Annotated in this window: 58 protein-coding genes and 1 pseudogene (1 of these 59 running past the window's edge); 24 read left to right on the forward strand and 35 right to left on the reverse strand. The window is 71.6% G+C overall.

Features of this window, described 5'->3' with window-relative positions; translation table 11 throughout:
• Positions 1-907 precede the first annotated feature (907 nt).
• The 4 genes from AB0877_RS16015 to AB0877_RS16030 all read right to left on the reverse strand — a co-directional run bounded on the left by AB0877_RS16015 (position 908) and on the right by AB0877_RS16030 (position 4,912).
• On the reverse strand, positions 908-1,471 hold the full coding sequence (locus AB0877_RS16015; RefSeq protein WP_366609420.1) for a hypothetical protein: 564 nt from the start codon (positions 1,469-1,471) through the stop codon (positions 908-910).
• 700 nt (positions 1,472-2,171) lie between these two features.
• Complete coding sequence (locus AB0877_RS16020) at positions 2,172-2,816, reverse strand: response regulator transcription factor (RefSeq protein WP_366609421.1); 645 nt, start codon at positions 2,814-2,816, stop codon at positions 2,172-2,174.
• Positions 2,807-3,985, reverse strand: a complete 1,179-nt coding sequence (locus tag AB0877_RS16025) for a histidine kinase (RefSeq protein ID WP_366609423.1) — start codon at positions 3,983-3,985, stop codon at positions 2,807-2,809. The genes AB0877_RS16020 and AB0877_RS16025 overlap by 10 nt, the downstream gene beginning before the upstream one ends.
• A 144-nt stretch (positions 3,986-4,129) precedes the next feature.
• A complete protein-coding gene (locus tag AB0877_RS16030) occupies positions 4,130-4,912 on the reverse strand; it encodes a DedA family protein (protein WP_366609424.1) in 783 nt (260 codons plus the stop codon).
• On the opposite strand from AB0877_RS16030, the gene AB0877_RS16035 reads away from it, so the two are divergent.
• Together AB0877_RS16035 and AB0877_RS16040 are read left to right on the forward strand one after the other, a co-directional pair.
• Entirely contained in the window at positions 4,911-5,693 is a 783-nt protein-coding gene (locus tag AB0877_RS16035; RefSeq protein ID WP_366609426.1) for a carbon-nitrogen hydrolase family protein, read from the forward strand. The genes AB0877_RS16030 and AB0877_RS16035 overlap by 2 nt on opposite strands.
• Before the next feature lie 133 nt (positions 5,694-5,826).
• Complete coding sequence (locus AB0877_RS16040; protein ID WP_366609428.1) at positions 5,827-6,327, forward strand: DinB family protein; 501 nt, start codon at positions 5,827-5,829, stop codon at positions 6,325-6,327.
• A gap of 43 nt (positions 6,328-6,370) precedes the next feature.
• On the opposite strand, the gene AB0877_RS16045 is transcribed toward AB0877_RS16040, so the two are convergent.
• The 6 genes from AB0877_RS16045 to AB0877_RS16070 all read right to left on the reverse strand — a co-directional run bounded on the left by AB0877_RS16045 (position 6,371) and on the right by AB0877_RS16070 (position 11,245).
• A complete protein-coding gene (locus AB0877_RS16045; RefSeq protein ID WP_366609430.1) occupies positions 6,371-7,012 on the reverse strand; it encodes a histidine phosphatase family protein in 642 nt (213 codons plus the stop codon).
• Positions 7,013-7,045: 33 nt separating this feature from the next.
• On the reverse strand, positions 7,046-8,503 hold the full coding sequence (locus AB0877_RS16050; protein WP_366609432.1) for a serine/threonine-protein kinase: 1,458 nt from the start codon (positions 8,501-8,503) through the stop codon (positions 7,046-7,048).
• A 98-nt stretch (positions 8,504-8,601) separates the two neighbouring features.
• Positions 8,602-8,805 (reverse strand): hypothetical protein, encoded by a 204-nt coding sequence (locus tag AB0877_RS16055; RefSeq protein ID WP_366609433.1) that lies wholly within the window; start codon positions 8,803-8,805, stop codon positions 8,602-8,604.
• 2 nt (positions 8,806-8,807) lie between these two features.
• Positions 8,808-9,851, reverse strand: coding sequence for a substrate-binding domain-containing protein (locus AB0877_RS16060; protein ID WP_366609434.1), 1,044 nt, complete (start codon positions 9,849-9,851; stop codon positions 8,808-8,810).
• Between the two features lie 123 nt (positions 9,852-9,974).
• A complete protein-coding gene (locus AB0877_RS16065) occupies positions 9,975-10,862 on the reverse strand; it encodes a helix-turn-helix transcriptional regulator (protein WP_366609436.1) in 888 nt (295 codons plus the stop codon).
• Positions 10,863-11,005: 143 nt separating this feature from the next.
• Positions 11,006-11,245: a DUF397 domain-containing protein gene (locus AB0877_RS16070; protein WP_091406718.1), complete on the reverse strand. Its 240-nt coding sequence runs from the start codon at positions 11,243-11,245 to the stop codon at positions 11,006-11,008.
• Between the two features lie 264 nt (positions 11,246-11,509).
• Here AB0877_RS16070 and AB0877_RS16075 point away from each other — a divergent pair, with 264 nt between their 5' ends.
• Positions 11,510-12,160, forward strand: coding sequence for a GGDEF domain-containing protein (locus AB0877_RS16075; protein ID WP_366609438.1), 651 nt, complete (start codon positions 11,510-11,512; stop codon positions 12,158-12,160).
• Positions 12,161-12,164: 4 nt separating this feature from the next.
• Here the strand turns inward: AB0877_RS16075 and rox are convergent, their stop codons facing one another.
• A complete protein-coding gene (rox, locus tag AB0877_RS16080) occupies positions 12,165-13,592 on the reverse strand; it encodes a rifampin monooxygenase (protein WP_366609440.1) in 1,428 nt (475 codons plus the stop codon).
• Positions 13,593-13,756: 164 nt separating this feature from the next.
• Positions 13,757-14,695 carry an aminoglycoside phosphotransferase family protein gene (locus AB0877_RS16085; RefSeq protein ID WP_366609441.1) on the reverse strand — a complete coding sequence of 313 codons (939 nt, stop codon included), beginning with the start codon at positions 14,693-14,695 and terminating at the stop codon, positions 13,757-13,759.
• 232 nt (positions 14,696-14,927) lie between these two features.
• Between AB0877_RS16085 and AB0877_RS16090 the strand changes: the two genes are divergently transcribed.
• On the forward strand, positions 14,928-15,572 hold the full coding sequence (locus tag AB0877_RS16090; protein WP_366609443.1) for an NAD(P)H-dependent oxidoreductase: 645 nt from the start codon (positions 14,928-14,930) through the stop codon (positions 15,570-15,572).
• Positions 15,573-15,672: 100 nt separating this feature from the next.
• On the opposite strand, the gene AB0877_RS16095 is transcribed toward AB0877_RS16090, so the two are convergent.
• Positions 15,673-16,164 (reverse strand): type II toxin-antitoxin system PemK/MazF family toxin, encoded by a 492-nt coding sequence (locus AB0877_RS16095; RefSeq protein ID WP_124778425.1) that lies wholly within the window; start codon positions 16,162-16,164, stop codon positions 15,673-15,675.
• 50 nt (positions 16,165-16,214) lie between these two features.
• Between AB0877_RS16095 and AB0877_RS16100 the strand changes: the two genes are divergently transcribed.
• Together AB0877_RS16100 and AB0877_RS16105 are read left to right on the forward strand one after the other, a co-directional pair.
• A complete protein-coding gene (locus AB0877_RS16100; protein WP_366609445.1) occupies positions 16,215-16,730 on the forward strand; it encodes an NUDIX domain-containing protein in 516 nt (171 codons plus the stop codon).
• 26 nt (positions 16,731-16,756) lie between these two features.
• The gene (locus tag AB0877_RS16105; RefSeq protein ID WP_366609447.1) at positions 16,757-17,983 is read left to right on the forward strand and encodes a hypothetical protein; all 1,227 of its coding nucleotides are present in this window, start codon (positions 16,757-16,759) and stop codon (positions 17,981-17,983) included.
• 59 nt (positions 17,984-18,042) lie between these two features.
• Here the strand turns inward: AB0877_RS16105 and AB0877_RS16110 are convergent, their stop codons facing one another.
• The 5 genes and pseudogenes from AB0877_RS16110 to AB0877_RS16130 form a co-directional block, all read right to left on the reverse strand.
• Positions 18,043-18,552: a DUF2267 domain-containing protein gene (locus AB0877_RS16110; protein ID WP_366609448.1), complete on the reverse strand. Its 510-nt coding sequence runs from the start codon at positions 18,550-18,552 to the stop codon at positions 18,043-18,045.
• A gap of 40 nt (positions 18,553-18,592) precedes the next feature.
• Positions 18,593-18,694 (reverse strand): annotated as a pseudogene (locus AB0877_RS16115) (DNA mismatch repair protein MutT); the annotation flags it as partial.
• Between the two features lie 29 nt (positions 18,695-18,723).
• Positions 18,724-20,037: a hypothetical protein gene (locus AB0877_RS16120; RefSeq protein WP_366609846.1), complete on the reverse strand. Its 1,314-nt coding sequence runs from the start codon at positions 20,035-20,037 to the stop codon at positions 18,724-18,726.
• Between the two features lie 116 nt (positions 20,038-20,153).
• Positions 20,154-20,975, reverse strand: a complete 822-nt coding sequence (locus AB0877_RS16125) for a sugar phosphate isomerase/epimerase family protein (RefSeq protein WP_357231060.1) — start codon at positions 20,973-20,975, stop codon at positions 20,154-20,156.
• Positions 20,972-22,012 (reverse strand): zinc-binding alcohol dehydrogenase, encoded by a 1,041-nt coding sequence (locus AB0877_RS16130; RefSeq protein ID WP_366609450.1) that lies wholly within the window; start codon positions 22,010-22,012, stop codon positions 20,972-20,974. The genes AB0877_RS16125 and AB0877_RS16130 overlap by 4 nt, the downstream gene beginning before the upstream one ends.
• Positions 22,013-22,127: 115 nt before the next feature.
• Between AB0877_RS16130 and AB0877_RS16135 the strand changes: the two genes are divergently transcribed.
• Genes AB0877_RS16135 through AB0877_RS16145 form a run of 3 tightly spaced genes read left to right on the forward strand, consistent with a single transcriptional unit; the run spans position 22,128 to position 25,341 of the window.
• On the forward strand, positions 22,128-23,522 hold the full coding sequence (locus tag AB0877_RS16135; RefSeq protein ID WP_366609451.1) for an extracellular solute-binding protein: 1,395 nt from the start codon (positions 22,128-22,130) through the stop codon (positions 23,520-23,522).
• On the forward strand, positions 23,519-24,475 hold the full coding sequence (locus tag AB0877_RS16140; protein ID WP_366609452.1) for a sugar ABC transporter permease: 957 nt from the start codon (positions 23,519-23,521) through the stop codon (positions 24,473-24,475). The genes AB0877_RS16135 and AB0877_RS16140 overlap by 4 nt, the downstream gene beginning before the upstream one ends.
• Positions 24,475-25,341 (forward strand): carbohydrate ABC transporter permease, encoded by an 867-nt coding sequence (locus tag AB0877_RS16145; RefSeq protein ID WP_366609453.1) that lies wholly within the window; start codon positions 24,475-24,477, stop codon positions 25,339-25,341. Before AB0877_RS16140 ends, AB0877_RS16145 begins: the two co-directional genes overlap by 1 nt.
• A gap of 56 nt (positions 25,342-25,397) precedes the next feature.
• Here AB0877_RS16145 and AB0877_RS16150 read toward each other — a convergent pair whose 3' ends face one another.
• Positions 25,398-26,135 (reverse strand): SDR family NAD(P)-dependent oxidoreductase, encoded by a 738-nt coding sequence (locus AB0877_RS16150; RefSeq protein WP_366609454.1) that lies wholly within the window; start codon positions 26,133-26,135, stop codon positions 25,398-25,400.
• A gap of 90 nt (positions 26,136-26,225) precedes the next feature.
• Here AB0877_RS16150 and AB0877_RS16155 point away from each other — a divergent pair, with 90 nt between their 5' ends.
• Positions 26,226-26,837 carry a helix-turn-helix domain-containing protein gene (locus AB0877_RS16155; protein ID WP_366609456.1) on the forward strand — a complete coding sequence of 204 codons (612 nt, stop codon included), beginning with the start codon at positions 26,226-26,228 and terminating at the stop codon, positions 26,835-26,837.
• Between the two features lie 41 nt (positions 26,838-26,878).
• On the forward strand, positions 26,879-27,496 hold the full coding sequence (locus AB0877_RS16160) for a class I SAM-dependent methyltransferase (protein WP_366609458.1): 618 nt from the start codon (positions 26,879-26,881) through the stop codon (positions 27,494-27,496).
• On the opposite strand, the gene eccB is transcribed toward AB0877_RS16160, so the two are convergent.
• Entirely contained in the window at positions 27,497-28,873 is a 1,377-nt protein-coding gene (eccB, locus tag AB0877_RS16165) for a type VII secretion protein EccB (protein WP_366609460.1), read from the reverse strand. It lies immediately after the preceding gene.
• A gap of 129 nt (positions 28,874-29,002) precedes the next feature.
• On the opposite strand from eccB, the gene AB0877_RS16170 reads away from it, so the two are divergent.
• On the forward strand, positions 29,003-29,722 hold the full coding sequence (locus AB0877_RS16170; protein ID WP_366609461.1) for a spermidine synthase: 720 nt from the start codon (positions 29,003-29,005) through the stop codon (positions 29,720-29,722).
• A gap of 98 nt (positions 29,723-29,820) precedes the next feature.
• The gene (locus AB0877_RS16175; protein ID WP_355010015.1) at positions 29,821-29,997 is read left to right on the forward strand and encodes a hypothetical protein; all 177 of its coding nucleotides are present in this window, start codon (positions 29,821-29,823) and stop codon (positions 29,995-29,997) included.
• 3 nt (positions 29,998-30,000) lie between these two features.
• Here AB0877_RS16175 and AB0877_RS16180 read toward each other — a convergent pair whose 3' ends face one another.
• Complete coding sequence (locus tag AB0877_RS16180) at positions 30,001-31,803, reverse strand: acyl-CoA dehydrogenase (protein ID WP_366609462.1); 1,803 nt, start codon at positions 31,801-31,803, stop codon at positions 30,001-30,003.
• A 154-nt stretch (positions 31,804-31,957) separates the two neighbouring features.
• Here AB0877_RS16180 and AB0877_RS16185 point away from each other — a divergent pair, with 154 nt between their 5' ends.
• The 3 genes from AB0877_RS16185 to AB0877_RS16195 all read left to right on the forward strand — a co-directional run bounded on the left by AB0877_RS16185 (position 31,958) and on the right by AB0877_RS16195 (position 34,246).
• Positions 31,958-32,380 (forward strand): MmcQ/YjbR family DNA-binding protein, encoded by a 423-nt coding sequence (locus AB0877_RS16185; protein ID WP_366609463.1) that lies wholly within the window; start codon positions 31,958-31,960, stop codon positions 32,378-32,380.
• Positions 32,381-32,479: 99 nt separating this feature from the next.
• Entirely contained in the window at positions 32,480-33,475 is a 996-nt protein-coding gene (locus AB0877_RS16190; RefSeq protein WP_366609848.1) for an L-dopachrome tautomerase-related protein, read from the forward strand.
• Between the two features lie 75 nt (positions 33,476-33,550).
• Complete coding sequence (locus AB0877_RS16195; RefSeq protein WP_366609465.1) at positions 33,551-34,246, forward strand: alpha/beta hydrolase; 696 nt, start codon at positions 33,551-33,553, stop codon at positions 34,244-34,246.
• Between the two features lie 7 nt (positions 34,247-34,253).
• On the opposite strand, the gene AB0877_RS16200 is transcribed toward AB0877_RS16195, so the two are convergent.
• The 3 genes from AB0877_RS16200 to AB0877_RS16210 form a co-directional block, all read right to left on the reverse strand.
• Positions 34,254-35,534, reverse strand: coding sequence for an MFS transporter (locus AB0877_RS16200; protein ID WP_366609466.1), 1,281 nt, complete (start codon positions 35,532-35,534; stop codon positions 34,254-34,256).
• Positions 35,531-36,127 carry a helix-turn-helix domain-containing protein gene (locus AB0877_RS16205; protein WP_366609467.1) on the reverse strand — a complete coding sequence of 199 codons (597 nt, stop codon included), beginning with the start codon at positions 36,125-36,127 and terminating at the stop codon, positions 35,531-35,533. Before AB0877_RS16205 ends, AB0877_RS16200 begins: the two co-directional genes overlap by 4 nt.
• Positions 36,128-36,189: 62 nt before the next feature.
• Positions 36,190-37,761, reverse strand: coding sequence for an LLM class flavin-dependent oxidoreductase (locus AB0877_RS16210; RefSeq protein WP_366609468.1), 1,572 nt, complete (start codon positions 37,759-37,761; stop codon positions 36,190-36,192).
• Positions 37,762-37,875: 114 nt separating this feature from the next.
• On the opposite strand from AB0877_RS16210, the gene AB0877_RS16215 reads away from it, so the two are divergent.
• Positions 37,876-38,478 (forward strand): MarR family winged helix-turn-helix transcriptional regulator, encoded by a 603-nt coding sequence (locus AB0877_RS16215; protein WP_366609470.1) that lies wholly within the window; start codon positions 37,876-37,878, stop codon positions 38,476-38,478.
• Between the two features lie 93 nt (positions 38,479-38,571).
• Here AB0877_RS16215 and AB0877_RS16220 read toward each other — a convergent pair whose 3' ends face one another.
• Positions 38,572-40,083, reverse strand: a complete 1,512-nt coding sequence (locus AB0877_RS16220) for a phosphoesterase (protein WP_366609471.1) — start codon at positions 40,081-40,083, stop codon at positions 38,572-38,574.
• 235 nt (positions 40,084-40,318) lie between these two features.
• Positions 40,319-40,981 (reverse strand): hypothetical protein, encoded by a 663-nt coding sequence (locus AB0877_RS16225; protein WP_366609473.1) that lies wholly within the window; start codon positions 40,979-40,981, stop codon positions 40,319-40,321.
• 421 nt (positions 40,982-41,402) lie between these two features.
• Here AB0877_RS16225 and AB0877_RS16230 point away from each other — a divergent pair, with 421 nt between their 5' ends.
• The gene (locus AB0877_RS16230; RefSeq protein ID WP_366609475.1) at positions 41,403-42,365 is read left to right on the forward strand and encodes an AraC family transcriptional regulator; all 963 of its coding nucleotides are present in this window, start codon (positions 41,403-41,405) and stop codon (positions 42,363-42,365) included.
• A gap of 40 nt (positions 42,366-42,405) precedes the next feature.
• Here the strand turns inward: AB0877_RS16230 and AB0877_RS16235 are convergent, their stop codons facing one another.
• Positions 42,406-43,794, reverse strand: a complete 1,389-nt coding sequence (locus AB0877_RS16235; RefSeq protein ID WP_366609476.1) for a PLP-dependent aminotransferase family protein — start codon at positions 43,792-43,794, stop codon at positions 42,406-42,408.
• Here AB0877_RS16235 and AB0877_RS16240 point away from each other — a divergent pair.
• Positions 43,793-44,737: a DMT family transporter gene (locus AB0877_RS16240; RefSeq protein WP_366609477.1), complete on the forward strand. Its 945-nt coding sequence runs from the start codon at positions 43,793-43,795 to the stop codon at positions 44,735-44,737. The genes AB0877_RS16235 and AB0877_RS16240 overlap by 2 nt on opposite strands.
• Here AB0877_RS16240 and AB0877_RS16245 read toward each other — a convergent pair.
• Complete coding sequence (locus AB0877_RS16245; protein WP_366609850.1) at positions 44,734-45,129, reverse strand: helix-turn-helix domain-containing protein; 396 nt, start codon at positions 45,127-45,129, stop codon at positions 44,734-44,736. The two genes, AB0877_RS16240 and AB0877_RS16245, sit on opposite strands and share 4 nt — an antisense overlap.
• A 95-nt stretch (positions 45,130-45,224) precedes the next feature.
• Here AB0877_RS16245 and AB0877_RS16250 point away from each other — a divergent pair, with 95 nt between their 5' ends.
• Complete coding sequence (locus AB0877_RS16250) at positions 45,225-46,082, forward strand: SDR family oxidoreductase (RefSeq protein WP_366609478.1); 858 nt, start codon at positions 45,225-45,227, stop codon at positions 46,080-46,082.
• A gap of 165 nt (positions 46,083-46,247) precedes the next feature.
• A complete protein-coding gene (locus AB0877_RS16255; RefSeq protein ID WP_366609479.1) occupies positions 46,248-46,709 on the forward strand; it encodes a GNAT family N-acetyltransferase in 462 nt (153 codons plus the stop codon).
• A 27-nt stretch (positions 46,710-46,736) separates the two neighbouring features.
• Here AB0877_RS16255 and AB0877_RS16260 read toward each other — a convergent pair whose 3' ends face one another.
• Together AB0877_RS16260 and AB0877_RS16265 are read right to left on the reverse strand one after the other, a co-directional pair.
• Positions 46,737-47,096: a hypothetical protein gene (locus AB0877_RS16260; protein ID WP_366609481.1), complete on the reverse strand. Its 360-nt coding sequence runs from the start codon at positions 47,094-47,096 to the stop codon at positions 46,737-46,739.
• 118 nt (positions 47,097-47,214) lie between these two features.
• On the reverse strand, positions 47,215-47,913 hold the full coding sequence (locus AB0877_RS16265; protein ID WP_366609482.1) for a helix-turn-helix domain-containing protein: 699 nt from the start codon (positions 47,911-47,913) through the stop codon (positions 47,215-47,217).
• Positions 47,914-48,013: 100 nt separating this feature from the next.
• On the opposite strand from AB0877_RS16265, the gene AB0877_RS16270 reads away from it, so the two are divergent.
• Positions 48,014-48,814, forward strand: a complete 801-nt coding sequence (locus tag AB0877_RS16270; protein WP_366609484.1) for an alpha/beta fold hydrolase — start codon at positions 48,014-48,016, stop codon at positions 48,812-48,814.
• Positions 48,815-48,910: 96 nt separating this feature from the next.
• Positions 48,911-49,858 carry an ion transporter gene (locus AB0877_RS16275; RefSeq protein WP_366609485.1) on the forward strand — a complete coding sequence of 316 codons (948 nt, stop codon included), beginning with the start codon at positions 48,911-48,913 and terminating at the stop codon, positions 49,856-49,858.
• A 120-nt stretch (positions 49,859-49,978) separates the two neighbouring features.
• Here AB0877_RS16275 and AB0877_RS16280 read toward each other — a convergent pair whose 3' ends face one another.
• Together AB0877_RS16280 and AB0877_RS16285 are read right to left on the reverse strand one after the other, a co-directional pair.
• On the reverse strand, positions 49,979-50,329 hold the full coding sequence (locus tag AB0877_RS16280) for a DUF1330 domain-containing protein (RefSeq protein WP_366609486.1): 351 nt from the start codon (positions 50,327-50,329) through the stop codon (positions 49,979-49,981).
• A gap of 121 nt (positions 50,330-50,450) precedes the next feature.
• On the reverse strand, positions 50,451-51,041 hold the full coding sequence (locus AB0877_RS16285) for a TetR family transcriptional regulator C-terminal domain-containing protein (RefSeq protein ID WP_366609488.1): 591 nt from the start codon (positions 51,039-51,041) through the stop codon (positions 50,451-50,453).
• 112 nt (positions 51,042-51,153) lie between these two features.
• On the opposite strand from AB0877_RS16285, the gene AB0877_RS16290 reads away from it, so the two are divergent.
• Positions 51,154-51,507, forward strand: a complete 354-nt coding sequence (locus AB0877_RS16290) for a TraR/DksA C4-type zinc finger protein (protein ID WP_366609490.1) — start codon at positions 51,154-51,156, stop codon at positions 51,505-51,507.
• Positions 51,508-51,532: 25 nt separating this feature from the next.
• Here the strand turns inward: AB0877_RS16290 and AB0877_RS16295 are convergent, their stop codons facing one another.
• The 3 genes from AB0877_RS16295 to AB0877_RS16305 all read right to left on the reverse strand — a co-directional run.
• Complete coding sequence (locus AB0877_RS16295; RefSeq protein WP_366609492.1) at positions 51,533-52,030, reverse strand: N-acetyltransferase family protein; 498 nt, start codon at positions 52,028-52,030, stop codon at positions 51,533-51,535.
• 146 nt (positions 52,031-52,176) lie between these two features.
• The gene (locus AB0877_RS16300; protein WP_366609851.1) at positions 52,177-53,172 is read right to left on the reverse strand and encodes a ribonucleotide-diphosphate reductase subunit beta; all 996 of its coding nucleotides are present in this window, start codon (positions 53,170-53,172) and stop codon (positions 52,177-52,179) included.
• Between the two features lie 56 nt (positions 53,173-53,228).
• Positions 53,229-54,440, reverse strand: partial view of a ribonucleoside-diphosphate reductase subunit alpha gene (locus AB0877_RS16305; protein ID WP_366609853.1) — the 3' portion only. The gene runs 1,140 nt beyond the window's last position; only the last 1,212 of its 2,352 coding nucleotides appear in the window; its start codon lies off the right edge, out of view — the gene reads right to left on this strand; it ends in the stop codon at positions 53,229-53,231.

A 54,440-nucleotide genomic window follows, 5' to 3' on the forward strand; every position in this document is an offset into this window, starting at 1 on the left:
TGGCACGACGCGGCTCCAGCCGAACGGTATTCCGCGAGGGCGATATTAGGTGAGGCCCGGGGACACTGAGTCACACCGACACCCTCCACAACCAGCCCGCCACCGCGGTTGTTCCCGCCCCTCGGCCTGCCCACCCCTCCGGTTGCCGCCTTGCGATCACACCACCCGCCGCTTCGCGCCGCCCCGGGCTGGTGCCACCCCGTAGGGCTGGTGTCGCCCGCCCCGCCCAGGTGCCGTGGTGCCGTGGTGCCGTGGTGCCGTGGTGCCGTGGTGCCGTGGTGCCGCAACGATGGCCGCGGCCGCCCACTCCGGCCGTACCGCCTGCCGGCGTTGAACAGCTCGGCCGGGCGGGGCGCAAGGACGGGCGCAAAGACGGGGCGCACGAACGGGACGCACGAACGGGACGCACGAACGGGGCGCACGAACGGGGCGCCTTAACGCCCGCTGCATCACCGGTGGTGCAGCGGGCGGTCTCAATGCCCGGCCGCTCTGCCGGACCGTTCGGCCGCCGGGGGTTTCATCGCTGCACGCCGGTCGCCTCGCCGCCGCGAGACCCGCTCTCGCGCCGCGCCTGCGGCCCACAATCAACGAGATCTTGGACAGTTTCCGTTCTCGCTTGACGGAAACTGTCCAAGATCTGCTGAAAAGCTACCGGCACCATCCGCTGCGCCGTCGCGCATCCGCCTTCGGGCTCGCCCGGTGTCGCGGCACCCATGACCAATGACATATGCCTGCCACCCGGAAACGGAAGCGCCGCTAGCCGGCACCTCGGGTTGCGGGTGCCGGCCAGCGGTTCGGTGTGGCGCTGTGCGGTGGTGCTGGGGTCGTGCCGTGCGGTGATGCTGTGGTGCCGTGCTGCGGTGGTGCTGTGCGGTGGTGTCGCGTGCTTGTCGTGCGGTGACCCGGGTCAGCTGTTCCAGTACTGGCCGACGAGGTCGGTGGCCTGCTGTTCCCACTGGGCGTAGGCGTCCGGGTAGGCCGACACCTGCACCGTCTGCGCCGCGTCGGTCAACGGCATGTCCTGCCACCCGTCGACCTGCTTCAGGCCCTTCAAGAACGCGGTGGTGGAGTACTCGGGCTCGGTGATCTGCTCCGGCGTACCCCAACCACTGGACGGACGCTGCTGGAACAGGCCCAGCGAGTCGTGGTCGTTCCTATCACCCAGGTGGCCGAGGTTTTCCAGCTTGGACTCCTGCAGGCTCGTCGCGATCGAGATGACCGCGGCCCGCTCCGGCAGACCGGCCTTCTTCGTCGCGGCGATAATCGCCTTCACGTTGGCGGTCTGCTCATCGTTGAGGCCGATCCGGGACTGCTCGCCCTGCGGCTTCGGCGCGGCCGACTGCACAGCCACCGCCACGGGCTTGGCATCAACCGGGGTGGCGGCGTGGGCGGCGATCGGACCGGCGAACACACCACCGGCGAACGCGAGACCCGCAATGGACAGAACGCTCTTACGCATGATCGTGTTCATGGGGGTAGCTCCTTCGGGGGTAGGAACACCCACACCAAGAGGGGAACGGTGGTGAGGGTGTGAGCACCTCGTCCGGCGCTGCACTAACAAGGGGAAAGTCTGAGGGGTGACGCCCTGCCGGGCGTCGGAGTCGGCGACCTGGCGAGCGGGGGCTCGTGGCGCCGGGACCCTGTATAACGACCGGGGGCCGGGAGTCATTCCGGGGTCGGCCCACCCATCGGGCACCCTCATCGCGGCGGTGCCTGCGGTCGTGGGGGTTGTAACGACCGGCGGGCCGGAGTCATTCCGGGGTCCGCCCACCCATCGGGCGGCACCCACATCGCGGCGGTCCCTGCGGTCGTGGAGACTGCAACGACCGGGTCAAGACCGCCATTCCACCTGCGCGACCCGCCCTGGAAGGCCAGCCCGCAGTCGGTGGTACTGCGATCGTCAGAGGGTGTAACGAGCCCAGCCCGGCCATGATTCCAGCCCAGGAGTGCACCCGACCACAGCCCACAACCGCCCACCACCCGACAAACCGCCCACGCCGAGCGGTTCTGCGTCGAAAATCGCCCCTCGCAAGCGGTGATCCACTCGGGCTCCCGGATGTCGGGGCATCCCGGACGCCCGGACGCCCCGACATCGGGAAACCCGAGTTGATCATGCGCGGCCGACCGCCATGCCCGGCCCAGAGCCTGGGCGGTTCAGGAGCCTGGGCGGTTCAGGAGCCCAGGTAGCGCAGGATTGCGAGGATTCGTCGGCTGTAGCCCGCCGTGTGCGCGAGGTCGAGTTTGTCGAAGATGGCGTTGACATGCTTCTCGACAGCGCTCTGTGAGACGTGCAGCCGCTGGGCGATGGCGAGATTCGTGTGCCCCTGGGCCATCTCGTGCAACACGTCCCGTTCCCGTGGCGTGAGCCGACCGAACGGGTCGGGACGGTCCGAACCGGCCACCACCTGACGGACCACCTCCGGGTCGAGGGCGGTGCCGCCGGCCGCCACCCGGTCGAGGGCGTCGAGAAAGTCGTCCACCTGGGCGACCCGGTCCTTGAGCAGGTAGCCGACCCCCTCCGGGCGGTCCGCGAGCAGCCTCCCGGCGTAACGCCGCTCCACGTACTGGGAGAGCACGAGGACGCCGGTGTCGGGCCACCGACGACGGATCTCCAGGGCGGCCCGCAGCCCGTCATCGGTGTGGTTGGGTGGCATCCGGACGTCGGTGACGACCACGTCGGGACGGGATCGCCCGACGGCCTCGACAAGCTGGTCGGCGCTCCCGACCGCTGCGAGCACCTCGTGCTCCTCGTCGGCCAGCAGCCGCGTCAGGCCCTCCCGCAGCAGCGTCGAGTCTTCGGCGAGGACTAGCCGCACGGCAGCTGCGCCAGCACGGTCGTCGGACCGCCGGCCGGGCTGGTCACCAGAAGTCGGCCGTCCAGCGCGGCGACCCGTCGCGCCAGCCCGGACAAACCGCGCCCGGTCGGTTCCGCCCCGCCGACGCCGTCGTCGTGTACGCGCATCCGGATCCACCCATCCCGTACTCCGATGTCGACCGTGACCAGGGTAGCGGCGGCGTGCTTCGCGGCGTTGGTGAGCGCCTCGCAGGCCACGAAGTACAGCACCGTCTCGACCTGGCGCTCGGGGCGGACCGGCAGCTCGCAGCGGATTCGCACCGGCACCTCGGATCCCCGGGCGACGATGGCCAGGACCTCACCCAGATCGCTGTCGTCCAATGCTGACGGGTAGACCCGCCACGCCACCTCGCGCACCTCCTCGATGGCCCGCTGCACGTCCTCGTGTGCCTGAGCGAGTAGTGCGTGTGTGCGGTCGGCGTCGCGGGCGCGACGGGCCCGGCCGAGCAGCATGCCGAGGGCGACCAGTCGCTGTTGGAGGCCGTCGTGCAGGTCGCGTTCGATGCGCTGCCGTTCGGCGTCGACAGCGGCGATGACCCCGGCCCGACTGGTGGTCAGCTCGTGGACCCGGCGGGTCAGCTCCGCCCGACTTTCCGCGCCGAGCAGTCGTCGCGCCAGCCGGATGTCCAGGGCGGCGATGCTGACGACGGCCTGAACGTTGAGCAGTAACAGCACCGCCCCGACGGCGATCTGGGACAGGACGTCGACAAGGGTCAGCTCTCCGCGCACGGCCGCGCGCAGCACGATCGCGGCCAGCACCACACCGACGCCGAGCACGGCGTACGCCAGCAGGCCGAGCGATCCGGGCAACAGTCGGGCGGCCAGGTAGCCGAGCTGCCGCCGGGTCGCCACCGTGTTCGGCGCGGGCAGATTCTCGGCGGCGAGCAAGCCGGTGAGGCGGCGGTGTTCCATCCGCGCCAGCCGCCCGCCGTACGTGCTGGTCAGGCCGGTGATCCGACGGCCCGCCGCGGGAGCGACCACGAACACACTGCGGGCCGCGACTGCGACGGCGAGGAAGGCGAATTCGACGGCGGCCGTCGCGATTCCGACGGCGACACCGAGCGGCAACCGGAGCCGAAGCCACCACCTGCCGGTCTGCCGCTCCCCCACCACCTCGCCCGCCTTCCGCATCGAGCCTGCTCCCCTTGCTCCGCTTCACGTGATGCGCCGGCAGGAGACGTCGGCGCGATGCGGGACGTCACGTGGCCCGTCCGCACGCGACCCCGGTGCATTCCGGGGTGCAGAGCAAAGGGACAAGGAAACCAGAAGGGTTGCCTAGCGCTCGTCCGACGCCCACGATCCGCTTCGGTAGAGGGTGCCGCGACCGCCCGGGTCGGGCACCGCGTTGAGTACGCCCTGCTCGGGTTCGGTCGGCTCGGGGTTGCGGGCAGCGCGGCGGGCCTTCAGCACGCGGGACCCGACGAACCAGACGGCCGCCGCCGCGCAGACGACGATCACCACCTTCTGGAGCATGCCGGCGTAGCCCTCGACGAGATGCCAGTTGTCACCCAGCAGGTAGCCGGCGAGTACGAACGTGGTGTTCCAGATCAGGCTGCCCAGCGTGGTGTAGAGCAGAAACGTGCCCACCGGCATCCGCTCCACGCCGGCCGGGATGGAGATCAGGCTTCGGAAGATCGGGATCATCCGGCCGAAGAAGACGGCCTTCACACCGTGGCGCAGGAACCACGCCTCGGTCCGGTCCACGTCGCTGAGCTTGACCAGTGGCAGCCGGGAGACGATGGCGCGCATCCGGTCGCGTCCCAGGGCCGCGCCGATCAGGTAGAGCGCGAGCGCGCCCAGCACCGAACCCAGCGTGGTCCAGAAAATCGCACCGACCAGACTCATCCGTCCCTGCGCGGCGACGAACCCGGCCAGCGGCAGGATCACCTCACTCGGAATCGGCGGGAAGAGGTTCTCCAACGCCACTGCCAGGCCGGCGCCCGGCCCGCCGAGTCGTTCCACCAGGTCAGTGACGTAGCCGACGATCCCGTCCTGTGGTGGCTCCGCTGCGGCGGCGGGGGTTCCGGTGGCGAACACGGCGTGGGACGTTCGAATCATGCGCCCACGTTACGAAGTCATCCTGAGAGCCGACCATGGGGCCGACCACCCGGCCGCGCGGGTCGACCACACCGGTGGGGGTGCGGAAAGCCGCACCCCGCTGCGGCTCGCGGTGGCGCAGCCACCGTGCGTACCCCTGGATGTCGCGGCGAACGCGCGGGCGCACGCCGCCGTGGTCCGCGCGGCGTGCGCCCGGCTGGTGGTCTTTCCGGAGCTGTCGCTGACCGGGTACGAGTTGGACGCGCCGGTCGTGGCGGTCGACGACCCGCGGTTGGCACCGCTGGTCGAGGCGTGCGCCGAGGCGGGTGCGCTGGCCCTGGTCGGTGCGCCGGTCACCGGCGACCACATCGCGATGCTGGCGGTGACCGGTGGCGGTGCGACGCTGGCGTACCGGAAGATGTGGCTGGGGGACGCGGAGGCCCGTCGATTCCGGCCCGGCGACACCCCGGTCGTGCTCGATGTCGACGGTTGGCGGGTGGGGCTGGGGATCTGCAAGGACACCGGCGTGGCCGCGCACGCGGCGCGGACGGCCGCGCTCGGGATCGACGTGTACGCGGCGGGTGTCCTGGAGTCGGCCCGCGACGCCGCAGTGACAGGCCAGCGGGCGCACCGGATCGCCACCGCGCACCGGGCCTGGGTGGCAGTGGCGAGCTTCGCCGGGTCGACCGGCGGTGGCTTCACCGAGGCGGCGGGGCTCTCGGGCGTCTGGACGCCAACGGGCGAGGTGTACGCCCGGGCGGGCACCGACCCCGGCGAGTCGCTCACTGTCAGCCTCGGCTGACTGGGGATCGAAGTCGGGACCCGTCCCCCCAGCGTGGCCCGAGTTGGCTGCCAGTGACGACGGCTGGCGTTCTGCTCTCCTTCGGCTGATTGGGCTGTTTGCGCGGCGGCGACGACCTTGGAATGCTTCGGGAATGACCTCCTTTCCTCCGACCTTCGCCGATGATGTCGTCGGCCAGTCAGCCCAGACGCAGTTCGAGGCGTTCATCGACGAGCACCGCAGAGCGCTCAACGGCTACCTGGACGGGCTGACCGAGGAGCAGGCACGGCGGTCGTTGGTGCCGTCCCGGACGACGCTGCTGGGTCTGGTGAAGCACGCCGCCTTCGTGGAGAAGGTCTGGTTCGACGAGGCCGTCACCTGCCGGCCCCGCGCCGAGATCGGCATTCCGACCACGCCGGACGAATCGTTCATCCTCGACGACGGCGACACGATCGCCGCCGTCCAGCGCGCGCACCGGGAAGCCTGCGAAGCCTCCCGCCGCGCCACGTCCAGCCTGGGCCTCGACGACCTGCTTCGGGGCAACCGGCGCGGCCCGCTGCCGCTGCGCTGGGTCTACCTGCACGTGCTGCGCGAGATGGCACAGCACTGCGGGCACGCGGAGATCCTGCGCGAGCAGATCCTCGCCGCCGACTAGCGGCACCCTCCGCCTGCTCGGGCCGGAGGCGGCAGAGTCGGGATCACCCTCGGGCCCACCCGCCGGTGTCGGCGAAGCGGCGTAGCGTCCAGCGGGCCGGCGGCCAACCGCCCGGATCGTGGTCGGTGGTCCATTCGGTGATCGAGGCCGGGGGCACGTCCAGGTCGAACGCCCGGAAGACCGGCTGCGCGCCGAGCGCGTGGAAGGCGCCCTCGACGGTCTCGCTGTGGCCGACCAGGACCACTGTGGAGCCCCGGTGCCGGTGGGCGATCTCCATGATCGCGCGGCTGACGCGGACCACCAGTTCGGCCCAGCTCTCGTTGCCCTCCTCGAACGGTCGAAAGACCCCGCCACCGGCTATCGCGTGGTCGGTACGGAAGAGGGCGGTCGGCAGGCCGTCGGCGTACGGGGGTGTGTGCCAGGTGCAGAGACCACAGTCGGCCACGGGCCGGACGCCGAACGCCGCACCGATCGGTTGCGCGGTCTCGACGGCCCTGCGCAGCACGGATGAGTAGACCGCCACCGGCCCGTCGGCGGCGATGTCGCCGGTGAGCCGGTTGGCCAGGTCGTGTGCCTGCTCGTGGCCGAGGGCGGTGAGGCCCCGACAGCCACGGGGCCCACCGACGATTCCTTCGAGCTGGTGGACCGACTCGCCGTGTCGCACGAAGATCAGACGTGTCCGCATCGGGACATCATGCCAGCGGCATCGACGGGGGTATCAGTCGTCCGTACGGCTGGTGGAGAAGGTGCCGGTCCGGGCGAGCAGAGCGTCCAGTTTCGCGCCCGTCTGCGCTGGTAGGCGGTTCCGCCGCACCAGCTCGGCGATGTGGTCCCGTAGGTCGGCGACGCGCTCGGCGCGGTCCCTGTTGCGGCGGTTGAGGTCGGCCAGGTCGTCGCGCAGGTCGTCGGCGGTCTTCGGGTCGATGTCGCGGCGGGCGACCGCGGTGGCGAGGACGGCGGCGAACTCGCTGCTCACCTGGCGGAAGCTGACCGGTAGCTGCTGCCCGACGGTTGCGGGCGCGGTGCTGGCCGCGGGGGGTGGTGAGGACGGTGCGGCCGGCGTCGGCGAGTGTGTCGTGGGCGCGGGGGCCGGGGCGGAGGTCGACGGTGCGGCGGCGATCTCGGTCGGGTCGGGTGTGCCCGGGTTGCCGAGCGGATTCTCCGCGATCAGGGCACCGACGCCGACCAGCACGGCGAGCACGGCCGCGACGAGCACGCCGAGAGGCCGACGCGACCGGCGTCGGGGCGGTGCGGCGGTCTCCGGGCCGGGGCGGGCCAGCACCGATCTGTCGATCAGGGTGGGCGGGTGGGCGGCCGGTCGGATGCGCAGCAGCTCGGTGGGCGGCTCGACCGGCTGACCGGCGCCGAAGCGGCGGGCCAGATGCGCGGCGCTCGGCCGGTCGGCCGGGTTGGCGGCCAGGCAGGCGACGGTCAGCTCGGCGATGTCGGCGGGAAGGCCGGGCACTCGCAGCGGCGGCACGGGGGTGCCGCGCCGGTGCACCTCCAGCGCGTCCTCCCAGCTCTGCACGGGCAGCGGCGCCCGCCCGGTGAGAGTGCGGTAGAGCAGTGCGCCGAGGGCGTACACGTCGCTCGCCGGGTCGGGCGGGCCGGCGGTCAGCCGTTCCGGGGCGAAGTAGGCGGGGGTGCCCATCAGCGGTTCGCCGGACTGGCTGTCGAGGCCGCCGAGCGCGGCGATGCCGAAGTCGAGCACCTTGGCGCCGGTGTCGGTGAGCATGACGTTTCCGGGCTTGACGTCGCGGTGCACGACGCCGATGCGGTGCGCGGCGGCCAGCGCGGCGGCGATCTGCCCGGCCACCCGGACCGCCTCCGGCCAGGGCAGCGGCCCGCTCCGCAGCCGGTCGGCCAGGTTGTGACCGTCGACGAGCTCCATCACCAGGTACGGGACCACGACGCCGCCGGCCAGGGTCGCCTCGGCGTAGTCGTACACCTGGGTCACGTGTGGGTGGGTCAGCCGGGCGGCCGCGCGGGCCTCGCGTTGGATGGTGGCCCGCAGTTGCGGGTCGGTGGCGAACTGCCCGGCGAGCACCTTGATCGCCACCGGCCGGCCGAGCACCTCGTCGTCGCCTCGCCACACCTCGGACATGCCACCGAGACCGATCCGCTCGTGCAGTACGTAGCGGTCGTGGAGGCGGAGAGTGGGCGTGAGCGGCGACATGGCTTCACCAGTCTGCCTGGCAACACCGCAGACGACCACTCTGCGTGCCCGGACCCACACTGTTCGTCCCGTGCGTACCGGAATGGGATTGGTGCGCGTCAGGAGCAGCGCGGGGTGCCGGGCAGCGGTCGCGGTTGGATGCGGTCGGCGAGCCGGCGCAGGGCGAGGGCGGTGGCCTGCCGGGTCGGGGCGAGCAGGGGCCGGCGGGGGTGTTCGACCTGGACCGGCGCGTCCGGTCGAGCCGAGTTGACGTGCCGGTTCATGGCGTCGAGCGCGGTGATGTATCCGGTGGGAAGTTCCATGGTCAACTCCTGGGGACCGGTCCGGTGGATTCCCGGACGACGAGTGCGGTGGGCAGCAGCACGTGCCCGGCGGCGGCGTCCGCGGGCGGGTCGAGCAGCAGTTCGGCGGCGATCCGGCCCTTCTCCTCGGCCGGTTGCCGGACGGTGGTGAGGCCGGCAGCGGCGGCCTCGGGGACGTCGTCGAAGCCGGTCACCGAGACGGAGAGGCGATCATGGGCCGGCCGTGCGGCCAGGGCGTCCAGCACGCCGAGCGCGAGGACGTCGGAGCCGGCCAGCACGGCGGTCGGCGGTGCGGGTTGGTCGAACAGCCCGGCGATGGCTGCGGCTGCCGCCGGGCGGCTGTTGCCGGGGACGTTGACCAGTGTCAGCTCGGCCCAGCCGACGCCGACCTCGGCGAAGGCGTCGGCGAACCCGCTGAGCCGGCCCCGGGTGGTCGGGTGCGGCACCTGGTCGACCCCGGTCAGGGTGAGCGGGCCGGCCGGCGCGTCGGGCCGCACGGAGTCGGCCAGCAGCGCCACCCGACGATGCCCGAGCCCTGCGACGTGCGCGGCGGCGCTGCGTGCGGCGGCCCGCTCGTCGATGCCGACGAATCGTTCGTCGGGGCCGGCGTCGTCGCGGGCGGCCGTGCTGACGAACGGCAGCCCGCGTTGGCGGATCACATCCAGGGCCCACTCTTCGTCGGCGACGCAGTAGACGCAGAACCCGTCGACGGCGGCGTTCTCCACCGCCTGCCGGGCGTCGGTCACGGCCGGCGGCAGTGGCACCAGCAGCATGCTGGTGCCGTGCCGCTCCGCCGCCGCACCGACACCGGCGAGGAAGCGGACCGCGAACGGGTCGGTGAAGGCGTACGACAGTTGCGAGGTGAACAGCACCCCGATCGACCCGACGAAACCTCGGCGCAGGGAGCGCGCGGTGGGGTTGGGACCGGGGTAGCCGAGTTGCCGGGCGGCGTCCAGGATCCGCTCACGCAGGGCCGCGGAGAGCTGGTCGGGGCGGCTGTAGGCATTGGACACGGTGCTGCGTGAGACGCCGACCGCGTCGGCCACGGCTTGCAGTGTTGGCTTCACCGGCACCTCTCTGCATCGATTCAGTCTGTATCGATACAGAGACTAGCCCGACCGGTCGGCGTCGGTCAATACGTGAACGGAGAGTGGGAGCGCGGTCGGGAGTCAGGCCGGGTACAGGTCGTCCAGCAGGCCGCCGAGGATCTCCGCCGTACGCTCGGGCGGCTCCGCCTCGACGCAGAGCCGCTCCATGGCGACCGCGTAGTAATCCAGATCGTCGCGCTTGTCCAGGTAGATGGCGCTGGTGAGCTGTTCGATGTAGACGATGTCCGGAAGCTCCTGGTCGCCGAAGCGCAGGATGGTGAAGGCGCCCCCGGCGGCGGCATGACCACCGGCCGCGAACGGAATGACCTGCAGCCGGATGTGGGGCAACTTGGTCGCCTCGATGAGCGCGGTGAGCTGGCCGCGCATGACCTCCGCGCCGCCGATGGGCCGGCGCAGGGCCGCCTCGTCCACCACGGCCCAGAGCTGCGGCGGGTTCTGCCGCTGGAGCAACTGCTGACGCTGCATCCGCAGCGCGACACGCCTGTCGATCTCGCCCGGACCGGCAGTGCCGTGCCCGAGCAGCACGACCGCCCGGGCGTACTCCCGGGTCTGCAGGAGGCCGGGCACGAACTGCACCTCGTAGCTGCGGATCAGCGCGGCGGCGGCCTCCAGGCCCAGGTACGACTGGAACCAGGACGGCAACACGTCGCCGTAGCGGTGCCACCAGCCGGGGCTGTTCGCGTCCCGCGCGAGCTTGAGCAGCGCGTCACGCTCGTGGTCCTCGGTGACGCCGTAGAGGGTCAACAGGTCGGCGACGTCGCGCTCCTTGAAGCCGACCCGGCCGAGCTCCATTCGACTGATCTTGGACTCGGAGGAGCGGATCTCCCAGCCGGCACCCTCCCGGGTCACCCCGCTGGACTCCCGGAGGCGGCGCAGTTGGGCGCCGAGCAGCATACGCAGCACGGTCGGCCCGGTTGTCGGGCCACCCTCGGCGGGAACCATCGTCACGTGCGGACCTCCGGACACCGACCCACGACGGCCGGACGCCCCGGCCCGGCCGACGTGTAAGCATGCCATGGACCGACAGTGAGGTGAACTCCTCCGCGCCGGTGAATCAGTCTCGTCACCGGGACGATCCACCGGCCGGACGGTCAGTTGATCAGATGGTCGAAGTCTCCGTCCCGCGCACCGAGAACGAAGGCGGCGATCTCATCGACCGTGTAGATCAGCGCCGGTCCTTCCGGGTGTCGTGAGTTGCGGACCGCGATGCCCGCTCCCTCGGGCAGTTCGGCCAGTTCGACGCAGTTGCCGCTGGGGTTGCTGCGGCGACTCTTCTGCCAGCTCAGCGGAGGCAACTGGTGGATCGGTACGCCATTGGGTGGCTGCTGCATGGGGGCGTCTTTCTGTTACGAGCCCGCCGGTGGCCGTGGGAGGAGCGGTGACGGCGAGGGGGTGCGGTATCGACATTGGACGGTTCTGCACGTGCATCTGCTATTGCATCTGCATCCGACGGCGAGCATGATAACGCACATGATCGGTGCCCATCCGTTCACTTTGTGTTACCCCCACACGGGCAACGATCAGGCAAAACTGGGCCCGACGCGGCATACCGCGTCAACCGAGGACTGGAGGCGGTCGCGGCGATGGGAGGGTTCGTGCCGGATCCGATGAGTGTCGCCTCCGGCGTCTGCGCGGCGGGCGCGCTGCTCTCCTCCTGGCAACTACGCCGGCGGGCGGTGCGCGCCGAGGCCGAGATCAGTCACCTCCAGGCAGAACTGGCAGCCGAACGGCACGCCGCCAGTCACGACCCGCTGACCGGGTTGCCCAATCGCCGCGCCTTCTACCGGCTGGCAGCCGCACTGCTCACCGACGCCGCCGGCCAGCCGCTGATCGCCGTGGTGCTCGACCTGGACGACTTCAAGCAGATCAACGACCGGTACGGGCACGCCGCCGGCGACCAGGTGCTGATCAGTGTCGCCGAACGGCTCGCCGGTTTCGCCGGGGACAATCTCGTGGCGCGCCTCGGCGGCGACGAGTTCGCCGGGCTGCTGTCCAGCCCCACCGTCGACCGCCGCTGGATCGAGCACTCGACCCGCCGGCTCAGCGAGACCGTCGCCGCGCCGATCCGGCTGAGCGGGTGCAGCGTCCGGGTCACCGCGTCCGTCGGCCTCGCCCCGGTGACCGGCCCGGCCCAGCTCACCGACGCGCTCAGCCGCGCCGATGCGGCCATGTACCAGGCGAAGAGCCTCGGTGGTGCCCGATCGCCCCGCCAACTGGTCGACAGCGCGTTCCTCGGCGAGCGCTGACCGTTCAGCTGACAGGCGCGCCGAACCACCTGGGCAGATGGCGGAGCAGGTCGGTCTGATCGTCGCCCGCCCACGCCACGTGACCGTCGGGCCGCAACAGCACGGCGGGCACCTCCACCTCGTCGCTGACGTCGACGACATGGTCGACCCGCTCCGCCCAGCCGGCGACCGAGAGCTGGCCGGTCTGGTCGAGCAGCAGGCCCCGGCCGCCGCGCATCAGCTCGTAGAGACGCCCCCGCCGCAGCCGAACGTCACGCATGTGACGCCCGAGCAGTTCGTGCCCCGCGCCCAGGTCGTAGCGGACCCCGATCGCGGTGATCTTCTCGATCAGGTACCGGTTGACGTCCTCGAAATCCAACAGCTCCGACAACAGTTGGCGCACCGACCGCGGCCCCGGCTCGGGTGAGAGCAGCACCATCTGCGCCCGGGTGTTGGTCAGCACGTCCGCGGCCACCGGATGCCGCTCACTGTGGTAGCTGTCCAGCAGCCCTTCCGGCGCCCATCCGTTGAGCTCGGCGGCCAGTTTCCAGCCGAGGTTGAACGCGTCCTGGATGCCGAGGTTGAGCCCCTGCCCACCGGTCGGCGGGTGGATGTGCGCCGCGTCGCCGGCCAACAGCACCCGGTCGACCCGATAGCGCTCGGCCAGCCGGGTGGCATCCCCGAAGCGGGAGAGCCAGCGCGGTGAGTGGACACCGAAGTCGGTGCCCGCGTACACCCGCAGTTGGTGTCTGAAGTCCTCGATGGTCGGTGGGACAGTGCGGTCCTCGACCACCCCCTCGGCCGGGACGACGACACGGTAGACCCCGTCTCCGAGGGGCCCGAGCCCGAATCGGAGGTGGGTCCTGCGGACCTGCGCCACCACGTCGGCCACCTTCTCCGGCGGCACACCCACCTCCATCTCCCCCAGCAACGTCTCGACCCTGCTGGGCTCGCCGGGAAAGCCGACACCGAGCAACCCGCGTACGGTGCTGCGGCCGCCGTCGCAGCCGACGAGGTAGCGCGAACGCAGTTGCGTCCCGTCGGCCAGCCGCACGGTCACCCCGTCGTCGTCCTGGCTGAGCCCGACGAGTTCGCTGCCGCGCCGGATCTCGACGCCGACCTCGCTGGCGTGCTCACCCAGGAGACGGTCGGTGATGGTCTGCGGAATACCGAGAACGTACGCGTGTGCGGTGTCCAGCCCGCCCGGCGACGGCTTGGGGATCGCGGCGAAGAAGCCCCCGACCGGGAACTGCGTTCCGAGCGCGAGGAAACGCTCCAGCAGACCTCGCTGGTCCAGCACCTCGATGCTTCGCGCGTGCAGGCCGAGCGCGCGGACGTAGCTGGTCGGCTCGGTCTCCTTTTCGAGCACGAGCGCGTGCAGTCCGTGCAGCCGCAACTCGGCGGCCACCATCAGGCCGGTCGGCCCGCCGCCAGCAATGATGACATCGATCATGTAATCCCCCGATTTTCCCAGATTTGGGCGTCGGCTGGAGATTTTGCGGCACCACCCGGGTCTTGCCGCAAGGCCCCCGGTGCGATATATGTTGGAGGTGGCAGAGAGCGCGTCCGCTCTTTGCCTTACTTTTTGTCCGGCGTAGCTGGCGGCGCCGTCGCCGCTCAGGGCTTTCGGTCGAGGTCGCGCACTGCCGCTTCGGCGAGGGTGACCAGACCCACCGGTGACACCAGCCCCCGCACGATCCGCGCGGCCCGGTCCCGGTCGGCCGGCTCGACGTCGAGGTCCAACGCCTGGCGGGTCCAGTCGCTGAGGTCGTCGAGCGCCCGGACCGCGAGAAACCAGGCCAGGCGCAGCGGGTCGACGTCGGTCCTGCCGTAGCCGGCGAGCACCGCCTGCTGCTGCTCGGCAGAGATCGGCGCGAAGGCGAGCACCCCGCCGAGGACGAACATGAGGTCGCACTCGGGTGGGGCGAGCACGGCGTCGTCCCAGTCGATCAGCCACACCTGCCCGTCCGCGCCGAGCAGGAGATTGCCCAGGTGCGGGTCGCCGTGGCAGATCACCGCCGGCCCCGACCGGTCGACGGCGAGTCGCTCGACCCCACGGAGCAGCGTGGACACGCGGTCGGCATTCGCCGCCCAGACGGCGGCCAGTTCGGCGACCAGCGGATCAGCGGGGTCGGCCTGGTCGCGGAGCCGTCCGGCCACGTCCCGGGTCGCGGCCACGATCGAGGGGTACGCGTCACCGCCGCCGGGCAGCAGCCGTTCCAACTCGTCGGTCACCGGCGCCGCGTGCACGGCGGCCAGCAGTTCGCCGTAGGCACGCCAGTGCGCCTCGCTCATCGGGCCGTCCAGCGCTCGTAGGTCGGACACCCACGGGACCACGGACAGGCGGTGCCCGTCACGCTCGGCGTACGGGCGTCCGTCGCAGGTGCGGACCTGCGCAGCGACACCTGGCACGCCCTGCTCGGCCAGGTGCGCGGCCACGATCAGGCCGGCCGGCGTACCGCCACCGCTGACCTTGACGGCATACCGCGCGCCGTCGCCCGTCTCACCCCGCCAGAGCCGGGCCCTTAGATCAGCCCCGTGCGAAATCTCGTCCACCGTGGACAACCGAAGCCCAAACTCCTCCCGGACCCACCCCACCACGTCCACCACCCACCCCCATCTCCCACCCCCCACCCCCGCCTGCTGGCGGTGATCAAGAGGTTCGCGTCACCGTCGGCCCGGATTCTGACGCAAACCTCTTGATCACGTGTGCCCGGTGGAGGGCTTGGGCCGAGATGATTCGGGTACGCGTAGGGACGGCCCCGCCGATCGACGAGAGGAACCCCTCGTGCCGAGCATCCGTGCCCTCGTACTCAACTGCACCCTCAAGCCCTCGCCTGCCCCCTCCAGCTCCGAGCAACTGGGCCGGGAGGTGTTGGCCGAACTGGCCCGTCAGGGCGTGGACGGCGAGATCGTCCGGGTGGTCGACCACGACGTGCGCTTCGGGGTGTCGACCGACGAGGGCCACGGCGACGGTTGGCCCGCCATCCGCGCCAAACTGCTCGCCGCCCAGATCCTCATCATCGCCACCCCGATCTGGCTCGGCCAGCCCGCGAGCGTCACCAAGATGGTCCTCGAACGCCTCGACGCCGAGCTGTCCGAGACCGACGACGAGGGACGGCTGCTCACCTACGGCAAGGTGGCCGGTGTCGCGGTCGTCGGCAACGAGGACGGCGCGCACCACAGCATCGCCGAAGTGCAGGGGGCGCTCAACGAGGTGGGCTTCACCGTCGCCGCCGCCGGCGCGACCTACTGGGTCGGTGAGGCGCTGCACACGGTGGACTACCGTGACGCCGGGCCCAAGCCCGACACCACCGGTCGCACCACGAAGGCACTGGCGCTCAACAGCGCACACCTGGCCCGGCTCCTCGCCGACCAGCCGTACCCGCCGCCGGACGCGAAGGGCGCGGCGGTCGGCCCGAGCAGCGAATAGACCACACCGCCAGGGGCCGCCCTACCGCCGGCGCGGCTCCGGGCGCGGCTCGCCGCCGATCCGCGCCCGGCGCGGTCAACGCCAGCCGTAGCCGGCGCGGTCAACGCCAGCCGTAGCCGGCGCGCAAGGCCTGCCCGACCCGGTCGAAGCGGGGCCGGTCCAACACGGCGCCCTCCCGGCGGATGCTGTCCTCGCGCATGGTGAGCACCCGGTCCAGCCGGACCCAGCTCGGCCGGTTGTCGCGGTCCCACTCACCCGGCCCGAGCGCGAACCAGTGCCGCTGCCCGTCCCGGTCGCTCTGGCTGGACAGCATCAGCCCGAACAGGGTCCGGCTGTGCCGCCCGACCACCAGCACCGGCCGATCCTTGCCCTGACGGGGGTCGTCCTCGTACGGCACCCACGTCCAGACGATCTCGCCCGGGTCGGCCTGACCGTCCCGCTCCGGAGCGTAGGTCAACTCCCGACGCTGCAAGGCGCTCACCTGGCGGCGGCGGGCGACCTGCGCGGGCGCCGGCCCGGTACGCCGGGGCGACGGGATCACCGCACCGACCCGGGAGATACGCGCCGCGACATTCCTCAACAGACCAGCCACGGCGGGCAGCCTACTCGCAGCCGTGGGGGACGCTACGACAGACTGGCCCGATGGACGAGCTACCTCGCGACCTGCCGATCCTCAAGCGACGCGCGGTGCGGGTCGTGGTCGTCGACGGCACCGACCGGGTGCTGCTGTTCCACACCCACGACCCGGACCATCCCCGGCTGGGCACCTGGTGGGAACTGCCCGGCGGTGGCATGGACCCCGGCGAGACGTATCGCGACACCGCGGTACGGGAGCTGCGGGAAGAGACCGGCATCGTGATCACCGCTGACCAGGTCGGTACGCCGAACTGGCGGCGGCGGGCCAGCTTCCTGCACCGCCAGGTGCGCCACGTCCAGGACGAGGTTGTCGTCGCCGTACGGCTGACCGGCCCTGGCCCGGACGTGGACGAGGCGCACCGGCTCGACTACGAGCGAGAGGACTACTTCGGCTTCCGCTGGTGGCCGTTGCCGGAGGTGGTGGCCAGTCGGGACCGTTTCTACCCCGGGCAGATCCCTCGGCTGATCACCCCCTTTCTCGCCGGCACGGAGATCGACGAGCCGTTCGAACTGTGGTCGTGAGCCGGGTTGGCGGGCAGAGTGTGGGCATGAGCAGTGATCTGCACGGCCCGTTGTCCGCGTACGCCGCGCGACTGCACGCGACGGTCGGCGACGGGCACCACGTCGCCTCCCCGCTCGGCGCCTGGCTGCTGCTCGCGGTCTGTGCCACCACGGCGACCGACGGGGAGGGACCCGTCGACGAGCTGGCGCACGCCCTGGGCACCGACCTGTCGAGCGCGGCCGATGCCGCCCGAGCGCTGCTGGAGATTCCGCACCCGCTGATCGGTGCCGCCACCGCGCTCTGGCACCGAGCGGGGCAGGGCGACGGTGGGGCGGCGGCGTGGCGGGCCGCGCTCCCCCGCACGACCGACGTCGGCGCACTGCCCGATCAGGCCGGGTTGGACACCTGGGCGCGCGAGCACACCCTCGGCCTGATCGAGACGTTTCCCCTGCAGGTCGAGGCGAACACGGTGTTCATCCTGGCCAGCGCGTTGGCCACCCGGGTGTCCTGGGCGACCCCGTTCGACGTCACCGACGCGCGCGCTCTCGGCGCCGGCAGCCCGTGGGCCGGCCACCTGCGGCGGGCCCTGCGCAGCCCGAGCCACGGCCACCGGTGCCACATCGTCTCCACCGCCCGGGCCGGTGACGTGATCGTGCACGCCGCACCCGCCCAGACGGCCGACGGCGCGGGGCTGGTCGTCCTCTCGGTGGCCGCCGCACCACAGATGCCACCGGCCGAGGTGCTGGCCGTCGCGTACGACCTCAGCGCCGGCGCGGCCGACGGCGTGCCACCGGAGGGCAGCCGTTCGCTGTTCGACCTGCCGCTCGGTGGGACGCCGCTGTGGACGGTGACCGAGGAACGGGTGCGCACCCACGCCCGCGACGGCCGCGAGGAGCGGCACCAAGCGGTCCTCCCCTGCTGGTCCGCGCGGAACGACCATGACCTGACCGCCTCGGCGCTCGGCTTCCCCGCCGCAGCGACCACGCTCGCGACGGCGCTGGCGCTACGGATGACCGACTTCGACGCACGGCAGACGGCGGTGGCCCGGTTCGACAGGTACGGCTTCGAGGCGGCGGCCGTGACCGGCATGTTCGGGCGGACCAGCCTGCCGCCGGAGGGTGTGGCCCGCACCGCCGAGTTGCGCTTCGGCCATCCTTACGCGGTGGTGGCGGTCGCCACCGATCGTCGGCCCGACGGTTCCACCGGTCCCTGGCACGGGCTGCCGGCCTTCTCGGCCTGGGTCGCCGAGCCCGAGGACGTGCCCGAGGCGTGAGTCACCCAGGCTGGTCCGCCACCGGGGTGCAGAGACTCCTCGCCGTGCTGCTCCGCGGGTCAGAACCCACCGTCGCGTGGCATGCGCGCCACCATCTCCCGGAACTCCCGGACGGTCATCGCCGTCCGCAGGGTGGCGAAGACAGCGCCGGTTCCGGCTCGGGCGGTGGCCGGGTCCACCCCGGCGCGCTGTTCCACCCGGCGAAGGAACTCCGTCGGCCCGGCGTCCGTCGAGGGCGTGCCGGCACCGCCGACCTCCAGGCCCACCCCGCTGGTCAACCCGTCGGCATCCGCATCGGAAGCCCCGGTCGGGTCCGGACCAGCACCGGAAGCCCCGGTCGGGTGTGCAGCAGCAAGCGAGGTTCCGGCCGACTCCGGGGGCGGGCCGGTCAGGTAGCCGCCGACCTCGTTGGGAAGGTGCCCGCCGAGGTCGTCGGGCGGCCCGTCGGTCACCCGCTCGGCCAACGTCTGGAGCACGGCGCGGGCGAGCACGGCGGCCTCCTCGGCGGGCAGCCCGGACCGTTGGGACACCGCGTCGATGAAGTACGGGAACCCGTCGCCGTCGGTCACGCTCGGCCGGTTACCCCTGCCCGGCCGCGACAAACAGGCATCAGGCCAGCAAGCCCTCGGCCAGCAGGTGGTCGAAGATGATCTGGTCGACCGGTGAGGTGCGGTGTCGGTCCGCGTACCCGAGCCAGGCCATCTCGGCGATGCTCCTTGCTGCCGCCGGGATCGGGGACGCTACCACCCGGCACCGCGCTCAGTCGGCGAATCGGCGAGCAGGTCGAGCAGCAGCGCGGCGCTCCAGCTGAACGCCGGTGAGCCCAGCCCGGCACCGGTGTCCGGGTGGAAGTACTCGTGGCAGCCGGCCCCGGCGACCAGACCGATCATCGACCGGCGCAGCCCGGCGGCCAACTCCGGGTGCCCGTGACCGAGCAACCCACGCCGGACCAGCCAGCCGATGTTGAGCCAGCTCGGCCCACGCCAGTACCGAAGCGGCTCGAAGTCGGGTGCGGTGCGGTCGTGGGTGGGCAGCGGCCGGTCCATCCGACCGGCCACCCCGAAGCGCGCCGACCGGGCCTCGACGACCAGCGCGTCGGCCTGCCGGGTCGGCAGGTCGGGCAGGATCAGCGGGGTCAGCCCGAGCACGGTACGGGCGCTCAGCAGGCGGTTGGTACGCAGGTCACGGGGCTGGAACGTGCCGGTGTCCGGGTCGTACAGCCGGCGTACCAATGCTTCGGTGATGTGGGCCGCGCGGGCCCGGTGCGGCCCGGGATCGCCGCCGACGAGCGCGGCGATCTCGGCGAGGGCGTGTTCGGCGGCCCCGAACGCCGCGTTGAACAGCGGGCACTCCACCAGGAACGGGTGACCGCCGGCCAGGTCCCGGTCGGAGTAGCAGTGGTCACGGTAGGCGGCGACGATCGCCAGGTAGCGCGCGTAGTCGAGGTCGGTGGGGCGGTGCGCGGCGTCGGCGTGCGTGGTGTCGTGCCGACGGTACGCCCGCATGACTGCGGCCTCGGCCGGCACCGCGGCCATCGGCTCGTCCCACGCCGGGCTGTTGTCCAACCCGGACTCCCACGGGTGCACGATGCAGACCAGTCCGTCACCGGCCACGTCCCGCCGGTCGGCCAGGTAGCGCTGTTGGGCGACCAGCGCGGGGTAGAGCCCGCGCAGCGCGGCCAGGGCCCTCGGGTCGGGCGTCCGCCGGTACGCCAGCAACGCGGCGAGCGCGTGCACCGGCGGCTGGACCAGGCCGGAGGTGGCCACCGTCGGTGCTCCCGGCACGTCGGCCGAACGCCACATCTCCGGCCCCGGGAAGTACGCGCCGACCCGCAGCGCCGGGTTGAACACGATGTGCGGCACCCGTCCGTCGGCCCACTGCGCCCCGAACAGGCTGGCCAGCTCCCGCCAGGCGCGGTCGGGACGGACCTGGGCCAACCCGATCGCGATGAACGCGGAGTCCCAGCTCCACTGGTGCGGGTAGAGCGTGCGCGAGGGCACCGTGTGGTCGTGCTCCCAGTTGGCGTCGAGCGTGTCGATCGCGAGCCGACGCAACCCGGCCGCGTCGGCCGGGCCACCCGTGCCGGCGGTTTCGGCGCGCGTCGCCCCGGCGTCGGCGGGCGGGCCGACACCGGTGGTCGCGTCGACGCTTGTCGGCCCGGCGTCGGCGGTCACGCGGCGGCCCGCCGGGGCAGCGCGTGTCGCAGCACCGTGGCCGCCTGTTGCAGGGCCCGAACCGGGTCGCCGCGGAGCCGGCACTCCAGCGCCAGCCAGCCCCGGTAGTCCAGCTCCAGCAGGGTGCGCACCAGCGCCGGCCAGTCCAGGTGCCCGGCGCCGGGTTGGTACCGGTTGGAGTCGCTGACCTGGACGTGCCCGAGGTACGGCGCGGCGGCGCGCAGCGCGCGGTGCACGTCGTCCTCCTCGATGTTCATGTGGAAGGTGTCGGCGACCACCCGGACCGACGGCAACCCGAGCGCGGCGCAGAGCGCCACCGCCTCGTCGAGACGGTTGACCATGTGGTCCTCGTACCGGTTGAGGGGTTCCAGGAAAAGGGTGACCCCCTCGGCCCGGGCGTGTTCGCCCAGCTCGCCGAGGGCGTCGAGGAGCACCTGCCGGTCGCCGTCCGGCCGGCGGGGCGGATCGAACGGCGGCAGTCGTCGGGAGAACATCCCCCAGGCGGCCGGGGTCATCACTCCGACGCCGCCCAGCTCGGCGATCACCGTGAGTTGGGAGCGCAGGTTGCGGACGGCATCGGCGGACCGGGCGGGGTCGAAGTCGCCGATGAAGTGGTCCATCTCGACGCAGACGGTGGGCATCACCACCCCGGCGGCGCGGGCCCGGCGCAGCTCGGGCAACCGGCGGGCGAACGCCAGGTCGCCGCGGCCGCGTAGCTCGATGCCCTGGTAGCCGAGGGCGGCCGCGAGGGCGTACTTCTGGATCAGGTTGGTGCCCGGCAGGAGTTGTTCCTGACAGGCCAGCGCGATGGTGGTCATGAGAACCTCAGCACGACTTGGAGGACGTCACCGGCGCCGCGGTCGAGCAGCGCGAGGGCGTCGGCGACCGCGCTGGCGTCGACGATGTGGCTGACCAGCGGCAGCGGGTCGACGCTGCGGTCGGCCACCAGGTCCATGAAGGTCTGCGCGACCCGGTCTCCGGTCCACCGGCCGGCCATGCTCGGCGCGGGGGTGGGCCCGGAGACCTGGGCGGCCACCAACTGGATGCGGTTGTGGTGGAACTCCTCGCCGAGGCCGAGCGCGTCGGCCTGGCCCTGGTAGAAGCCGGCGGCCACGACCCGGCCGGCGTGGGTGGTGGAGCGGATGGCCTCGTGCAGCGCCGGGTACGCTCCGGACAACTCCAGGCAGACGTCGGCCCCCCGGCCGTCGGTGGCCTGGCGCAACGCGGCGGCGGCGGAGGTGACACCGGCGTCCACAGTCGAGTGTGCGCCGTACCGGGCGGCGTGCTCCAGCCGGTCGGGTACCGGGTCGACGGCCACCACCCGGGCTCCGGAGAGCACGGCGAGCCGGGTGGCGAGCAGCCCGATGACGCCCTGGCCGAAGACTCCCACCCAGTCGCCGAGGTGCAGGTCACCGGCGAGCACGGCGGTCAGCGCGATGGCGCCGGGGCGGGCGAAGACCGCGGCCAGCGGATCCAGCCCGGCGGGCAGCGCGCGGACCGAGTCGGCGGCGAGCACGGCTTCGGCCCGGTGCCCCCAGATGCCCCAGACGAGCTGCCCCGGGTGTCGGTGGGTGACGTCCGGCGCGACCTCGACGACCTCGCCGACCTCTTCGTAGCCGAAGCCGATCAGCGGGTAGGGCACCGGGGCCTGTCGGGGGACGAACATGCGGGCGGCATCGTCCCAGTCCTTGCGGAGCCGGGGATTGCTGCCCCGGTAGAGGGTCAGCTCGGTGCCGGCGGAGATGCCCGAGTAGCAGGTGCGGACTCGGACCTGGCCGGGGCCGAGCGGATCCGGCGGGCAGGGCTCGAGGCTGATGCGTCGAGGCCCGGCGAGAGAGACCACCCAGTTGCCCATGTGTCACATCCCGGTAGCACTGGGCTCCAGGATAGCAAAAAATCGCGATATGTCTTGCTATTGATCAATCGAAGGTGTTGGATCCTTCATGTACCCTTCGAGAGGAGTGCCACCGATGTCAGCACCTCCGAGGCGGATACTCGCCACCACCCTGATCCTGGCACTGACCACGTCGACCCTGCTGGCCTGCGGCGACGACGCATCCGACAGCAACAGCAAGAAGATCACCGTCTGGAGCCTGGAGGACGTGGCCGACCGGGTCACCGCCACCAAGTCGATCATCGCCGACTTCACCGCCAAGACCGGGATCCAGGTCGATCTCGTGACCGTCAACGAGGACCAGTTCCCCTCCTTGATCGCCGCAAACGCCGCCGCCGGCGACCTGCCCGACGTGGTCGGGTCGGTCTCCCTCGCCGGCATCCGCACGCTCGCCGGCAACGAGCTGCTGCACGCCTCGGCGAACGCGGAGGTCGTCGACAAGCTGGGCAGGCAGACGTTCTCCCCCCGAGCGCTGGAGCTCACCTCCGACGACGGCACGCAGCTCTCCGTGCCCAGCGACGGGTGGGGGCAGCTGCTCGTCTACCGCAAGGACCTGTTCGCCGCGGCCGGCCTGCCCGCCCCCGACACGTACGAACGGATCACCACCGCCGCGGCACGACTGAACACCGGCGGCGTCGCCGGCATCACCGCGGCGACCGCCCCCAGCGACGTGTTCACGCAACAGACCTTCGAGCACCTGGCGTTGGCCAACGGCTGCCAGCTCACCGACGACTCGGGAAAGGTGACACTGGATTCGCCCCAGTGCGTCGAGGCGTTCCGCTTCTACGGTGACCTGATCCGCACCAGCTCGGTGAAGGGCGCGCAGGACGTGGACACCACCCGGGCCACCTACTTCGCGGGCAAGGCGGCCATGGTGATCTGGTCACCGTTCATCCTCGACGAGCTGGCCGGGCTGCGCAACGACGCCAAGCCGACCTGCCCGCAGTGCCAGGCGGACCCGGCGTTCCTCGCGAAGAACAGCGGGTTCGTCACCGCGATCAAGGGCCCGAACGGCACCGAACCGGCCCAGTACGGCGAGATCAGCTCATGGGCCGTCCTCGACGGCGCGGTGACCGACCCGGCGAAGTCCTTCGTGGAGTACATGCTCGGTGACGGCTACCCGCGCTGGTTCGGCATGTCGCCGGAGGGCCGCTTCCCGGTGCGCAAGGGCACCCCCGCCGAGCCGGAGGCGTACCTGACCGCCTGGAACACCAGCCAGGCGGGCGTGGACGCGAAGAAGCCCCTCAGCGACGTGTACGGCGACGAGGTGCTGGCCACGTTGCGCCGCAGCCCGGACACCTTCGGGCGTTGGGGCCTCAGCCAGGGGCAGGGCAAACTCGTCGGCGCCATGCTCGGCGAGCTGCCGGTGCCCAAGGTGCTGGGCGACCTCGTCTCCGGGAAGTCCGACGCGGCGCGCACCGCCGAGCGCGCCACGAAGGACGTGGACGCCATCAAGGCGGGCGTCAATTGACCACCACCGCGCCCGGCCCCGGCCGCTCCCCCACCAGGGAGCAGCCGGCGTCACCCGGGCGCCGACCGCTGACCCTGCGCCGCCGTGAATCCCGGGCCGGGCTCGCGCTGGTCGCACCGACCCTGCTCGTCACCGTCGCGGTCATCGGCATTCCGATCGTGTGGACAGTGGTGCTCGCCTTCCAGCGGGTCCGGCTGGCCACACTGCGCAAGACCGGCCTGTTCGGCGAGTTCACCATGGACAACATCGACCGGGTGCTGCACACCCCCGGCTTCGCCGAGACGCTGTGGGTCACCCTGATCTACAGCATCGGCGGCACCGTCGGGTCGATCCTGCTCGGCCTGGTGGCCGCGCTGGTCGTCCGGCGGCCGTTCCGGGGTCGCACCCTGGTCCGGGCGTCCATGCTGCTGCCGTATGTGGCACCGGTGGTCGCCGTCACGTTCGTCTGGCAGGTGATGCTCGACCCACAGCTCGGCATCGTCAACGCGTGGGGTCAACGCCTGCTCGGCTGGGACGCCCCGGTGCCGTTCCTCACCCAGGAGTCGACCGCGCTGGCCACCGTGATCGTCTTCGAGGCGTGGCGGTACTTCCCGTTCGCGTTCCTGTTCCTGCTGGCCCGCCTTCAGGCGGTGCCCGGCGAATTGGAGGAGGCCGCCCGGGTCGACGGGGCCACCCCCACCCAGCGGTTCCGGCACATCCTGCTCCCCCAACTGCTGCCGGTGATCGCCCTGCTGGGGGTGCTGCGCTTCATCATGACGTTCAACAAGTTCGACGACGTCTACCTGCTCACCGGCGGTGCGGCCGGCACCGAGGTGGTCAGCGTCCGGGTGTACGAGTTCCTCACCGCCCGTACCGACATCGGAGCCGCGGCCGCGCAGGCGGTCGTGCTGGCCGTTGTGCTCATCGTGTTCGTGCTGATCTATCTGCGCTTCTTCGGACGGAGGGTGGGCTGATGGACCGGGACGTGGTCGAGACGGTGAGCCTGCGTTGGCTGCGCCGCCTGGTGATAGCCGTGTTCCTGGTGATCACGGCCTTCCCCTTCTACTACATGCTGGTGCTCTCGGTGCGCCCCATCGAGCGCCTGCTGCTCGACCCCGGGGCGCTGGTGGTCGGCCTCGGTGAGCTGACCGTGGCCACGTACGCCGAGGTCCTCAAGGCCACCGACGACGGCGGCCAGGGTTTCCTCACCTTCATCCGCAACAGCGGTCTGGTCGCCGTCGCGGCGACCGTGCTCACCCTCCTGGTGGCGATCCCCGGCGCCTACGCGGTGGCCCGGCTGCGGTTCTTCGGTCGGCGACAGGTGGACTTCCTGTTCCTGGCGGTCTACCTGTTTCCGTCGATCGTCATCGCGATCCCGTTGTTCGTGGTCTTCACCCGGGCCGGGCTGCGCGGCTCGCTGTTCGGTCTGGTGCTGGTCTACATCTCGCAGACGTTGCCGGTGTCGGTCTACATGCTGAAGAACTACTTCGAGACCATCCCGGTCAGCCTGGAGGAGTCCGCCGCCATCGACGGCGCCGGCCGGCTCGGCATCATCCGCCGTGTCAGCCTGCCCCTGGCGATGCCGTCGATCATGGCGGTCGCGCTCTACGACTTCATGATCGCCTGGAACGAGTTCCTCTTCGCCCTGCTGTTCCTGGTCGACAAACCCGACAGGTGGACGGTGTCACTGGGGTTGTCCCTGCTCGCCGACGGGGTGGAGGTCCCCAAGACGGTGCTGATGGCCGGGTCGGTGGTCCTCACCCTGCCCATCGTGATCCTCTTCTTTGCCAGCGAACGACTACTCACCGAAGGACTGACCAGCGGCGCGGAGAAGGGGTGAGGGACACCCTCGGGCGCTGAGCGGTGTCGCCGCCGCTCAGCGCCTGCTCGGCGTGCTCAGAGGGCGCTGCTGTAGTCGACGTCGGGGTGCAGCACTTCGATGCGGTCGCGGGTGCTGAGCAGCTTCCACAGCAGGTCGGCGAGGTCGACCGGGTCGACAGTGGGGATCTCGACGCCCTGGGGCATGTCGACACCCAGCTCGCCAGCGGTCATCGCCCGGTGTCCGGCGCTGCCCAGGATCATGGCGTTGACCATCAAGGTGCCGACGTAGACACCCTTGCCGGCAACCTCGCCGTGCAGGCTGTGCAGGTAGTTGCGCGCCGCGGCCATCGCCGGCCCGACGCCACTCATGAAGGGTGCCGGGTTGACCGCCGACGCGCCCTGCGTGATGAGGATGCCGCCGTCGCCGCGTTCGACCATTGTGGGCAGGACCTGACGCACGATCTCCAGCGGAGTGAGCAGGTACAGGTTCACGAACCCCTGTGCGACCTCCGGCGTCAGCTCCGCCGCCGGGACGAACGGCGCGGTGGTGATCGGCGCGTACTCGACGACGTCGATGCTGCCGTACCGCGCCGTGATCGCCTCGATGAGCGCGGGCACCTCGGCGGTCCGCGTCAGGTCGGCAGGGAACGCGGCCGCCTCGACGCCGTCGGTTCCCAACTCGGCGACGAGGTGGTCGAGGCTGCTTACGTTGCGGCCGACAAGGGCCACCCGGTAGCCCTCGCGGCCGAACCGTCGAGCTACCGAGAGGCCGAGGCCGGTTCCCGCGCCGAAAATCGCGACGGTCTTGGACATGAGTGGACTCCCCAGGTCGAGTGATAAATTGAGGCATACCTCAAGTTGACCCGAACGACGCTAGCAGTAACTTGAGAGTGCCATCAACTTATGGAGGTTGTGACGATGGGAACGGGTGGAACTGCTCGACCGGCCCTGAGGCGCGATGCGCGGGAGAACCTCGCGAAGCTCACGAACGCCGCGGTCGACGTGTTCCGGACACAGGGTCTCGGTGCGCCGCTGGAGGAAGTCGCGCGCACGGCCGGTGTCAGCACGGGCACCCTTTACAACCGGTTCGGCACCCGGGAGGCGCTCATAGACGCCGTCGTCCCGATCATCGCGGCCGAACAGATGGCGATCATCGCTGCCGAAGCCCAGGCCATTCCCGACCCGTGGAGCCGTTTCCGCTTCTACCTGACGAGCCTGCTCGAACTCCAGGCCACCCTGCCCGCCCTCGACGACATCATGGCGCGCCGGTACCCGGGCTCGGAGCAGTTGGCGCGCCTGTGCGACGACGCCGTCGTGCACGCGTCGTCGTTTCTCAAAGCGGCCCAGGAGGACGGTTCGCTACGCGAGGACTTCGGCCCCGCCGACCTCACCGCGATCTTCCTGGCGAACTCCGGCATCCTGCGGAGCGACCCGAAGGCCGGCGCCGACGCCTGGCGTAGGCACACCGGCTTCGTCCTCCACGGCCTTCGGGTGGACCCACGCCGCCGGCCCTGACTCCCGCACCGCTCCCCCAGCGGCCCGGTTACGGTGGCCACATGGCCAACCCGACCCGCTGGGCGACCGACACCGGCCCCGAGCACTCACAGTGGTACATCGACAGGTTCCGCAAACTCGCGGCCGAGGGCACGGACCTGGCCGGCGAGGCCCGCCTGGTCGACACTCTGGTGGCGCCCGGCTCCCGGATCCTCGACGCCGGCAGCGGCACCGGCCGCGTCGGTGCCGCACTGGCTGAGCGGGGGCACACGGTCGTCGGGGTGGACGCCGACCCGGCGCTCGTGGAAGCCGCCCGCGCCGACTACCCCGGCCCGACCTGGCTGGTCGCCGACCTCGCCGAGCTGGACCTGCCCGCCCTGGGTGAGGCGGAGCCGTTCGACGCGGCGGTGCTGGCCGGCAACGTGCTCGCCTTCGTCGCCGTCGGCACCGAACCGGAGGTGCTGCGCCGCGTCGCCGACCACCTGCGACCGGACGGGGTACTGACCGTGGGCTTCGGCACCGAACGGGGCTACCCGCTGACCGCGTTCGACGCCGACGCGGTGGCCGCCGGGCTGCTCGTGGAGCACCGTTTCGCGACCTGGGACCTGCGCCCGTGGCGCGACGACGCCGAGTTCGCGGTCACCATCCTGCGCCGCCCGGCCAGCGGCCTCTCCCGGTGATCAGTCGGGGGCGGCGACGGCGCGGGCCGCGGACGGGTCGAGGGTGGCGCCGGCGGGCACCAGGCTGACCAGACCGGCCGGCAACCGCAGCGGACGGACACCGCCGTAGCCGAGCATCGGCAGCACCTCCCGGTCGGCAAGCACGTAGCGGCGACCCAGGTCGGTGACCACGGAGACCGCGCCGCCGGTCGCGCCGGGCGCCGCGGCCGCCTCGACCACCGCGCCACGACCCGGCTCCACCACCACGTGGTCGGCCAGCACCGCGCCGCCGGTCGGCGCGGTCCGTGGAGAAGCCGTCAGGTCCCGCAGCGGTACGCCCCATCGCACCTCACCCACCCCGCCGTCGTCACCGATGCGCGTGCAGAGCGCCCCGCCGTCGCCCGCCACCAGCCGGGGCGGGATCGGCGGTGGGGCGGTCGGGCCGCTCGGGGCGAGGTCGGCCACCGTGGGCAGCGCGGCAAACCGACCCAACGTCATCGGCACCGGCTCGACCTGCCCGGTGCGGGCCAGCAACAGCCCCGCCTGCAACTCGGTGATGCCGGCCAGGCCGGCGTCGAGCGCCACCGCGTACTGCCGACCGCCGCCGGAATTGCTCACCAGGTAGACAGTGCCGACCGCGGCACCCGGCACCCGGGTGGCGGGCCGACCCAGCGCGGGCAGATCGAGCGGAGCGAGGTCGGTGCCGGCGGGCAGCGAGTTGAGCAGTGCCGGCGCCACCGGAACCGCCTGGGCCCGGGTGGTGGCGAGCGCCGCCAGCACCCGGCTCGGATCACGGACGAGGTAGCGCCGCTGGTGCCAGACGAGGTGCAGCCCGCCGTCGGGGTGGCGCAGCAGCAGCGCCTCGTCGCCGAGCGGCCGGCCGCCGTCGGGCTCGGTGCCGATCAGCAGCGCGGAGCGGGGCGTCTCGGCGGCCGGGACCGTCGAGCAGACCGTCCACGCCGTGGTGGACAGCCGGCCGGGGGCGGGCAGTGAGTCGGGGGCGTCGGCGATGCCCAGCGGCAGCCCACGCGGCACTCCGTCGATCGTGCGTCGGGACACCAGGACGGTCTTCGAGCGGTCCGCACCGACGATGAGCAGCGCCGAGGCGTAGTTGAGCACCGGGTGCAGCTTCTGCTCGCGGTAGACGAACCGGGCGCCGGACTCCTTCTCCACGATCACCGCGCCTGGGTCGCGCCAGCCCTTGCCGCCACCGGCGAACAGGCCGTAGAGAGCGAAGCCACCGAGCCCGATCGCCGCTACCAGGACGCTGGCCAGGCCCGCGCCAGCCAGCCGCCGAAACGGCGACTGCGCGGGATCGGTCTCCCGCATGACCAGGGCGGCGACCGCCCGCTGGACGCTGAACTGGTAGGAGTGCAGCTGGTCCTGCCGCGACGGCATGAGTCTCCTCCGGTGGATCGGCCGGGCACAGGATATGCGCTGCGTCGATGTCCTGTGGACCCTGCGTGGCCGCCCGTCGCGGGGCAACCGGTACCATCCGTGGACGAATCCGGCGGCGAGAGGGCACCCGTGGGCGCGCGTTTCGAAGAGCTGGCCTGGCGGGAGACGCCTATCGGCGCGATCAGCCTGCGCCGACGCCGGGACCCGGCACTCCAGGTCGAGGTGTACGAGGTCAAGCTCGACGACGAGTACCTGATGTCCAGCCTCTTCCCGGTCGCGGAGATCGAGCTGGCCCGGCTCGGTCTCGCCGAGGTGGCCGGTGATTCGCTCGACGTGGTGGTGGGCGGCCTCGGGCTGGGCTACACCGCCTGCGCGGCGCTGGGCGATCCCCGGGTGCGCTCACTGTTCGTGGTGGAGGCGATCGAGGACGTGATCGACTGGCACCAACGGGGGCTGCTGCCGTTCGCGGCGGGGCTCGCCGAGGACCCCCGGACCCGTTTCGTGCAGGCCGACTTCTTCGCTGCGGTGGCCGGTGACACCGGCTTCGACGCCGAGGTGCCCGGCCGGCGGTTCGACGCGGTCCTGCTCGACGTCGACCACTCCCCCTGCAACGTTCTGCACCCGAGCCACGCGGCGTTCTACCCGCCGGCCGGGCTGCGTCGCCTGGCCGCTCTGCTCCGCCCCGAGGGAGTCTTCGCGCTCTGGTCGGACGACCCGCCGGACGCCGAGTTCACCGCCGCGCTCACCGAGGTGTTCACGAGCGTACGCGCGCATGTCGTGCCGTTCGCCAACCCGCTGACCGGCGGGGAGTCGGCGAACACCGTCTACGTGGCGCGTACCGGCCCCTGATCGACTTCGGGTGTGCCACCCGCGCATGGTGTCGACCGGACGGGGAATGAGAAACGGGGGCCGGCCGCACCAGGCACGGCCGGTCACTGGAGGTCGACATGCGTGCACTGCTCTGGGTCGTCGGCGTGGTCGCCGGCGTACTGATCCTGCTCGGCCTGATCCTCGAGGCGGTCCGCTGGCTGATCATCATCGGTCTGATCGCGCTGGTGATCGTGATCGTCTGGGGCGTCGTCAAGGGGCGGCAGGCGGTGCAGCACCAAGGCCGACGACGCTGAGGGTCAGAACCAGTCCGGGCGCATGTCGAGCGTGGTCCGGTCCCGGCTGTCCAGCAGGTCGAACTGCGGGCCGGTCCGGGGCAGCTCGACGGTGAAGAAGTAGCGGGCGGCGTGGCGCTTGCCGGCGTGGAACGCGTCGCCGGCACCTTCCGGCGGGAGCGCCAGCACCTGCTCCAGCCACATCCACGCGATCACCACATGCCCGACGGCCTCCAGGTAGGCGCTGGCGTTGGCCAGCGCGAGCACCGGGTCACCGTCAGCCCACAGTCGACGGGTGACAGCGGTGACCCGGTCCACCGCGGCAGCCAGCCGGTCGGCCAGGTCGGACGCCTCTCCCCCGACCTTGCGGGCCCGCTCGACGGTGTCCCCGATCGTCGTGGTCAGCAGGGCGAGACCCGCGCCGCTCTGCATGGTCACCTTGCGCCCCAGCAGGTCCAGCGCCTGGATGCCGTGGGTGCCCTCGTGGATCGGGTTGAGCCGGTTGTCCCGGTAGTGCTGCTCCACGTCGTGGTCGCGGGTGTAGCCGGCGCCCCCGAGCACCTGGATCGCCAGGTCGTTGGCCGCCAGGCACCACTGCGACGGCCAACTCTTGGTGATCGGGGTGAGCACGTCCAGCAGCAGGTGCGCGCGCTCGCGGTCGGCCTCGGCCGGTGCGGTCCTCTGCTCGTCGAGCAACCGGGCGCAGTAGAGCACCAGCGCCAGCGCCCCCTCCACGTAGCTCTTCTGGGCCAGCAGCATCCGTCGTACGTCGGGGTGGTCGATGATCGGCACCTGCGCGGCGGCCGGGTCCTTCGCGCCGACCGGCCGGCCCTGCGGCCTCTCCTTCGCGTACGCCAGGCTCTTGAGATAGCCGGTGTAACCCAGCGCGGTGGCGCCCGCCCCGACCCCGATCCGGGCCTCGTTCATCATGTGGAACATCTGCGCCAGACCCTGGTGCGGCGCGCCGACCAGGTGACCCACCGCTCCGGCGCGGCCGGCCGGGATGTGCGCGCCGTCGCCGAAGCTGAGCAGGGTGTTGGTGGTGCCCCGGAACCCCATCTTGTGGTTGAGCCCGGCCAGCGCCACGTCGTTGCGCTCACCGAGCGTCCCGTCCGGGCCCACCAGCACCTTCGGCACGATGAACAGCGAGATGCCCTTGACCCCGGGCGGTGCGCCCGGGATGCGCGCCAGCACCAGGTGGACGATGTTCTCGGCCAGCTCGTGGTCACCACCGGAGATCCACATCTTGGTGCCGAACAGCCGGTACGTGCCGTCCGCCTGCGGCTCGGCGCGGGTGGTGATGTCGGCCAGCGAGCTGCCGGCGTGCGGCTCGGACAGGCACATGGTGCCGAAGAACCGGCCGTCGAGCATCGGCCGGACGTAGGTGTCCACCTGCTCCGGGCTGCCGTGGGCCAGCAGCAGGTTGGCGTTGCCCAGGGTGAGGAACGGGTACGCCGAGGTGGCCACGTTCGCCGCCTGGAACCAGGTGAAGCACGCCGCGGCGACGGCGTGCGGCAGTTGCAGGCCACCGACGGTGGCGTCCAGCCCGGCGGTGAGCAGGCCCGTCTCGGCGAAGCTGTCCAACGCGGCACGGATCTGCGGGATCAGCCGCACCCGCTGCCCGTCGAAGGTGGGCTCGGCCAGGTCGGCGGCGCGGTTGTGCGGGGCGAACTGCTCGGTTGCCACCCGTTCGGCGAGGTCCAGAGCGTCGTCGAAGGTCTCCCGGGAGTGCTCGGCGTAGCGGGGGCGCTCGACGAGCTCGGACACCCGCAGCCACTCGTGCAGCAGGAAGTCGAGGTCGCGGCGGGAGAGCAGGGTGGATGGCACGGCACTCCTCAGCGGGCACGGGGGCTGGTCGAGCCGAGGCGACGGCCCACGGTCGCCCCGGCCCATCCTGGTCGATCGGCAGGGCCCGCACCACCGGGCGGGGTGGGGTTCGACGAGCGGAACGTGTCACACCGTACGGCTAGTGTCGTTGCCCGTGACCGCACCCGGAGACGTCCCGCCCGAGGTCCTCGCCCGGCTGCGGTCGATCTGCTGCGACCTGCCGGAGACCTACGAGGAGCCGGCCTGGGTGGGCACCCGCTGGCGGATTCGCCAGCGGACCATCGCCCACGTGCTCACCGTCGACCCCGATCGCCAGCCGGTGCACGCGCGGGCCGCCGCACTCGACCAGCCCGCCTGCCTGCTGACCTTCCGGTCGCCACTCGACGAGATAGCCGGGCTCCTCGCCATCGGGCACCCCTTCTACAAACCGGACTGGAGCCCGACCGTGATGGGCATGATCCTCGACGACGACACCGACTGGGCGGAGGTCAGTGAGTTGCTCACCGAGAGCTACTGCGTCATGGCCCCGAAGCGGCTCGCCGCCCGGGTCGGGCCCCCGGCACCGCAGGCGCGCTGAGCAGGGCGGCGCCGTCACCGGCGGGTTTCGGCCGGCACGCTCCGGGGACACCGCGGGATGGTGTCGCTGCCCACCGAGGAGGATCACCGATTGACGCCGGTGTTCCAGGAGGACCGGGTGTGCACGGGCGTGACCACGGTCCGGGAGCGGGTGTTCCTGAGCTACCCGTCGGCGGATCGGCCCGGCGTGCAGGTGGTGGAGGCGCTGCCGGACGGCCGTCGTGTCCCGTACCCCGATGTCGCCTGGAACCGTGCCGACCAGCCGCCGCACGGGGCGTTCGTGCACGTCAACGGGTTGCGCGCCGGCCCGGACGGCCGGTTGTGGATCGTCGACTCGGGTTCGCCCCGGATCGGCGGCGCGCAGGTGCCGGGTGGCGCTCGGCTGATCGCTGTCGACCCGGACGACGACCGCGTGGAGCGGATCTACCACCTCGACGAGGCGGTGCACCCGGGCAGCTACGTCGACGACGTCCGCTTCAACGGCCGGGTGGCGTATCTCAGCGACGCCGGGGCGGCCGGCCTCATCGTGCTCGACCTCGACTCCGGTCGGTCGAGACGGGTGCTGGACGGGCATCCGAGCACGGCGGGCGGCCCGGTGGTCGCCGACGGTCGCGTGCTGCGTGACCCGAACGGCGCCGAGGTACGCCTGCACGCGGACCAGTTGGAGGTGTCGCCGGATGGTCGCTGGCTCTACTACCAGCCGGCCTCCGGTGGAATGTCCCGGATCGACACCCGGTGGTTGGACGACCCGTCGGTGTCCCCCGACGAGCTGGCCCGGACTGTCGAGCGGTGGTGTGACACACCCAGCACCGGTGGCACTGCCATCGACGCCACCGGCACCATCTACCTCAGCGACCTGGAACGGCGGCGCGTCCTCGTCCTCGCGCCCGACCGCAGCGTACGAACGCTCGTCGCCGATCCCCGTCTGTCCTGGGTCGACGCCATGTGGCTCGACGCCGATGCCCGGCTCTGGATGCCGGCGGCCCAGCTGCACCTGACCGCCGGGCTCAACGGCGGGGTCTCGGCCGTCGACTACCCGGCCCAGATCTACCGGATGCCCGTCGAGACCGGGCCGCCCGCCCGGGACCACGCCTGAGCGCTGATCGGGCCACGGCATGCGCCTGGGCTGACGTGTCGGCGCTGTCGGAGGGTGCCGCTAGGGTCCCGGGCCATGGCTGATTTCGTGTTGGTGGCGGGGGCGTGGCTGGGGTCGTGGGCGTGGGACGAGGTGGTGCCGCCCCTGCGGGCGGCCGGGCACGGCACCCACCCGCTGACCCTCTCCGGCCTCGCTGACAAGCGGGGTGTGCCGGCCGGGCAGCAGACCCACGTGCAGGACATCGTCGACGAGATCGAGCGCGGCGACCTGCGCGATGTGGTGCTGGTCGGGCACAGCTACTCGGGCATTCCGGTGGGTCAGGCGGCCGAGCGGATCGGCGAGCGGTTGAGCCGGGTGGTCTTCGTGGACTCCGAGGTGCCGGTCGACGGTGGGTCGTTCGCCTCCGGCTGGTGGCAGGGCCAGGCGGCGTTCGAGGCGCAGCTCGCCGACAATGACGGCGACTGGGCGCCGCCCGGCGCGGCCGACTTCGATGGTCAGGGTCTCACCGACGAGCAGGTCGCGCGGCTGGTCGAGGGTTCCACGCCGCATCCGGGCGCGACGCTGACCGAACCGGCCGTGGTGGGCAGGCCGCTGGGTGAGCTGCCGGCGACGTACGTCAAGTGCCTGCTCGACGGGCCCGAGCCCAAAGACACGGTGGCCGGGCTTCTGACCAGTGACCGGTGGCGGCTGGTCACCATGGACACCGGCCACTGGCCGATGTTCTCCCAGCCCACCGAGCTGGCCCGGATCCTGCTGGCGCAGGCCGCCTGACGAGTCGTCAGGTCGCCGGTTCGTCGAGGGCGCGGATGTGGCGCACCGGTGACGCGAGCAACCACAGCACGGCGAGCACGCCGCCGAGGCCGGCGATGGCCAGGGTGGGCCGCAGCCCGATCGTGGTGCCCAAGGTGCCGCCGACCAGCGCGCCGAGTGGTCGGATGCCGTAGTTGACGGCGCTGTAGGCACCGGCCCGGCGTCCCCGCGCGTCGTCGGGTGTCACGGCGGTGAGCAGGGCGTTGAGGTTCACGTCCATGAGCATCACCCCGATGCTGGAGACCAGCTCGATGGCCGCCAGCATGGCCACCTTCGTCCAGGTCGGTCCGGAGACCAGCGCGGTCAGCGCCAGCGGCGCGGGGAAGAGCACCGCGCCGATCATGGCGGTACGGCCCAGGCCGATGGCACGGGAGACGCGCGGTGCGAGTGCCGCTCCCGCGAAGCCGCCGAGCGCCCCGAATCCGAGGGCGATGCCGATCGCACCGGCCGACAGGTCGAGTTCGCGGCTGGCGTAGAGCACCAACAGCGCGCCGGCGATGAAGGTGAAGAAGTTGACGGTGCTGGTGCAGCCGAGGGCGGCCCGCAGCACCGGGTGCCGCAGCACCAGCGTGAGCCCTTCGCGGACCAGACCCAGCGTGGACGTTCGACGCGGCGGTGGCGGCGTCTCGGTCACCGGGATGCGGCGGAGCAGCAGCGCGGAGCCGAGGAACGACACCGCGTCGACGAGGATCGCGACCGGCGCGCTGAGCGCCTGGACGAGCCCGCCGCCGACGGCCGGACCGGCGATGAACGACAGCGACCGGCTCATGCTCAGCTTGCTGTTCGCGTCCACGTACGCCGATCGCGGCACCAGCGCGACGAAGAACGCCTGGCGCGCCATGGCGAACAGGACCGCCCCGAGGCCGGTGAGCAGTGCCACCAGGTAGAGCTGGGTGAGGGTGATCGCGTCGAACAGGTAGGCCACCGGCAGGCTGAGCAGCACCGCGGCGCGGACCAGATCCGCGATGATCAGGAGTCGCCGCTTGTGGGTGCGCTGGTCGACCCACGCACCGAGGAAGAGGCCCAGGAGGTTGGGCAGCCAGATCAGCGCGGTGAGGACGCTCACCTGGACGGGTGTCGCGGTGAGCAGGGTGACGGCGATCAGCGGCAGAGCCAGTTCGCTGATCCGGTCACCGAACTGGGAGGTCGTCTCGCTGATCCAGAAGGTGCGGAACCGGCGGTCGCGGTGCAGGGCCGGCGGGGGCAGGACGTCGGTGGCGCGCGGGGAGCCGGTGTCGGTGGCGGTCATGACGTGGCCGCGTCGTCGTCGCCGGGCTCGGGCAGGAGGTAGCGCAGCATCCGGACGATCCGCGCGCCGTCCGGGGCCGACTCCTCCTTGCGCCGCACGTACGGAGCGATCAGCTCTTCGATCGACTCCTCCAACTGCCGCAGCTCGTCGGCGGTGGCCACGAAGCGGGTGTCGGCCATGCCGGCCAGCGCGCGCCACTCGGGCTCCAGCCGGGGCTCTTCGCGCAGTAGCCACTGCTGGGGCGCGTCGGCGTTGCGGGCGAACATCTCGCCCCGCAACTGCTGGCTGGCGGACTGCCCTTCGGCGCTGTCGGGCGCGGTGAAGCGGAAGCCCCGGGCGACGGCCTGCCACCAGCGTTCCCGCTTGCTGGTGGCACCGTCCCAGTCGCTGACCAGACCGAAGGTCGCCAGGTGCCGCAGGTGCCAGCTGACCACCGACGGTGTGGCGCCGACGTGCGGCGAGAGCCCGGTCGCGGTGGCCGGGCCGTGCCGCTGGAGGTGTTCGAGGATGGCCAGCCGCACCGGGTGGGCGAGTGCCCGTAGCGCCTGCGGCTCGGTGATCTCGAAATCCCCGTACGGATTCTTGAGAGACATGTTTCGAGAGTAGTCTCTCAGATTAGATCGGGGCAACCCGAGCCGCCGTACCGGCGCGTTGATCAGGCGATGCCCAGACGCGCCAACGGCTCGACCAGTTCCCGCTCCTCGTAGCTGAGGTGCGACAGGAGAGCGTCGGTCAGCAGGTCCACCGCGGCCCGCAACTCGGCAAGCCCGTCCGGAGAGCCGACGTACGCGACCAGCGCCCGGTCGACACCCTCCAGCACGTCGTGGATGACGTGATGCTCCTGCTCCAACCGGTCGACCACCGGGGCGAGTCGCGGGTCACGGGCCCGCAACCGGGGAAAGAGCGACTGGTCCTCGATCGTGTGGTGGGTGGTGACGATGCGGCAGTACGACTCGCAGTAGACCCCGAGGGTCCACCGGTTCTGCCGCATGGTCATCGTGTTGATGTGGGACCGGGCCGCACCGGCGTCGATCTCGCCGGCCGCCACCTGATCGATGAGGTCGTGAATCTGGGCCAGCTCGGCGCGCAGCCCGTCGTGGACCTGCACGAGGTGCGCGCCGGTGGCCTGCTCCTGCGGGGTGTAGGTGCGCTCCGGGTCAGGCGCGGGCCCGGTCGGCCGGGCCGCCTCGTCCCACACCTGCCGCTCGCTTCGCCGTACACCGTCGTCCGGAGTCGGCACCACGGCGAACGCCCCACCGGCCACGGTGGCGCGGCTCGCCCGGGCCGGCGGCGCAGCGACCGGCTCCGGCTCCGGGGTACGTGCCGGAGCGGCGTCCCGGTCGCGTTCCGCGGCGACCAGCTCGCGGACGGCGGGGACCACCTCGCCGGCGAAGCGGCGCAGGTCGTCGGGGTCGTCGCTGCCCAGGATGAAGGTGCCGACGCCCTCCTCCAGCGCCAGCCCCGCCAACTCCTCGGCCCACTGCTCGGCGGGCCCGTTCAGCGGGCCACGCCCGATGGCCGAGAACTCCCCGGAGATGTTGAGCAGCCGACGCACGTCCCGCGGGGACCGCCCGGCCTGCTGCGCGGCGTCGTCGATGATCGCGTTTCCCCTGGCCAGGTCACCGGGCTGGAGGTAGCCCAGCGAGGGCAGCCAACCGTCGGCCCGACGACCGGTGAGCTGCAACATCCGGGGCTTGTACGCGCCCAGCCAGATCGGCACCGGGTGGGCCGGAGCCGGACCGCGCTTGGCACCCACCACCCGATAGAACTCGCCGTCGACGCGCACTCCGCCACGCGCCTCGACGTCCCAGAGCTGACGGACGACCTCGATGGCCTCCTCCAGCGCCCGTACGCCCTGGCCGGGGGTGAGGCGCCGGCCGCCCATCGCCTCGATGGCATCCCAGAACGCCCCTGCCCCGAGGCCGAGGCCGACCCGGCCGCCGCTGAGCAGATCCAGGCTGGCGACGCTGCGGGCGAGCACCGCCGGCGGGCGCAGCGGGAGGTTCGTCACGTTCGCCGCCAGGTGCACCCGGCTGGTGCGGGCCGCCACGAAGCTCAGCAGCGTCCAGGTGTCGAGGAACGCCGGCTGGTACGGGTGATCCTGGAAGGTGACCAGGTCCAACCCGACCTGCTCGGCCAGGACGGCGACACCGACCGTACGGTCCGGATTGTCAGCGCTGGGCGTGACGAAGGAGCCGAAGACCAGGTCGTGGCCGTAGTCGCTCATCTGCGAGCCTCCCGATTTCCCCGACGCCTCGGGCGATGCGCCGTGAGCGCAACCTTATGCCAAGCAGAACATCTCTTGCCAACAAGGTCTGCCTCGCTGCGGTATTGTCGGGGAATGACGGGTGCCTCTCGCCGGCCGGACCGGCCCGATCCGCTCGACGACGACCTGGGCTGGATGCTCGGCATCGTCTTCCGCGGCTACGTCCGAGCGGCCGAGCACGCGCTCACCGACTTTCCCGGTGGCCCGCGCGGCTACCAACTCCTCACCGCGGCCAGCAACGGGCCGGCCCGAAACCAGGGCGCGATCGCCGAGGAGATCGGCATCGACCGCACCGTCCTCACGTACCTGATCGACGACCTGGAGCGGCCCGGGTTCGTCGCCCGGCGCGCGGACCCGGCCGACCGGCGTAACCGGCTCATCGAGGTCACCGACGCCGGCCGCGCCGCCTGGGAGAAGCAGCGGGTCGCACTGCGGCAGGTCGAGTCGCATCTGCTGGGGGCGCTCACCCCGGCCGAGTCGGCGACGCTGCGGTCACTGCTGCAGAAGGTCGCCTGCTCGGCCCAGGCGGCGGACCCGCTGCGTGACCTCTGCGAGGTGGTGACCCAGGTGCAGGCCGACCCGGAGCCCGCCGCGCCCGCCGCCCGTCGCAGCGGTGCCGCCCCGGCGCGGGGCGGACGAACCGCCACTCCCCGGGCCCGCCGCACCAGACCCGACTGACCTGCGACCGCGACGGGACGGGCCCGCCCCGCACCACCCGACGTCGTCGGTCGAGCGGTGCCGGACAGGCCCGCGATGTCGCTACCGCACCGGTCAGCGCACGTGCACGAAGACCGGGTTCGAGTAGAACCAGAGGTCGTCCCACGGGCTCTCCAGCCCGTCAGCGAGCGGCTCGGCCTCGTCGGTGCTGGTGCCGCGCACCCGCGCGTAGGTGTCCGCCTCGACATTGCGCAGGGTGTGCCGGATGACGTAGCTGTCGCCCCGCCGACGCCAGTCCCGCGGGCCGAACCGGGCCGCCACAGTGGTGGTCGGGTTGGTGTCGGCGTCCAGGCTGGCGCTCGGGCCGGTGATCTGGCCGACGATCAGGTCGACCCGGCGGACCTCGGGCCGGTCGCCGTTCGCGTTCACCCCACCCAGCGGGCGGAAGGTGATCTCGATCTCGACATCGGTACGGCTACGACGGCTCACCGTGATCGTCTCGCCGACCTCGGCGGTCCTGCCCTGGGACGTGGCGGTGACGTCGAGGCTGCGGATCAGGTCGCCGGTGGTGACCCAGATCCGACCGTTGCGCAGGCCGTCCATGATGTCGCCGTAGTCCTGGCGGGCGTGCACGTACGTCTTGCTGTACTCGCCCGGCCAGAAGTCGGAGCCGCCCCGGGTCCAGTGCACGTGCGAGTCCGAGGTCGCGGTGATCCACCAGCGCCGGCCCTCGCCGAGCAGTGAGTCCCACAGACCGCCGACCCGGGCGGTCATCTGGTCGAAGCCGCCGTAGGTGGGGTGGTTGCCGTACCCGCCCCGCTTACCGCCGTTGAGCGGGCCGGCCTGGTGACCGGGCGCGCCCTCGAAGCCGATGTAGACGTCCGGCGCGGCGTTGTTGCCGTTGCGGAACTCGCGCGGGGTGTCCTGACCGTAGACGCCGAGACCGGGGGCCGAGCGGGACGCGTGGTGGGCGATCACCAGCGGCTTGTGCGGCATGCCCCGGGCCACCTTGAGGAACTCCACCATCTTGGCCTCGGTGTCGCGGGCCGGGTCGGTGGGGAACGCGTCGTACTTGGCGAACCGGCTCTCCAGCTCGAAGAGCTGCTTCGCCTCGTCCTCGTGGCGCGGGATCATCAGCGTGTGGTGGTCCAGCGATGGCGCGTCGAACTCCATGCCCCAGAACTGGAGCACCTCGGGGACCAGCTTGCGGGACCGCAGCAGGTCGGGGTACGCCTGCTCGATGTTGACCTTCGAGTGCGTGGGTCCACCGTGGTCGGTGCACATCGCCCAGGCCAGGCCGAAGTTCTTCGCCATGATGGCATTGGTGACGATCGGGTAGACCGCGTCCGCGCCCTTGTGGAAGACGATCGGGGACTTCGTGGTGTCGAACTCACCGCTGTACTCGGAGTGGATGTGGTGGTCCCCCGCACGCCACACCCGGTTCTTGGAATCACCCCGGTCGGTCTTGTCGTCGTCACCCGGCCGGCGGTCCTCGTCGGCCCAGGCCGCGCCGGCACCGACCAGTGGGCTGGCCGCGGCCAGCGTCGCGCCGACGCCCGCGTACTTGACCAGCTTGCGCCGGGACAGCTGCGCGTGCTCGGTCTCTTCGGGATGCTTGTCTCTCACCTGAGAGCCTCTCCTCGATCAAGTGAATGCTCTTTCGATCAAGGAGCCTCGGAGAAGGCGGTGAACAGCCGCCGTACGCAGCGGGTGCGCGCAATGAACACCCTGCCCCCACCTGGTCGAAGCGTCGGGCCGGACAGCAGTGGGTCACCCCGTGATCGCGCGGCGTCCACTCCGGCCCGCCCCGGCGGGGGGCGGGCCAGGGCGTTGGTCGACCGGTCCCCCTCCGACGGCCCGGTCAGATCCGGGCGCGCGGCAGCCAGCCCAGGAAGCGGAGCCGGACCCGGGGCAACGGCATCGTGGGCAAATCCTGAGCGGCGGCGACGAGGCAGGAGCCGAGATAGACCGCGAGGGAGGCGCGCGCTCCACCGAACTCGGCGAGCAGTTGGCTCTGCTTGGTGGCGCAGGGCCACTCACGGCCGCATCCGGTGCAGGTCCAGCTCGGCGGGTTGGGGAGGTGCTCCGGCAGCTTGGCCCGCCGGTAGCGACCGACGACGCTGTTGTCCGAGCGCACATCGCGTCGCCGGGTCGCGGGACCTTCGTTGCGATGGACCACCGGACGGGCGCCGGGCAGGTAACGCCCGACGGTGCCGAAGAGCACGCCGACGCGGATCAGGGCGTCGGGCCCGACGTGCTGGGTCAGCAACGCGGTCATCAGGTAGTGCCCCAGCAGGTCGAAGGCGTCACGGTGCAGACCGAGGTCGCGGCAGAGGTCGACGAACCCCGGCGTGGTCAGCGGCACCCGGTCGTCGAGTGCGCGGCGCAGCACCTCCCGGAGCCCACGACCGAGCATCTCCAGCGCGTCCCCCTCGCCCAGACCCAGGCTGTCCTCGTCCGCCACCCGGGCCAGCGCCTCGGCGACGGCCAGCCGAACGACGCGGTCAGGATCGGTACCGTCCAACGCTTCCCCCTCCGTGCGTCGGCCTCCCGGCGGTGAGCCGGTTGGTCATCCTCCGACGAATCATGAACAAGATTTCGCTGTCGGCCACGCGGGTGGCTAGGACAGCAGGCGCAGAACCATGTGGCGCGCTAGCCGGAAAACGAAGTCGAGCTGCTGACACATCGCAGTGATGCGTAGGACGGCACGTCGGTGATTGCCGTATGGTGAAATTCCCATCTACGGATATTGCGTCTCACCATCGGTGAATGGTCCGACCAGATCCGACACGCTCAACCGGTCGCTGCCGTCCCGCTCGCGACGTTCCACCGCACCGCCGGCCGACGATGTGCCGGGTCACCGCCGAGCACCCCGGCACGTCCCGAACCTGCCGCCGGCACCCGTTCCAGCACCCGGCGGCACCTCCACCGGACGGAGACAGCGGATGACGTCATCGCCAGTGCAGACCCACCAGTTCGAGAGCCGTGACCCAACGGCGATCCAGGAATTCCTGTCCGACACGTACGACCCGAAACTGCGCATTCACAGCAGGAACGGATACCGGCTCACCCACCACCGCGTCGACACCGGTCCCTTCGCCATCGCGACCACCCGCCAGACCGGACACCTCGAGATCGATGCCAGCACCCTCGGCGGGCTGGTCATCGGTCGCACCCGCACCGCACGCGTCGACCGCTCCTGCGCCGGCTCGGCCCACCGGTTCGGCCCCGGCGACGTCTTCCTCGTCACCAGGCCGCAGGAGCCGTGCAGCGTGCACTGGCACCCCGGTGAGGTGGAGCTCTGCGTACTGGACCTGTCGGTGCTGGCGCAGGTGGCCACCGCCGCGCCCGCCCGCCGGCCGGGTCGGATCGAGTTCACCGAACTCAGCGCCGCCAGCACGGATCTCGCCCGGCAGTGGCGCAACACCACCAGCTTCGTCCGCGACGTCGTGTTGAACAGCCCGGCCGCCGGGGCACAGCCGCTGGTTATCGGCAACGCCGCCCGGATGCTGGCCGCGGCGGCGCTCGCGGTCTTTCCCAACACCGCGTTCACCGAACCGACCGCCGCGGACCGGAACGATGCCACCACCGCCACGCTGCGACGGGCGACCACGTTTCTGGAGGAGCACGCCGAGCGGAACATCAGCGCGGCCGACATCGCCAGCGCCGCCGGCGTCTCCCTCCGGGCGGTCCAACTCGCCTTCCGCCGCCACCTCGGCACCACCCCGATGGCCTACCTGCGTCGAGTCCGGCTCGTCCGGGCGCACCACGACCTGGTCCGCGCCGACCCGCGCCAGGAGACCGTCTCGGCGATCGCCAGTCGGTGGGGATTCGCCAGCCACAGCAGGTTCACCGCGCGATACCACGCCAGCTTCGGTGTGCCGCCGCGCGAAACGCTGAATGCCTGAGACCCCCGCACCGGACGCCAACCAGCCAGGCGACCGGCGGTCAACCGAGGACGCGGGCGAGGCGTCGAACGGCCTCGTCCATGAGGTCGGGTGCCGCTGCCGCGTAGGTGAGGCGGAGGTGCGGGGCCGGGGGGTCGGCCGCGTACCACGGTCGGCCCGGGAAGACGGCGACGCCCTCGGCCGCCGCGGCAGCGGCCACTGCCGCCTCGTCGGTGCCGGCGGCGAGGCGCACCCAGAGGTGCATACCGCCACGTGGGATCGCCTGGGGGGCAATGCCTGGCAGATGCCGGCGTAGCGCGGTCAGCAACGCGTCACGGCGTGTCCGGAGGGCTGTGCGCAGTGCCCGGCGATGCCGCGACCACGACGGAGAGGTGAGGAAGTCGATCGCCGCCTGTTGCAGTGGTCCGGCGACGAAGAAGTCGTCGAGCAGCCGGGCGGCGCGCAGTCGCGCTCCGGCCGGGCCACGGGCTCCGATGGCGGCCACGCGCAGCCCGGGGGCGGTCGACTTGGTCAGCGAACGAAGGTAGATGACGTGACCGTCGGGATCATCGCTGGCCAGCGGCGGCGGTGCCGGTTCGTCGATGGTGAGGTCACGGGCGTAGTCGTCCTCGATCAGGAACGCCCCGGCGTCGCGGACGACCTCGGCGACCTGCGCCCGGCGGTGCTCCGCCAGCGTCGCGCCGTGCGGGTTGGCGTACAGGGGCTGGCAGTAGAAGAGCCGAGCGTCGGTGTGGGCGAACGCGGCGGCGAGTTGGTCGGGCCGTACCCCGTCGGCGTCAGCCGGCACGGGCACCACCCGCAGCCCGGCCGCGCGGGCGGCGGCCAACGCACCCAGGTAGGTCGGCGACTCGACCAGCAGGGCGTCGCCGGGCGCGGTGAGAGCGCGCATCGCGGACGACAGGGCGCCCTGCCCGCCGGGGCAGATCACCATGTCCTCGGCGTGCAGCCCCGCCCCGACCTCGCGGGCGAACCAGGCGCGCAGGTCCGCGCGGCCCTCGACCGGCCCCCGCTGCCAGCTCGCCGGCTGGCGGGCGGCTCGGGTGAGGGCGGCGCCGAGCGCAGCGGCGGGCTGCAGGTCCGCGTGGAGGTAGCCACCGGACAGCGGGATCGTCCCGGCGGGCGTCAGCGCCAACAGGGCCTGCATCTCATCCTGACCGAACCGGCGGGGCCCGAGCGCGACGGTCTGCCAGGACAGATCGGGTACGCCCAGCTCGTCCGGCGCGGTGGCCACAAAGGTGCCGCGGCCGGGTCGCGCCTCGATCAGCCCCTCGGCCGCCAACTGTCGGATGGCCTCGGCGACGGTGACCGGCGAGGCCTGATGTCGGGCGGTCAACTCTCGTACCGAGGGCAGCCGGGCGCCGGGGCCGGCGACGGCCGCGAGGGTCCGCAGATCTTGGATAACGCGCTGGGCTGCGTTACCGTTCTCCATGAGGGACAAGAGTAGCGCTACAGCGGGGAACACGGTAACAGCGGACCGGATCTCCGGGCTCGGCCTCGGCGCCCTGGGCGTGCTCGGCTTCAGCCTGTCGCTTCCGGTCACCCGCATGGCCGTGCAGCAACTCGACCCGTGGTTCGTCGCCTTCGGCCGGGCTGTCGGCGCGGGGCTGCTGGCCTGGGCGTACCTGCGCCTCACCGGCGCACCGCGGCCCACCCGCGGTCAGTGGCGACGGCTGCCGATCGTCGCCCTCGGAGTCGTCGTCGGCTTTCCCCTGTTCACCTCGTTGGCGCTTCTCACCCAGACCTCCGCGCACAGCGCGGTCGTCATCGCCGCGCTGCCCGCGATGACGGCCGTGTTCGCGGTGCTGCGGGCCGGCGAACGTCCACCGCCGCTGTTCTGGATCGTGAGCGCCGGCGGGCTGCTGGCGGTTCTCGCCTTCCTCGGCGCCAGTGGCGCGGTACGCGGCGCCCTCACCCTGCCCGACCTGTTCCTGCTCGGGGCGGTCGTGCTCTGCGGCCTCGGTTACGCCGAGGGCGGCGCGCTCGCCCGCGAGCTGGGCGGCGCTCGGACGATCTGCTGGGCGTTGCTGCTCGCGCTGCCCATCACCGTCGCGGTCACGGCCGTTGCCGCCGTCGTCAGTCCGCCACGGGCCGACGCTCTCGGCTGGTCGGCGTTCGGCTATCTCACCGGGGTCTCGATGTTCCTGGGCTTCTTCGCCTGGTACGCGGGCCTGGCCCGGGGCGGTGTGGCGCAGGTGGGCCAGGTCCAACTCGCCCAGCCGGTGCTGACCCTGGGATGGTCGGCGCTGCTGCTCGGCGAGGTGGTCTCCCCCGCCTCGATCGCGGCGGCGCTGGCGGTGCTGGGATGCGTCGTGGCGACCCAGCGCATCCGGCAACGCCCACGGACGGTCGCGGCGCGACGCGAGGCCGCCTAGCCCCGGTCGCGCTCGCGGCTGTCGCGGGCGGTCTGCACCTCGGGCACCGAGGCCTCCAGCAGATCGGCGAGGCCACGCAGTTGCTCGGCGACCCGGGCGCCGAGGGGGGTCAGCGAGTATTCGACGCGCGGTGGGATCGCGGTGAGCACCTCGCGGGTGAGCATCCCGTCGCGTTCGAGGGTCTGCAGGGTCTGGGAGAGCATCCGCTCGCTGACCCCGTCGATGCGCCGACGCAGCGCGTTGAAGCGGTAGCGGCCCTCTCCGAGCGCCAACAGGGCCAGCGAGGCCCACTTCGAGGTGACGTCCTCGAAGGCCGCGCGGGAGGTGCAACCCCGGGCGAAGACATCGCTCACGAATTCCTGGGTAGGCCCCGCCGGGTCCTGGGCCGGCATGTCGCTCACCTCACCAGCCTAACCCACGCTGCCCTTCGGTTAGTGCTGTAGATTCGTAAGTGCCTGCTGATCTGATACTACCTCCGGAGGTTCCCATGCCCACCTATGCCGTCACCGGCGCCACCGGCCGACTGGGCCGCCTGGTGATCGGGCACCTGCTCGACAACGGGGTGCCCGCCACCGACATCGCCGCCATCGTCCGCAGCCCGGAGAAGGCCGCCGACCTCGCCAGGCGCGGCGTCGAGATCCGCAAGGCCGACTACGACGACCCGTCGACGCTGCCCGGAGCCGTGGCCGGCGTACGCCGCCTGCTGCTCATCTCCGGCGACACCCCCGGTCAGCGCGTCGCGCAGCACACCGCGGTCATCGACGCCGCCAAGCTCGCCGGCGTCGAGCGTCTCGTCTACACGAGCATCCTGAAGGCCGACACCACCGCGAACCCGCTCGCCCCTGAGCACAAGGCCACCGAGGAGGTGCTCGCCGCGTCCGGTCTGGCCTACACCGTGCTGCGCAACGGCTGGTACACCGAGAACTACACCGACCAGCTCCCGCAGTACCTGGGATCCGGCACGATCCTCGGCGCCACCGGCGGCAGCAAGATCTCCGCGGCGACCCGGGCCGACTACGCGAGGGCGGCCGTTGCCGCGCTGACCCGGGAGGAGGACGGCAACGCCGTCTTCGAACTGGGCGGTACGGCGTTCACCTTCGACGAGCTGGCCGAAGCCGTCACCGAGGTGACCGGTACCACTGTCGTTCACCAGGACATGTCCGCCGCCGAGCTGGCCTCGGCCCTGGAGAACGTCGGCCTGGACGCGGGCACCGCCGGTTTCGTCGCCGCGCTCGACCAGTCCATCGCCGACGGCGAGCTGGCGACCGACAGCGACGACCTGAGCCGGTTGATCGGTCGGCCGAGCACTCCGTTGCGCGACGCCGTCCGGGCGGCGCGGGCCTGACCGGGGTCATCGCCGATGCGGGCGGCGGTGGCACGACGCCGTCGCCCGTCGCCCGTCGGCCGGTGACCGTATCCTCGGCGCCATGGTGCGGCACATCGACGACCGGCTCACCCGGCACGCGGGGCGTTCCACACTGTCCGATCCGGGCAGTCAGGCGTCAGCCCGGTGAGCGGCGACGTCGTCATCCGCGCCGCCGTGGCGCAGGACGACCCCGAGCTGGTCTTCGACGTGCTGTGGCAGCTCGCTCCGGACGACGTACGGCCGCACGCCGACCGGCTCGCCACCGCCTGGCGTGACCTGCACGCCCAGGCTGGCCGCCGCCTCCTGCTGGCCGTCGCCGGGGACACCTTCGTGGGCACCCTGGACACCGTCGTCGTCCCCAACCTCACCCACGGGGCGCGGCCGTACATGGTGGTGGAGAACGTGGTGGTCACGTCCGGCTGGCGTCGTCGTGGAGTCGCCCGGGCCCTGATGCTGGCGGCGCTCGACGAGGCGACGGCGGCCGGCTGCTACAAGGTCCAACTGGTGTCGAACGCCACGCGCACCGACGCGCACCGGTTCTACGCGTCCCTCGGGTTCGCGCAGTCCGCCCTGGGCTACCGCCGGTACCTCACCACCACGACGTGACGCCGAGGGCTACCCCGCCCCGCCCGACTACTCCGCCCCGCCCTGCTCCTCGGTGAGCTCGACCAGGACGTCGGCGGCGTCCCGGTTCCCGCCGTCGGCGAGTCGGCGAAGCTCCCCGACGTCGGCCCGCTCCGCGGCCAACTCGACGAGTTGGTCAGCGGCATCCTTGTCGCCCCGGTCGGCGAGACGCCGCAACTCGCCCATGTCGCCGAGTTCGGTGGCGAGTTCGACGAGCTGGGCCGCCGCGTCGGCGTTGCCGTCCTCAGCCAGCTGACGCAGTTCGGTGAGGTCACCCCGTTCCCCCGCGAGCTCGACGAGCTGGTCGACCGCGTCCCGGTCACCGTCAGTGGCCCGTCGACGCAGGTCGGCAGGATCAGGGTCGGACATCGCGCACCTCTTCGCCGCTGGCGCAGGCCGGGGCTGGTCCCGCTCACCATCGAGAACCTAGACCAGCGGGCGTCGCGGTGGCGGACGAACGACGGACACCGCCCGTACGCCGACCCGCTCAGCCCGACCCGGTCGACTCGGTGACCAGCAGGCCGGTGAGCAGACCGCGCAGGGTCCGCTCGACGAGGTCCGCCCGGGGCGGTGGTCCGGCGGGCTGGCTGAACGCGGCGACGAGGTGCGGGTACGTCGTGAGGTCCACCCCGGCGAAGCTGAACGCCCCAGCCGCGGATTCGCGGCGGGCGAAGAGGCTCACCACGCCTGTCATCATCGCGATGGCCTCGAACTTGGCGGTTACCGGGCAGCGCACCGGCGCCAGGACCCGGATGCAGTTGTCGAACCAGGCGAGGCTCTCCGGGCCGGCGCCCGAGGGCCGATGGATCACCTCGGGCAACCACGGGTGGGCACCGAACAGCACCAACTGCCGTCGCCCCAGCAGCACCATCGTCTCCAGCCAGTCACCCTCCACCTGCGGGTACGGGCGCAGCTCCCCCACGGCCCGGTCGGTCATCAGGTCCAACAGGTCGTCCCGGGACGACAGGTAGCGGTAGAGGGATCCGGCACCGGTGCCGAGCGAGGCGGCCACAGCGCGCATCGACACCGCCGCGAGCCCTTCGGCGTCGGCCAGGGCGATGGCGGCCTCCACGATGGCGTCCCGACTGTGTGCCGGGGCGGGGCCACGGCTGCCGCGTTCGGGTCTGCTCCAGATCGACTGCCGCTCGGGGCCGCCGTCGCCGGTACTCGCGGGTGCGTCGCTCACTGACCTACTGTAAACTGCGAACGTCGTTTGCAGTTGTTGTGGGCGGGAGAAGGGTGAAGCAGACATCGAGCAGGTCAGGGCACGGGACGGCGCGACGATCGTGCTGCACTCGACCGGGACGGGGCCGGGGATCGTCGTGGTGCACGGTGGCGGCGTGACGATCGACGTCTACCGGCGGCTCGCCACGGCACTCGCCGACCGGTTCAGCGTTCACCTCTACAACCGACGGGGACGGGCCGACGCGCCACCGAGGTCGGTGCCCTACACCGCCGAGCAGGAGGTCGACGACCTCGCCGCCGTGCTGGAGCACACCGGGTCCGGCAACGTCATCGGCCACAGCGCCGGGGGGTTCCTGGCACTCGAGGCCGCGCTCCGACTGCCGATCGACCGACTCGCCCTCTACGACGCCGCGGTCTCGATCGACGGCAGCTTCCCGTCGGGCTGGCTCGCGCCGGCCCGGGCGGCGGCACAGGTCGGCGACACCGCCCGCAGTCTCGCCCTCACCACCGCCGGCATCAACCCGCAGATGCCAGCGGCGAGGCTACCGCTGGGCCTCCGGGTCGCGATGCTGCGCGCCTTCCTGCGCACGCCGATCGGCCGGACCATGGGCGAGCTGCTGCCGGCGACGCTGGACGAGTCGGCCCTCATCCTGGCTCACGACGGGCCGGCCAGCCGGTGGGCCGGCATCCCCGCCGAGGTGCTGTTGGCCTGCGGCGCCGGCGGCCCGCCGTACTACGTGGAGCAGAACGCCGCGTTGGCCCGCGCGCTGCCACGGGCTCGGACGCTGACCATCCCCCGCAGCGGCCACGACGCCATCAACCGGGCCCACCGCAGGATCGTCGAGCCCCTCGCCGAGTTCTTCGCGGCGCCGGTGACGCCGCACCGGGCGGCTCACTCCTGAGAGGTCACACGATCGCCCACCGTCGTGGATCTTGGCTAGGCTGGCGGGCATGCCCACACACCATCCGCACCGCCGCACGATCGAGCCGGTCGACTGGTGAGTGACGCCCCCGCGCCCACCCAGCGAGGTGGGCCGGAACCGCCGTCGCGGCACCGGTCGGGTTGGGCCAACCAGTGCGCCCACCTCGCCCGGTCCCGTCCCTTCGAGGTCGCCATCGTCGTGGTCATCCTCGCCAACGGCATCGTCCTCGGCCTGGAGACATACGACGACCTGAGCCCCGCCGACAGCGCGCTGCACGGGCTGGAGCTGTTCTTCCGGGCCGTCTTCGTCGTCGAGATCGCCATCCGGTTGGCCGCGTACGGGCGGCGTCCGCAGGACTTCTTCCGGCACGGCTGGAACGTCTTCGACTTCGTGGTGATCGCGGCGATCTTCGTACCCGGACTGCACGGTGACTCGGCGTTGCTGCGGGTAGTGCGCGTCGCCCGCATGGTCCGCCTGGTGCGGTTCTCGCCAGGTCTGCGGACCATCGTCTCCGCACTCTGGCGCAGCCTGCCGGGCGTCACCGGGTTCCTCGCCCTGGCCGTGGTGACGCTCTACGTCTACGGGATGGCCGGCTGGCTCATCTTCGGCGACAGATACCCACAGGAGTACGGCGACATCGGCCGGTCACTGTTGACATTGTTCGTGCTGTTGTCTCTGGAGACGCTGCCGGACCTCATCGAGCAGGGCATGGAGATCTCACCGTGGACGCTTCTCTACTACGTCAGCTACGTGGTCATCACCGTCAACCTGCTGCTCAACATCCTCATCGCGGTCATCGTGAACTCCATGGAGGAGGCCCGCCGACTGGAGATGACCGAGCGACTGGCCCCCGGCTACGACGAGGACGGCGACGGCGTACCGGACGAGGTTGACCGAATCGCGCTCACCCAACGACTGGACGATCTGCGGGCGGTCGTCACCGAGTTGGAACGCGAGCTACGCATCGACCGGGACGACGGGCACGGCCGATCCCACCGGGACAACGCCCGCACCAAACGGTGATCCGACGCTCGCACCGCGTTCCCGCGTTCGGTGCCCGCACACCCGCACCTTCATGTAGCCGATCCCCGCGCCCGCCGGGCGGTGCGCGGGGATCGGCTACGGCAGGTCAGCGAGAACTGGTCACTGGCCGAGCAGGGTTCGGATCTGGCGCGCGTAGCCGGCCACCGTGAAGTCCGGGCCGACGGAGTCCACCAGCACCAGGTCGTTGATGGTGTGATCGACGCGTAGCGCCAGGATCGCCTGGTACTCGGGCGAGTTGTACCAGGTCTTGGCGGTCTCCGCGTCGGGGAACTCGATCAGCACCACCGAACCGGGCCAACTGCCCTCAAGGACCTCGACCTGGGCATCCAGGACGAGCCACTTGGCGCCGTACGCCTCGGTGGTGGCCTGCACCTGCTCCAGGTAACGCAGGGACTCCTCGGTCGGCACTCCGCCCGGGATGCGCAGGTGATTGATCAGGTACGTGCTCATGTCTCATTCCTCAATTCAGGTGTCGCTTCCGGCCGAAGGCGTACGACCGGTCGTCTTGGATTGGGTACACGCCGCGCCGGATGGAAGAACCCGGGCTGTCAGCGACGCGAACGGATGCGGATCAGGTGAGGATCCGGGCCGTGGTGATCGTGAAGAATTCCCGGAGGGCCGCCGGGTCACCGGATGCCTTTGCCCGGGCTGCCGCGCCCTCGTAGCTGGAGACGACAAAGCCGGCGAGATCGGTTGCGGGTTCGTCGCCGTGCAGTTCACCGGCAGTCCGCGCCTGCTCGATCGCCACGGCGAGCGCGGCGACCCAGCGACCGAAGCCGGCGTCGACGGCGGCGCGCAGGGCATCACTGTGCGCCGGGATTTCGGTGGCGAAGTTGCCGAGCAGGCATCCGCGATCGCCCATGGTGTCGCCGAGGCCGGTGACGTATCTCAGATGACGGGTGATCCGCTCCAGCGGTGTGCTGCCCTGCTCCGCGTCGAGCATCTCCAGCCCCATCGCTGCGGAGTATCTCGCCACCGAGTCCAGGGCGAGGTCCTCCTTGCTGGCGAAGTGGTTGTAGAAGGTGCCCTTGGGCGCGCCGGCTGCGGCGACGATGTCCTGGACGCTCGTCCCGTTGTAGCCCCGCAGGTGGAACAGGTCCAACGCGGCGTCGGACAACCGTTGCCGAGTTCCGGCACTGGTCGGGGACTTCGGTCGTGGCATCTCACGCACTCCTTTCGCCCACAGCTCCGACTGACAGACACCACGATATGACCGGTCGTCTCGGAATGCCAGTGATGTGACCGCTGTCATCCCCCAGGTACCGTGGAGTGCCATGACCAGGGATTCCAGCGCGGTCCGCGAGGAGTTGCTGCGGCTGCGCGAACAGGCCGAGGCTCAGGCCACCGCCCTTGACGGCGACCTGCGGAGCCTCTTCGAGGCGTCCCGGTCGTCGAACGCCGACGACGAGCACGACCCCGAGGGCAGCACGATCGCCTTCGAACGCGCGCAGCTCACCGCCGTCCTCGACGCCACCCGCCGACGGCTGGCCGAGTTGGACGTCGCGCTGCAACGGGTGGACGACGGCAGCTACGGCGTGTGCGAAGGCTGTGGCCGCCCGATCCCCGCCGAGCGCCTCGCCGCCCGCCCGTCGGCGCGCACCTGCGTGACCTGCGCCAGCCGACGGTGACGGGCACCGCCGACCGGCGGGCGTCTCAGGCGATGGCGGGGCTGCGCCGTTCCAACAGAATGACGTCGCGCCAGCGTCCGTGGTGGCGGCCGACCCGCTCACGGACGCCGATGACCCGGAACCCGGCCCGCTGGTGCAGCGCCAGGCTGGCGGTGTTCTCCGGGAAGACCCCGGACTGGATCGTCCAGATGCCGGCGGCCTCGGTGGAGGTGATCAGCGCGTCCAGCAGCAGTCGGGCGACGCCACGGCCCTGGGCGGCCGGGTCGACGTACACGGAGTGCTCCACCACACCGGCGTACACCGCGCGGGTCGAGGTCGGCGAGACGGCGACCCAGCCGAGCACCGTTCCACCCGGGTCGACGGCCACGAACCGGTGACCGCTCAGTCGAGCGGCACTGAACGCCGCCCAGCCGGGCGCGGTGACCTCGAAGCTGGCGTCACCGGTGTCCAGGCCGGCCTGATAGATCGTCAGGACCCGGTCGGCGTCGGCGTCGGTCATGGGCCGCACGGTGATGTCGACCATCAGCACGTTCCTCTCCGGGCGGGCGCCCACCCCGTCTCGCCTCGCTGGCCTGACGTTCCTTGATCAGGTGATGAGAAATAGCTAATGAGGTCGTCTCCAAGCTACTTTTCATCACCTGATCAAGGGAAGCGCATGGACCGAGGTCGCTAGAAGTCGTCGTCGAAGGCGACGGTGCCGGTCACCCCGACCTGGTACGCCGACACCCGCCGCTCGAAGAAGTTGGACAGCTCCTGCACGTCCTGCAACTCCATGAAGCCGAACGGGTTGCTCGACCCGTAGTGCGGCGCGATGCCGAGCTGGGCGAGGCGACGGTCGGCGACGTGCTGGAGGTACTCCCGCATGTCGGCCAGGGTCAGACCGGGCACGCCCTGGCCCACCAGGTCCTCGGCGAACTGCACCTCACACTCGACCGCCTCGGTGAGCATCCGGCGAACCTGGTCGGCGAGGTCGTCGTCGAACAGGTCCGGCTCCTCGGCGCGGACGGTGTCGACGACGTCGAACGCGAACGCCATGTGCATGGACTCGTCGCGGAACACCCAGTTGGTGCCCGAGGCGAGACCGTGCAGCAGGCCACGGGAGCGCAGGAAGTAGACGTAGGCGAACGCGCCGTAGAAGAACAACCCCTCGATGCAGGCGGCGAAGCAGATGAGGTTGAGCAGGAACGTGCGCCGGTCCTCGCGGGACCGCAACTCCCGCAGGTCGTTGAGGGAGTCGATCCACCGGAAGCAGAACTCGGCCTTACGACGAATCGAGGGGATGTTCTCGATGGCCGCGAAAGCCTCGAAGCGCTCCGTCTCGTCGGGGACGTACGTGTCGAGCAGGTTGAGGTAGAACTGGACGTGCACGGCCTCCTCGAACAGCTGGCGGGACAGGTAGAGGCGACCCTCCGGGCTGTTGACGTGCTGGTAGAGGTTGAGCACCAGGTTGTTGGCGACGATCGTGTCACCGGTGGCGAAGAACGCCACCAGGCGGCTGACCAGGTGCCGTTCGGCCGGCGACAACCTGTCCAGGTCGGCGAGGTCGGCGTGCAGGTCGACCTCCTCGACAGTCCAGGTGTTGCGGATCGCGTCGCGGAACCGGTCGAAGAAGTGCGGGTAGCGCATCGGGCGAAGAGTGAGGTCCATCCCGGGGTCGAGCAGCATGTGCGTGGTCCTCGTGTCGGTGGTGCTGGCGTCGGTGGTGGCGGCTTCGGGGACGGTCACTGGCAGGCCTCGCACGACTCGGGGTTCTCCAGCGAGCAGGCGAGCGCCTCCGCGTCGAGGGCCACGGACGCGAGAGCGACGGGCGCGACGGGTGCAACGGGTGCGACGGCGCTGACGGTGGCCTGCTGGATCCGCGTCGCGGGACGCGAGCGCAGGTAGTAGGTGGTCTTCAGCCCGGCCTTCCAGGCGTAGAGGTACATCGAGGAGAGCTTGCCGATGGTCGGCGCGGCCAGGAACAGGTTCAGCGACTGGGACTGGTCGACGAACGGGGCACGGGCGGCGGCCAGGTCGATCAGCGCCCGCTGCGGCAGCTCCCACGCGGTGCGGAACAGCTCCCGTACGCCGACCGGCAGCTCGGCGATGTCCTGCACCGACCCCTCCGCCCGCTTGATGGCCGAACGGATCCTTTCGGTCCACAGACCGCGGGCCTTCAGTTCGCGTACCAGAGCGGTGTTGACCTGGAGGAACTCCCCCGACAGGGTTTCGCGCTTGAACAGGTTGGACACCTGCGGCTCGATGCACTCGTAGCACCCGGCGATCGAGGCGATCGTCGCCGTCGGCGCGACCGCCACCAGCAGCGAGTTGCGCAGCCCGTGCGCCGCGACCTCTTCCCGCAGGGCCGCCCAGCGTGCCGTCTGCGTACCCTCGACACCCCACAGGTCGGGCTGGAGCTGGCCCCGCGCGGCCCGGGTCTGCGGGTACGCCGGATGCGCGCCGAAGTCGCGCGCCAGGTCGGCGGAGGTCTCCAACGCGGTCAGGTACAGCTCCTCGCTGATCCGGGTGGACAGCTCGCGGGCGGCCGGCGAGTCGAACGGCAACCGCAACGCGAAGAAGGCGTCCTGCAGGCCCATCAACCCGAGCCCGACGGGCCGCCAGCGGGGGTTGCTCGCCGCCGCCTGCGCGGTCGGGTAGTAGTTGATGTCGATGACCCGGTCGAGGAAGGTCACCGCGGTCCGCACCGTGGCGCGCAGCCGCTCCCAGTCGATGCCGTCGGCGGTGAGGTGGGCGGCGAGGTTCACCGAGCCGAGGTTGCACACGGCGGTCTCGGCGTCACTGGACACCTCGACGATCTCGGTGCAGAGGTTGGACAGGTGTACGACGTTGCCCGGCTCTGCGGTCTGGTTGCAGAGCCGGTTCGACGCGTCCTTGAAGGTCATCCAGCCGTTGCCGGTCTGGGCGAGGGTCCGCATCATCTTCCCGTACAGCTC

It is taken from the genome of Micromonospora sp. NPDC047644 (assembly GCF_040704315.1).
GTDB lineage: Bacteria > Actinomycetota > Actinomycetes > Mycobacteriales > Micromonosporaceae > Micromonospora.

What these genes read in the sequence shown, in the direction of transcription:
- AB0877_RS16015 (WP_366609420.1), bottom strand. Translation starts at nt 1,471, where the DNA reads ATGAACACGATCATGCGTAAGAGCGTTCTGTCCATTGCGGGTCTCGCG.
- AB0877_RS16025 (WP_366609423.1), bottom strand. Translation starts at nt 3,985, where the DNA reads ATGCGGAAGGCGGGCGAGGTGGTGGGGGAGCGGCAGACCGGCAGGTGG.
- AB0877_RS16035 (WP_366609426.1), top strand. Translation starts at nt 4,911, where the DNA reads ATGCGCCCACGTTACGAAGTCATCCTGAGAGCCGACCATGGGGCCGAC.
- AB0877_RS16030 (WP_366609424.1), bottom strand. Translation starts at nt 4,912, where the DNA reads ATGATTCGAACGTCCCACGCCGTGTTCGCCACCGGAACCCCCGCCGCC.
- AB0877_RS16040 (WP_366609428.1), top strand. Translation starts at nt 5,827, where the DNA reads ATGACCTCCTTTCCTCCGACCTTCGCCGATGATGTCGTCGGCCAGTCA.
- AB0877_RS16045 (WP_366609430.1), bottom strand. Translation starts at nt 7,012, where the DNA reads ATGCGGACACGTCTGATCTTCGTGCGACACGGCGAGTCGGTCCACCAG.
- AB0877_RS16050 (WP_366609432.1), bottom strand. Translation starts at nt 8,503, where the DNA reads ATGTCGCCGCTCACGCCCACTCTCCGCCTCCACGACCGCTACGTACTG.
- AB0877_RS16055 (WP_366609433.1), bottom strand. Translation starts at nt 8,805, where the DNA reads ATGGAACTTCCCACCGGATACATCACCGCGCTCGACGCCATGAACCGG.
- AB0877_RS16070 (WP_091406718.1), bottom strand. Translation starts at nt 11,245, where the DNA reads ATGCAGCAGCCACCCAATGGCGTACCGATCCACCAGTTGCCTCCGCTG.
- rox (WP_366609440.1), bottom strand. Translation starts at nt 13,592, where the DNA reads ATGATCGATGTCATCATTGCTGGCGGCGGGCCGACCGGCCTGATGGTG.
- AB0877_RS16100 (WP_366609445.1), top strand. Translation starts at nt 16,215, where the DNA reads ATGGACGAGCTACCTCGCGACCTGCCGATCCTCAAGCGACGCGCGGTG.
- AB0877_RS16105 (WP_366609447.1), top strand. Translation starts at nt 16,757, where the DNA reads ATGAGCAGTGATCTGCACGGCCCGTTGTCCGCGTACGCCGCGCGACTG.
- AB0877_RS16125 (WP_357231060.1), bottom strand. Translation starts at nt 20,975, where the DNA reads ATGACCACCATCGCGCTGGCCTGTCAGGAACAACTCCTGCCGGGCACC.
- AB0877_RS16130 (WP_366609450.1), bottom strand. Translation starts at nt 22,012, where the DNA reads ATGGGCAACTGGGTGGTCTCTCTCGCCGGGCCTCGACGCATCAGCCTC.
- AB0877_RS16135 (WP_366609451.1), top strand. Translation starts at nt 22,128, where the DNA reads ATGTCAGCACCTCCGAGGCGGATACTCGCCACCACCCTGATCCTGGCA.
- AB0877_RS16145 (WP_366609453.1), top strand. Translation starts at nt 24,475, where the DNA reads ATGGACCGGGACGTGGTCGAGACGGTGAGCCTGCGTTGGCTGCGCCGC.
- AB0877_RS16150 (WP_366609454.1), bottom strand. Translation starts at nt 26,135, where the DNA reads ATGTCCAAGACCGTCGCGATTTTCGGCGCGGGAACCGGCCTCGGCCTC.
- AB0877_RS16155 (WP_366609456.1), top strand. Translation starts at nt 26,226, where the DNA reads ATGGAGGTTGTGACGATGGGAACGGGTGGAACTGCTCGACCGGCCCTG.
- AB0877_RS16160 (WP_366609458.1), top strand. Translation starts at nt 26,879, where the DNA reads ATGGCCAACCCGACCCGCTGGGCGACCGACACCGGCCCCGAGCACTCA.
- eccB (WP_366609460.1), bottom strand. Translation starts at nt 28,873, where the DNA reads ATGCCGTCGCGGCAGGACCAGCTGCACTCCTACCAGTTCAGCGTCCAG.
- AB0877_RS16175 (WP_355010015.1), top strand. Translation starts at nt 29,821, where the DNA reads ATGCGTGCACTGCTCTGGGTCGTCGGCGTGGTCGCCGGCGTACTGATC.
- AB0877_RS16195 (WP_366609465.1), top strand. Translation starts at nt 33,551, where the DNA reads ATGGCTGATTTCGTGTTGGTGGCGGGGGCGTGGCTGGGGTCGTGGGCG.
- AB0877_RS16200 (WP_366609466.1), bottom strand. Translation starts at nt 35,534, where the DNA reads ATGACCGCCACCGACACCGGCTCCCCGCGCGCCACCGACGTCCTGCCC.
- AB0877_RS16205 (WP_366609467.1), bottom strand. Translation starts at nt 36,127, where the DNA reads ATGTCTCTCAAGAATCCGTACGGGGATTTCGAGATCACCGAGCCGCAG.
- AB0877_RS16210 (WP_366609468.1), bottom strand. Translation starts at nt 37,761, where the DNA reads ATGAGCGACTACGGCCACGACCTGGTCTTCGGCTCCTTCGTCACGCCC.
- AB0877_RS16215 (WP_366609470.1), top strand. Translation starts at nt 37,876, where the DNA reads ATGACGGGTGCCTCTCGCCGGCCGGACCGGCCCGATCCGCTCGACGAC.
- AB0877_RS16230 (WP_366609475.1), top strand. Translation starts at nt 41,403, where the DNA reads ATGACGTCATCGCCAGTGCAGACCCACCAGTTCGAGAGCCGTGACCCA.
- AB0877_RS16240 (WP_366609477.1), top strand. Translation starts at nt 43,793, where the DNA reads ATGAGGGACAAGAGTAGCGCTACAGCGGGGAACACGGTAACAGCGGAC.
- AB0877_RS16235 (WP_366609476.1), bottom strand. Translation starts at nt 43,794, where the DNA reads ATGGAGAACGGTAACGCAGCCCAGCGCGTTATCCAAGATCTGCGGACC.
- AB0877_RS16245 (WP_366609850.1), bottom strand. Translation starts at nt 45,129, where the DNA reads ATGCCGGCCCAGGACCCGGCGGGGCCTACCCAGGAATTCGTGAGCGAT.
- AB0877_RS16250 (WP_366609478.1), top strand. Translation starts at nt 45,225, where the DNA reads ATGCCCACCTATGCCGTCACCGGCGCCACCGGCCGACTGGGCCGCCTG.
- AB0877_RS16260 (WP_366609481.1), bottom strand. Translation starts at nt 47,096, where the DNA reads ATGTCCGACCCTGATCCTGCCGACCTGCGTCGACGGGCCACTGACGGT.
- AB0877_RS16280 (WP_366609486.1), bottom strand. Translation starts at nt 50,329, where the DNA reads ATGAGCACGTACCTGATCAATCACCTGCGCATCCCGGGCGGAGTGCCG.
- AB0877_RS16285 (WP_366609488.1), bottom strand. Translation starts at nt 51,041, where the DNA reads ATGCCACGACCGAAGTCCCCGACCAGTGCCGGAACTCGGCAACGGTTG.
- AB0877_RS16290 (WP_366609490.1), top strand. Translation starts at nt 51,154, where the DNA reads ATGACCAGGGATTCCAGCGCGGTCCGCGAGGAGTTGCTGCGGCTGCGC.
- AB0877_RS16295 (WP_366609492.1), bottom strand. Translation starts at nt 52,030, where the DNA reads ATGGTCGACATCACCGTGCGGCCCATGACCGACGCCGACGCCGACCGG.
- AB0877_RS16300 (WP_366609851.1), bottom strand. Translation starts at nt 53,172, where the DNA reads ATGCTGCTCGACCCCGGGATGGACCTCACTCTTCGCCCGATGCGCTAC.